Annotated in this window: 51 protein-coding genes (2 of these 51 cut by a window edge); 33 read left to right on the forward strand and 18 right to left on the reverse strand. The window is 58.4% G+C overall.

The features are described from left to right. Positions 1-1,914, forward strand: partial view of an ATP-dependent helicase gene (locus ABWV79_RS18575; protein WP_353393819.1) — the 3' portion only. It extends 480 nt beyond the left edge of the window; only the last 1,914 of its 2,394 coding nucleotides appear in the window; its start codon lies beyond the left edge, outside the window; it ends in the stop codon at positions 1,912-1,914. Positions 1,915-1,917: 3 nt separating this feature from the next. Here ABWV79_RS18575 and ABWV79_RS18580 read toward each other — a convergent pair whose 3' ends face one another. Then, positions 1,918-2,208 (reverse strand): DUF1330 domain-containing protein, encoded by a 291-nt coding sequence (locus ABWV79_RS18580; RefSeq protein WP_353393821.1) that lies wholly within the window; start codon positions 2,206-2,208, stop codon positions 1,918-1,920. A gap of 485 nt (positions 2,209-2,693) precedes the next feature. Next, the gene (locus tag ABWV79_RS18585) at positions 2,694-2,918 is read right to left on the reverse strand and encodes a DUF1127 domain-containing protein (RefSeq protein ID WP_353393823.1); all 225 of its coding nucleotides are present in this window, start codon (positions 2,916-2,918) and stop codon (positions 2,694-2,696) included. Positions 2,919-3,821: 903 nt separating this feature from the next. On the opposite strand from ABWV79_RS18585, the gene mraZ reads away from it, so the two are divergent. The 9 genes from mraZ to ABWV79_RS18630 all read left to right on the forward strand — a co-directional run bounded on the left by mraZ (position 3,822) and on the right by ABWV79_RS18630 (position 13,504). Continuing rightward, positions 3,822-4,325 (forward strand): division/cell wall cluster transcriptional repressor MraZ, encoded by a 504-nt coding sequence (gene mraZ / locus ABWV79_RS18590; RefSeq protein ID WP_170352544.1) that lies wholly within the window; start codon positions 3,822-3,824, stop codon positions 4,323-4,325. Between the two features lie 4 nt (positions 4,326-4,329). After that, entirely contained in the window at positions 4,330-5,322 is a 993-nt protein-coding gene (rsmH, locus tag ABWV79_RS18595; RefSeq protein ID WP_170352545.1) for a 16S rRNA (cytosine(1402)-N(4))-methyltransferase RsmH, read from the forward strand. Next, positions 5,319-5,687 carry a cell division protein FtsL gene (gene ftsL, locus ABWV79_RS18600; protein WP_170352546.1) on the forward strand — a complete coding sequence of 123 codons (369 nt, stop codon included), beginning with the start codon at positions 5,319-5,321 and terminating at the stop codon, positions 5,685-5,687. Before rsmH ends, ftsL begins: the two co-directional genes overlap by 4 nt. Continuing rightward, a complete protein-coding gene (locus ABWV79_RS18605) occupies positions 5,684-7,471 on the forward strand; it encodes a peptidoglycan D,D-transpeptidase FtsI family protein (protein ID WP_353393826.1) in 1,788 nt (595 codons plus the stop codon). The genes ftsL and ABWV79_RS18605 overlap by 4 nt, the downstream gene beginning before the upstream one ends. A 22-nt stretch (positions 7,472-7,493) precedes the next feature. Continuing rightward, positions 7,494-8,975 (forward strand): UDP-N-acetylmuramoyl-L-alanyl-D-glutamate--2,6-diaminopimelate ligase, encoded by a 1,482-nt coding sequence (locus ABWV79_RS18610; protein ID WP_353393828.1) that lies wholly within the window; start codon positions 7,494-7,496, stop codon positions 8,973-8,975. Continuing rightward, entirely contained in the window at positions 8,972-10,366 is a 1,395-nt protein-coding gene (locus ABWV79_RS18615; RefSeq protein ID WP_353393830.1) for a UDP-N-acetylmuramoyl-tripeptide--D-alanyl-D-alanine ligase, read from the forward strand. The genes ABWV79_RS18610 and ABWV79_RS18615 overlap by 4 nt, the downstream gene beginning before the upstream one ends. 24 nt (positions 10,367-10,390) lie before the next feature. After that, a complete protein-coding gene (gene mraY, locus ABWV79_RS18620) occupies positions 10,391-11,473 on the forward strand; it encodes a phospho-N-acetylmuramoyl-pentapeptide-transferase (RefSeq protein WP_353393832.1) in 1,083 nt (360 codons plus the stop codon). Positions 11,474-11,623: 150 nt separating this feature from the next. Continuing rightward, a complete protein-coding gene (murD, locus tag ABWV79_RS18625; RefSeq protein ID WP_353393834.1) occupies positions 11,624-13,024 on the forward strand; it encodes a UDP-N-acetylmuramoyl-L-alanine--D-glutamate ligase in 1,401 nt (466 codons plus the stop codon). Positions 13,025-13,129: 105 nt separating this feature from the next. After that, positions 13,130-13,504 carry a glycine zipper family protein gene (locus ABWV79_RS18630; protein WP_170753070.1) on the forward strand — a complete coding sequence of 125 codons (375 nt, stop codon included), beginning with the start codon at positions 13,130-13,132 and terminating at the stop codon, positions 13,502-13,504. Here the strand turns inward: ABWV79_RS18630 and ABWV79_RS18635 are convergent. Continuing rightward, positions 13,501-14,679 (reverse strand): BaiN/RdsA family NAD(P)/FAD-dependent oxidoreductase, encoded by a 1,179-nt coding sequence (locus ABWV79_RS18635; protein WP_353393913.1) that lies wholly within the window; start codon positions 14,677-14,679, stop codon positions 13,501-13,503. The two genes, ABWV79_RS18630 and ABWV79_RS18635, sit on opposite strands and share 4 nt — an antisense overlap. A gap of 150 nt (positions 14,680-14,829) precedes the next feature. On the opposite strand from ABWV79_RS18635, the gene ABWV79_RS18640 reads away from it, so the two are divergent. From ABWV79_RS18640 to ABWV79_RS18715, 16 genes are all read left to right on the forward strand, one after another. After that, a complete protein-coding gene (locus tag ABWV79_RS18640) occupies positions 14,830-15,165 on the forward strand; it encodes a cupin domain-containing protein (protein ID WP_209195094.1) in 336 nt (111 codons plus the stop codon). Between the two features lie 137 nt (positions 15,166-15,302). Beyond that, entirely contained in the window at positions 15,303-16,466 is a 1,164-nt protein-coding gene (gene ftsW, locus ABWV79_RS18645) for a putative lipid II flippase FtsW (protein ID WP_170753068.1), read from the forward strand. Next, the gene (locus ABWV79_RS18650) at positions 16,466-17,563 is read left to right on the forward strand and encodes a UDP-N-acetylglucosamine--N-acetylmuramyl-(pentapeptide) pyrophosphoryl-undecaprenol N-acetylglucosamine transferase (RefSeq protein WP_353393837.1); all 1,098 of its coding nucleotides are present in this window, start codon (positions 16,466-16,468) and stop codon (positions 17,561-17,563) included. The genes ftsW and ABWV79_RS18650 overlap by 1 nt, the downstream gene beginning before the upstream one ends. Next, positions 17,560-18,969: a UDP-N-acetylmuramate--L-alanine ligase gene (gene murC / locus ABWV79_RS18655; protein ID WP_353393839.1), complete on the forward strand. Its 1,410-nt coding sequence runs from the start codon at positions 17,560-17,562 to the stop codon at positions 18,967-18,969. Before ABWV79_RS18650 ends, murC begins: the two co-directional genes overlap by 4 nt. Positions 18,970-19,041: 72 nt before the next feature. Further along, the gene (locus tag ABWV79_RS18660) at positions 19,042-19,290 is read left to right on the forward strand and encodes a DUF2484 family protein (RefSeq protein WP_170352557.1); all 249 of its coding nucleotides are present in this window, start codon (positions 19,042-19,044) and stop codon (positions 19,288-19,290) included. Then, positions 19,287-19,541 (forward strand): DUF2484 family protein, encoded by a 255-nt coding sequence (locus tag ABWV79_RS18665; protein ID WP_353393841.1) that lies wholly within the window; start codon positions 19,287-19,289, stop codon positions 19,539-19,541. Before ABWV79_RS18660 ends, ABWV79_RS18665 begins: the two co-directional genes overlap by 4 nt. Positions 19,542-19,586: 45 nt before the next feature. Next, entirely contained in the window at positions 19,587-20,513 is a 927-nt protein-coding gene (gene murB / locus ABWV79_RS18670; protein ID WP_353393843.1) for a UDP-N-acetylmuramate dehydrogenase, read from the forward strand. Between the two features lie 102 nt (positions 20,514-20,615). Next, entirely contained in the window at positions 20,616-21,539 is a 924-nt protein-coding gene (locus ABWV79_RS18675; RefSeq protein WP_353393845.1) for a D-alanine--D-alanine ligase, read from the forward strand. Continuing rightward, on the forward strand, positions 21,527-22,528 hold the full coding sequence (locus ABWV79_RS18680) for a cell division protein FtsQ/DivIB (RefSeq protein ID WP_353393847.1): 1,002 nt from the start codon (positions 21,527-21,529) through the stop codon (positions 22,526-22,528). Before ABWV79_RS18675 ends, ABWV79_RS18680 begins: the two co-directional genes overlap by 13 nt. 8 nt (positions 22,529-22,536) lie before the next feature. Further along, the gene (gene ftsA / locus ABWV79_RS18685; protein WP_170353121.1) at positions 22,537-23,871 is read left to right on the forward strand and encodes a cell division protein FtsA; all 1,335 of its coding nucleotides are present in this window, start codon (positions 22,537-22,539) and stop codon (positions 23,869-23,871) included. Further along, positions 23,858-24,271, forward strand: coding sequence for a hypothetical protein (locus ABWV79_RS18690; protein ID WP_353393849.1), 414 nt, complete (start codon positions 23,858-23,860; stop codon positions 24,269-24,271). The genes ftsA and ABWV79_RS18690 overlap by 14 nt, the downstream gene beginning before the upstream one ends. A gap of 350 nt (positions 24,272-24,621) precedes the next feature. After that, the gene (gene ftsZ, locus ABWV79_RS18695) at positions 24,622-26,223 is read left to right on the forward strand and encodes a cell division protein FtsZ (protein ID WP_353393851.1); all 1,602 of its coding nucleotides are present in this window, start codon (positions 24,622-24,624) and stop codon (positions 26,221-26,223) included. A gap of 213 nt (positions 26,224-26,436) precedes the next feature. After that, on the forward strand, positions 26,437-27,357 hold the full coding sequence (gene lpxC / locus ABWV79_RS18700; protein ID WP_353393853.1) for a UDP-3-O-acyl-N-acetylglucosamine deacetylase: 921 nt from the start codon (positions 26,437-26,439) through the stop codon (positions 27,355-27,357). Positions 27,358-27,484: 127 nt separating this feature from the next. Continuing rightward, positions 27,485-28,327 carry an outer membrane protein assembly factor BamD gene (locus ABWV79_RS18705; RefSeq protein ID WP_170352564.1) on the forward strand — a complete coding sequence of 281 codons (843 nt, stop codon included), beginning with the start codon at positions 27,485-27,487 and terminating at the stop codon, positions 28,325-28,327. A gap of 35 nt (positions 28,328-28,362) precedes the next feature. Beyond that, positions 28,363-30,012 carry a DNA repair protein RecN gene (recN, locus tag ABWV79_RS18710; RefSeq protein WP_353393855.1) on the forward strand — a complete coding sequence of 550 codons (1,650 nt, stop codon included), beginning with the start codon at positions 28,363-28,365 and terminating at the stop codon, positions 30,010-30,012. A gap of 81 nt (positions 30,013-30,093) precedes the next feature. Then, entirely contained in the window at positions 30,094-31,779 is a 1,686-nt protein-coding gene (locus ABWV79_RS18715) for a chloride channel protein (RefSeq protein WP_353393857.1), read from the forward strand. Here ABWV79_RS18715 and ABWV79_RS18720 read toward each other — a convergent pair. After that, on the reverse strand, positions 31,776-33,143 hold the full coding sequence (locus ABWV79_RS18720) for a DUF3179 domain-containing protein (protein WP_353393859.1): 1,368 nt from the start codon (positions 33,141-33,143) through the stop codon (positions 31,776-31,778). The two genes, ABWV79_RS18715 and ABWV79_RS18720, sit on opposite strands and share 4 nt — an antisense overlap. A gap of 222 nt (positions 33,144-33,365) precedes the next feature. Between ABWV79_RS18720 and ABWV79_RS18725 the strand changes: the two genes are divergently transcribed. Both ABWV79_RS18725 and ABWV79_RS18730 read left to right on the forward strand, forming a co-directional pair. After that, positions 33,366-34,991, forward strand: a complete 1,626-nt coding sequence (locus ABWV79_RS18725) for a PQQ-dependent sugar dehydrogenase (protein WP_353393861.1) — start codon at positions 33,366-33,368, stop codon at positions 34,989-34,991. A gap of 615 nt (positions 34,992-35,606) precedes the next feature. Then, entirely contained in the window at positions 35,607-36,935 is a 1,329-nt protein-coding gene (locus ABWV79_RS18730; protein ID WP_353393863.1) for a Rossmann-fold NAD(P)-binding domain-containing protein, read from the forward strand. A gap of 7 nt (positions 36,936-36,942) precedes the next feature. Here ABWV79_RS18730 and ABWV79_RS18735 read toward each other — a convergent pair whose 3' ends face one another. The 5 genes from ABWV79_RS18735 to cobS form a co-directional block, all read right to left on the reverse strand. Next, positions 36,943-37,284 carry a DUF427 domain-containing protein gene (locus ABWV79_RS18735; protein ID WP_353393865.1) on the reverse strand — a complete coding sequence of 114 codons (342 nt, stop codon included), beginning with the start codon at positions 37,282-37,284 and terminating at the stop codon, positions 36,943-36,945. A 65-nt stretch (positions 37,285-37,349) separates the two neighbouring features. Continuing rightward, positions 37,350-39,131 carry an aminopeptidase P family protein gene (locus ABWV79_RS18740; RefSeq protein WP_353393867.1) on the reverse strand — a complete coding sequence of 594 codons (1,782 nt, stop codon included), beginning with the start codon at positions 39,129-39,131 and terminating at the stop codon, positions 37,350-37,352. A gap of 60 nt (positions 39,132-39,191) precedes the next feature. Continuing rightward, positions 39,192-41,069 carry a cobaltochelatase subunit CobT gene (gene cobT, locus ABWV79_RS18745; RefSeq protein WP_353393869.1) on the reverse strand — a complete coding sequence of 626 codons (1,878 nt, stop codon included), beginning with the start codon at positions 41,067-41,069 and terminating at the stop codon, positions 39,192-39,194. 92 nt (positions 41,070-41,161) lie between these two features. Then, complete coding sequence (locus ABWV79_RS18750; protein ID WP_170527530.1) at positions 41,162-41,566, reverse strand: hypothetical protein; 405 nt, start codon at positions 41,564-41,566, stop codon at positions 41,162-41,164. A gap of 382 nt (positions 41,567-41,948) precedes the next feature. Next, on the reverse strand, positions 41,949-42,932 hold the full coding sequence (gene cobS, locus ABWV79_RS18755) for a cobaltochelatase subunit CobS (protein WP_353393871.1): 984 nt from the start codon (positions 42,930-42,932) through the stop codon (positions 41,949-41,951). Between the two features lie 335 nt (positions 42,933-43,267). Between cobS and ABWV79_RS18760 the strand changes: the two genes are divergently transcribed. Continuing rightward, the gene (locus tag ABWV79_RS18760; RefSeq protein ID WP_353393873.1) at positions 43,268-44,173 is read left to right on the forward strand and encodes a Hint domain-containing protein; all 906 of its coding nucleotides are present in this window, start codon (positions 43,268-43,270) and stop codon (positions 44,171-44,173) included. 5 nt (positions 44,174-44,178) lie between these two features. On the opposite strand, the gene ABWV79_RS18765 is transcribed toward ABWV79_RS18760, so the two are convergent. Continuing rightward, complete coding sequence (locus tag ABWV79_RS18765; RefSeq protein ID WP_170352576.1) at positions 44,179-44,805, reverse strand: J domain-containing protein; 627 nt, start codon at positions 44,803-44,805, stop codon at positions 44,179-44,181. Between the two features lie 108 nt (positions 44,806-44,913). On the opposite strand from ABWV79_RS18765, the gene ABWV79_RS18770 reads away from it, so the two are divergent. Beyond that, a complete protein-coding gene (locus tag ABWV79_RS18770) occupies positions 44,914-45,168 on the forward strand; it encodes a BolA family protein (protein WP_170352577.1) in 255 nt (84 codons plus the stop codon). 288 nt (positions 45,169-45,456) lie between these two features. Here the strand turns inward: ABWV79_RS18770 and ABWV79_RS18775 are convergent, their stop codons facing one another. The 7 genes from ABWV79_RS18775 to pepN form a co-directional block, all read right to left on the reverse strand. Continuing rightward, complete coding sequence (locus tag ABWV79_RS18775; RefSeq protein WP_353393876.1) at positions 45,457-45,906, reverse strand: hypothetical protein; 450 nt, start codon at positions 45,904-45,906, stop codon at positions 45,457-45,459. 114 nt (positions 45,907-46,020) lie between these two features. Further along, complete coding sequence (locus ABWV79_RS18780; protein ID WP_353393878.1) at positions 46,021-46,260, reverse strand: hypothetical protein; 240 nt, start codon at positions 46,258-46,260, stop codon at positions 46,021-46,023. Continuing rightward, a complete protein-coding gene (locus tag ABWV79_RS18785) occupies positions 46,260-46,679 on the reverse strand; it encodes a DUF4177 domain-containing protein (protein ID WP_353393880.1) in 420 nt (139 codons plus the stop codon). Before ABWV79_RS18785 ends, ABWV79_RS18780 begins: the two co-directional genes overlap by 1 nt. Before the next feature lie 158 nt (positions 46,680-46,837). Beyond that, the gene (gene gatB / locus ABWV79_RS18790) at positions 46,838-48,349 is read right to left on the reverse strand and encodes an Asp-tRNA(Asn)/Glu-tRNA(Gln) amidotransferase subunit GatB (RefSeq protein ID WP_353393882.1); all 1,512 of its coding nucleotides are present in this window, start codon (positions 48,347-48,349) and stop codon (positions 46,838-46,840) included. 73 nt (positions 48,350-48,422) lie between these two features. Next, complete coding sequence (locus tag ABWV79_RS18795) at positions 48,423-49,673, reverse strand: hypothetical protein (RefSeq protein WP_353393884.1); 1,251 nt, start codon at positions 49,671-49,673, stop codon at positions 48,423-48,425. A gap of 132 nt (positions 49,674-49,805) precedes the next feature. Continuing rightward, positions 49,806-50,234 carry a hypothetical protein gene (locus ABWV79_RS18800; RefSeq protein WP_353393886.1) on the reverse strand — a complete coding sequence of 143 codons (429 nt, stop codon included), beginning with the start codon at positions 50,232-50,234 and terminating at the stop codon, positions 49,806-49,808. Continuing rightward, on the reverse strand, positions 50,231-52,783 hold the full coding sequence (pepN, locus tag ABWV79_RS18805) for an aminopeptidase N (RefSeq protein ID WP_353393888.1): 2,553 nt from the start codon (positions 52,781-52,783) through the stop codon (positions 50,231-50,233). The genes ABWV79_RS18800 and pepN overlap by 4 nt, the downstream gene beginning before the upstream one ends. A gap of 205 nt (positions 52,784-52,988) precedes the next feature. Here pepN and ABWV79_RS18810 point away from each other — a divergent pair, with 205 nt between their 5' ends. The 3 genes from ABWV79_RS18810 (at position 52,989) to ABWV79_RS18820 (ending at position 56,610) form a co-directional block, all read left to right on the forward strand. Then, positions 52,989-55,124 (forward strand): malate synthase G, encoded by a 2,136-nt coding sequence (locus ABWV79_RS18810; protein ID WP_353393890.1) that lies wholly within the window; start codon positions 52,989-52,991, stop codon positions 55,122-55,124. Between the two features lie 82 nt (positions 55,125-55,206). Further along, positions 55,207-55,632, forward strand: coding sequence for a GlcG/HbpS family heme-binding protein (locus ABWV79_RS18815; protein WP_353393892.1), 426 nt, complete (start codon positions 55,207-55,209; stop codon positions 55,630-55,632). Between the two features lie 198 nt (positions 55,633-55,830). Next, entirely contained in the window at positions 55,831-56,610 is a 780-nt protein-coding gene (locus tag ABWV79_RS18820; protein WP_353393894.1) for a gamma-glutamyl-gamma-aminobutyrate hydrolase family protein, read from the forward strand. A 48-nt stretch (positions 56,611-56,658) separates the two neighbouring features. Here the strand turns inward: ABWV79_RS18820 and ABWV79_RS18825 are convergent, their stop codons facing one another. Next, on the reverse strand, positions 56,659-57,671 hold the final stretch of the coding sequence (locus ABWV79_RS18825; protein WP_353393896.1) for a xanthine dehydrogenase family protein molybdopterin-binding subunit. 1,228 nt of this gene lie beyond the right edge of the window; 1,013 of the gene's 2,241 nt are visible here — the last part of the coding sequence; its start codon lies off the right edge, out of view — the gene reads right to left on this strand; the stop codon is at positions 56,659-56,661.

The raw sequence follows: 57,671 nt of genomic DNA on the forward strand, positions 1-57,671 counted from the left end.
CCGCGAATGTTGGCCGGGATCATCGACGACTGGAAGAACCGCGCGCTGACGCACGACAAGGTGCCCGCTGCGGATGCGGGGGCGTATAACAGCAAGGGTATTGAGCTTTATGCCCAATACCAGACCCGCCTGCGCGAGCTGAACGCCGTCGATTTCGGCGATCTGCTGTTGCACATGGTCACGATCTTTCAGCAGCACGAGGATGTGTTGCTGCAATATCAACGTTGGTTCCGCTACATTTTGGTGGACGAGTATCAGGATACCAACGTCGCCCAATACCTGTGGCTGCGGCTGCTGGCCGGGGCGCATAAGAACATTTGCTGCGTGGGCGATGATGATCAGTCGATCTATGGCTGGCGCGGGGCCGAGGTGGGCAATATCCTACGGTTCGAAAAGGATTTCCCTGGCGCGTTTGTGGTGCGGTTGGAGCAGAATTACCGCTCGACCCCTCATATTCTGGCGGCTGCGTCGAACGTCATTCGGGGCAATGAAAACCGTCTGGGCAAAGAGCTGTGGACGGATGCCGAAGACGGCCACAAGGTCAACCTGATCGGCCATTGGGATGGCGAGGAAGAGGCCCGCTGGATCGGTGAAGAAATCGACGCGTTGCAGGGTGGCACGCGTGGGATTCGTCCGATGAATCTGGATGAGATGGCCATCCTTGTGCGCGCCTCGCACCAGATGCGCGCGTTCGAGGATCGATTCCTGACCATCGGTCTACCATATAAGGTGATCGGCGGACCCAGATTCTATGAGCGGATGGAGATCCGCGATGCCATGGCCTATTTCCGGTTGGTGGTCAGTCCCGGAGACGATCTGGCGTTCGAGCGGATTGTGAATACGCCCAAGCGCGGTTTGGGCGACAAGGCGCAACAGACGATCCAAATGACCGCACGCGAAAATGGCGTGTCGCTGGTCGATGGGGCACGGATTGCGGTCGCCAATGGGCTGATCAAGGGCAAAGGCGGCAAGGCTTTGCGTGAGCTGATCGAGGGGCTGGCGCGCTGGAATGCGATGACGCGCGGGCCGCGGATCGAGGTCGAGGATGATACGGTCATCGACGACGGCGCACCCCTGCGGTTTGGTGAGCCTGAAGTGTCGCATATCGAACTGGCGCAGATCATTCTGGATGAATCCGGCTATACAGCCCATTGGCAGAATGAAAAGACGCCCGAGGCACCGGGGCGGTTGGAAAACCTCAAGGAACTGGTCAACCAGTTGGATAATTTCGAGAACCTGCAGGGGTTCTTGGAGCATGTCAGTTTGGTCATGGACAATGAGCAAGACGGCGATGGGGCCAAGGTCTCGATCATGACATTGCACGCGGCCAAAGGGTTGGAGTTTCCCGCCGTGTTCCTTCCGGGGTGGGAGGATGGTCTGTTCCCCTCGCAGCGGTCGATGGACGAATCCGGCCTCAAGGGTTTGGAGGAAGAACGGCGGCTGGCCTATGTGGGCATCACTCGCGCGGAAGAGGTGTGTACGATTTCCTTTGCCGCCAACCGGCGTGTCTTTGGGCAGTGGCAGAACTCGATGCCGTCGCGGTTTATCGACGAATTGCCTGAAGATCATGTGGAGGTGCTGACACCTCCGGGCCTTTATGGTGGCGGGCAGGTGGCGGCCAGTATCGAAACCCGCGCGGCAGAGGCGAATGTCTACAACTCGCCGGGCTGGAAGCGTATGCAGGCACGGCAGGGGCAGTATGGGATGTCGCAGCCCCGCGAAAGCCGCAACACTGTGATCGATGCAACGGCGGTGGCCAGTTTCACGCTGGGCGAGCGGGTGTTTCACCAGAAATTCGGATATGGCGCCGTGATCGACATCGAAGGTGACAAGGTCGAGGTTGATTTTGACAAGGCCGGGGTAAAGAAAGTCGTCTCGCGCTTTCTGTCGGCCAAGGATGACGTGCCGTTTTAAAGGTCACAACCCATCAACAAGCACCAGATTTGTCGACGCTGTGTTCTGCCTGATCTTTGCCAGCGCCACATAGTCCGGGTCGTTTTTCCACGCCTCGGCGGCCTCCATGCTGGGAAACTCCATCAGGACAATGCCGTCCTTTTCCCATTCTCCTTCGATCACTTCGACCGGTTTTGACGAAACGGTCAGCAATCGCCCGCCGTGGCGGTCGAATATCTCCATGAAACCCTGAAGGTAGCCTTGATAACCTTCGGGGTCGTGAATGGAAATCTGGGCGATGAAATAAGCAGGCATGGAACACTCCGAAACAGCGCGTCCCCATAAGCTTACAATTTCTGACTGATAAAGAAAAACGGCGGTTTCCAGGGAGGAGGAGAGGAAACCGCCGTTCTTTGCAACATCAAGGCAGGGAGGAGGAGAGCCCCGATGTATCCGAACCCGGGTTTGATCCCGGTATGTCAAAGTCGCGGCGACACCAGGGAGGAGGAGAGGTGTCGCCGCGCTCTTGCAACATCGAGACAGGGAGGAGGAGAGCCCCGATGTATCTGTTTCCGGGTCTGATCCCGGTATCTGTAAGACGCGGCGACGTCAGGGAGGAGGAGACGTCGCCGCGCGCTTTCAACACCGAGAAAGGGAGGAGGAGAACCCGGTGTGTCACGTTCCGGCATTCAGGGCCGGTATAATCTGCGGCGGCATCAGGGAGGAGGAGAGATGCCGCCGCTGAAATACAGGTCCTAAAGGGAGGAGGAAGGACCTGATCTCGGTATGTCGTGTTGCGCTTAACGCGCGACGTATTCTTCGGCCGCTTGCAGTGCAAGGCGGCGGATCATCGACCGGTGCAGGCCCAGATCGGCCAGCTCGCGGTTCGACAGATCAGACAGTTCGTTGACCGTCAGACGATAGATGCGATAACGGGCGTACCGGGTTTTTGCGGCTTCAATCAGAGAAGCCAGGCCGGTTGCCGGTGCGCCTTTGAGCGCGGTCTGGTGTGTTACTGCTGCCATTTGCTTAACCCGATATGTCTCGTTGCTGCCGGATCGTTCCGGCGTTTGCTTGAGACTGAAGATAGGCGAATGCTGCGATTGCACAATAGCTCACGTCGTCAATGCTGCTATGCGGCAAGTGCATAGATATCAAAGCGTTGTAAGATATCCGCCAAAAGTGCCTTAAAAATAAGGGTTTTCACGATTTACAGTTTTCGCCACAAGTGTCACCTTGATTTCTTACGCATAAAGTTTGCCCCAACTTTCATCGCTATTTCCTGAAATTTGTGCGCTTTGAGAGCGCCCTCGCTCATTGAAAAAGAGAAGAATCTTTTGGGGAATGGTTAAATGGGAAACCATGGGTCTTTCTGCGGACGATGATAATCAGCTCGTTTTCAGACGCTGATTCGCGGTTTTTAGGGTGTGTTTGAATGGCGATTACCCAAGAATCCGCGCTTTAGGGAAAAAAGTTGGGAAATCGTGGGACATGGTGGGTTCAGCTCATATTTATCTATATGTCGTGGTAAAGCGCGATCTGGATACTTTTTATGGTACACTTTTCCTGCTCGCGTCTATTGAATTCCTCCTGATATTGGGCCTTCCGTGATGGCATGCCTGAATTTTTTATTTGATTTCCATGAATTCCCATGGCATCCCTTATTCATCCGATGAGGACGAGGCACATGGGGCACCAAACGACCCCGAACCAATAAAATTCAGGTTTCATACAGGCATCTCGCTTTCATCAATCAAGAGATCCGGCGCGCGGGCGAGCAGACATCCCCCCAGGTGGCGCGCGCAGCTGGACTTCCCGCTCAGCGGGCCAATGCGGCGGGTTGATCAGTGGCAGCAGATCAACCCGCCGTTTTTCATCCGGGGGGAACGTGAAGTTCAAGTGGGGCGCAAGCGAAAGGGACAGTCGTCTTGGCGCGCAGGTTCAGAGGTGAAAGCCACCACAAGGTGGATACGAAGGGCAGGGTGTCGATCCCGGCCTCATTTCGCCGTGTGCTTGAAACTTCGGACCCGAACTGGCAACCCGGTGATAACCCTGAGCTTGTGATCGTCTACGGCGATCATCGTCGAAAATACCTTGAATGCTACACAATGGAGGCGATCGACGAGGTCGACGCCAAGATTGATGCTTTGCCGCGCGGATCTATGCAGCGCCGGATGCTGCAACGCATGTTCCACGGTCAGTCCCATCCGACCAACGTTGATGAAACGGGTCGTCTGGTACTGCCCGCCAAGCTGCGCAACAAGATCGATCTGGAAGGCGAGGCTTTCTTTATTGCCGCCGGCGATACTTTCCAGATTTGGAAGCCCGAGACCTATGAGGCTGAAGAGCTGGCAAAGGCGGAAGAGTGGTTGGACGATCTGCCCGATGACTTCGACCCGATGGTCTATCTTGATGGCGTCGAGGGGGCGTAGCGGCATGGCCGACGCTCTGACCCCTTCGGACAAACCTCATATCCCTGTTTTGCTGCGCCCATTGCTGGCGGCCGTCGCTCCGGTCTCGGGCGTATGGTTGGATGGCACGTTCGGTGCCGGTGGGTACACAAAAGGTTTGCTTGAGGCGGGGGCTGAGAAGGTTATCGGTGTGGACCGCGATCCGTTGGCCTTTGAAATGGTCGCGGATTGGGTTGGTGACTACGGCGACCGATTGGTGATGCAACCCGGTGTGTTCTCACGCATGGATGAGTATGCACAGGATTTGGACGGAGTTGTGTTGGACCTGGGCGTGTCCTCGATGCAGCTGGATCAGGCCGAGCGTGGGTTTTCCTTCATGAAGGACGGCCCGCTGGATATGCGGATGAGCCAAGAAGGCGAAAGCGCTGCAGATCTGGTCAATGCCGCGTCCGAGGCGCAGTTGGCTGATATCCTGTTTCACTTTGGAGAAGAGCGCGCCAGCCGCCGCATTGCCAAGGCCATCGTCAAGGCGCGTGGGGAGGAGGCGATCACGACGACCCTGCGTTTGGCTGAGATCATCGAATCCTGCCTGCCGCGCCCGAAGCCGGGTCAATCGCACCCGGCAACGCGAAGCTTTCAGGGTCTGCGAATTGCGGTAAATGCGGAATATGAGGAACTGTTTCAAGGTCTTATGGCCGCCGAGCGGGCTTTGAAGCCCGGCGGACAACTGGCAGTGGTGACGTTTCATTCTATTGAAGACCGTATGGTCAAACGGTTCTTTCAATCGCGCGCGGGAAAGACCGGGCGCGCCAATCGTTACGCGCCTGAAATCGCGCAGGACTTGCCGCAATTCACCTTGAAAACGCGCAAGGCGGTAGGGCCGGACGATCAAGAATTGCAGGAGAATCCGCGTGCGCGCTCGGCCAAGTTGCGTGTTGCTGTGCGGACCGAGGCTCCGGCGGGGGAAATTGAGGCCCGCGCCATTGGGATGCCGCAAATTGGGGGAAGGGCAAAATGAAGAGTGTATTGTATGTGATGACTGCGCTTTCGGTATTTGGGTTGGCTTTGTGGGCCTATCAGGAAAACTACCGCACGCAGCAGGTTGTTAAAGAGACACAGAAGCTGCAGCGTGAGATCGGCATGGCGCAAGTTCGGCTGGCGGTTCTGAATGCAGAATGGGCCTATCTGAACCGCCCGGACCGGTTGCGTGAACTCGCCGACCTGAATTTCGAGCGTCTGGGCCTGCTGCCTCTGCGCGCAGAACAGTTTGGGCGGGCTGACCAGGTCTCTTATGCCGAAGATCCCGATCTGCCGATCGTTGATCCGATCGAACTGCAGGCGATCACGAACATTCAGGCGTTTGGCGAGGTGCAAATCCCATGACCCGGACACCGCTGCGCCCCTTAGCCCGTATCCTTGACGCCCGCGCCCGCGGCGAAAACCCCAAAGCCATCGAGCGCGAAAATATCCGCCAGCGTCACGAAGACATGAAAGACCGCGCCCGCGCCCGTGCTGAAGGGCGCCTTTTGGTTTTGGGCCTGTTCTTTTTCTGTGCGTTTTCGGTAGTTGGTTTTCGCATGGGGATGCTCGCCACCTCCGAGGCGCAAGAGCCGCTGGCCAGCGCGCCCGGTGCCGCCATCGCCATGCAGCGCGCCAATATCGTCGACCGTGAAGGACGCATTCTGGCGACCAATCTGGACACATACTCGGTCTATGCGCAGCCGCCCTTGATGATCGACCCTGAAGCCGCCGCTGATCAATTGGTTGCGATCTTCCCCGATCTTGAAAAAGAACGTCTGGTCAAGGATTTCACCGGCAATCGTAAATTTCTGTGGATCAAGAAACGCATCTCGCCCGAGCAGAAGCAGGCCGTCCATGACATCGGCGACCCCGGCATCCTTTTCGGCCCGCGTGAGATGCGACTTTATCCCAACGGCAAGCTGGCCGCGCATATTCTGGGCGGCTCGGGCTTTGGTCGCGAAGGCGTCAGCGCCGCCGAGGTAATCGGTGTCGCGGGCGTTGAAAAGCAATTCGACGATTATCTGCGTGATCCGGCCAACGGCAACAAACCTCTTCAACTGTCTTTGGACCTGACTGTTCAGGCGGCGGTCGAACAGGTTCTGTATGGTGGCATGAAAATCATGAACGCCAAGGGGGCCTCGGCCGTTCTTATGAACGCCCATTCGGGTGAGGTCGTTTCGGCAGCCTCGTTGCCGTCTTTTGACCCCAATGACCGCCCCCGCCCGCCAACTTCGGGGTTTGATCCCTCGGACAGCCCATTGTTCAACCGCTACGTGCAGGGCGTGTACGAGCTGGGCTCGGTCTTCAAGATTTTCACGGCGGCGCAGGCGGTTCAGCTTGGGCTGGTGAATTCCGAGACGATCATCGACACGTCGGGCCCGATGCGGATCGGTCGCTTCCCGATTGGCGAGTTCAACGGCAAAAATTACGGCAAGATCAGCGTGGCGGATGTGATCGTCCACAGCTCGAACCGGGGAACGGGGCGGCTGGCGCTGCAGATCGGCGCAAAACGGCAGCAGAATTTTCTGCGTTCGCTGGGTATGTTCGATCCGACCCCGTTTGAAATTGTCGAGGCCAAGGGCGGCGAGCCTTTGAAGCCCAAGAAATGGGGCGAACTCAGCACGGTTACGATCTCTTATGGCCATGGTCTGTCGACAAGCCCGATGCATCTGGCGGCGGGCTATGCGGCGATTGCCAATGGCGGGCACTATGTCAGCCCGACGATCCTGCGCAAAAATGGGCCTCAATACGGGCCGCGCGTGATGTCTGACAGTTCAGCGCAACAGGCGCAGCGGATGTTGCGCAAGGTTGTCACCGACGGCACCGCCAGTTTCGGCGATGTTGCAGGCTATGACGTGGCGGGAAAGACCGGCACGGCTGATAAGCCCAAACCACGTGGCGGCTATTATGATGACAAGGTGATTTCCACCTTCGCGACAATCTTTCCGGCCTATGATCCAAAATACGTGCTGATCGTTACGCTGGATGAGCCATCGATCGTCGCCTACGGCGAAAAGCGCCGCACGGCTGGCTGGACAGCCGTGCCCGTTGCTGCCGAGCTGATCGGGCGCATTGCCCCGTTGTTGGGGTTGCGACCTCGGCTTGAGCCTGAAGCGCGCGCTGCTATAACGCTCACCTCAAATTAGACCGTCCGACAGAGGGTAGGGCATGGGCACAAGACCAAAAACACTCAGCCAACTGGCCCTGACCGCACGCGGAGGCGCGAATCCCGAAATCACCGGTCTGGCCGTAGACAGCCGCGAGGTGCAGGAGGGCTTTCTGTTCGCTGCCTTGCCCGGCACACGGGTCCATGGCGGCGCGTTCATCCAATACGCCCTGCGCATGGGCGCGGCGGCGATCATGACGGACGCCGAAGGGGCCGAGATTGCAGCCGATGAACTGGCCGCTTCAGACGCGGCCTTGGTCGTTGTCGAAGACCCGCGTCAGGCGCTGGCCGGTTGTGCCGCACTATGGTTTGGCGCGCAGCCACAGACCATTGTGGCCGTGACCGGGACCAATGGAAAAACCTCGATCGCCACATTCGTGCGACAAATCTGGATGGAGCTGGGCCACGCCGCCGTTAACCTTGGCACCACCGGGGTCGAAGGCGCATGGACTGCCCCTCTGGCCCACACCACGCCCGAGCCGATCACGCTGCATCGCTGTTTGTCCGAAGCTGCCGCAAATGGCGTGACCCATGCCGCGATGGAGGCGTCCTCGCACGGGTTGGAACAGCGCCGTCTGGACGGGGTCCATCTGGCGGCTGCGGGATTTTCGAATTTCACGCAGGACCATCTGGACTATCACGAAACGTTCGAGGCGTATTTCGCCGCCAAGGCCGGTCTGTTCGACCGGGTGCTGCCGCAGGACGGCACAGTCGTGATCAACATGAGCGATCCCAAGGGCGCTGAGGTCCGCAAGATCGCCAAGGCGCGCGGGCAGGAGGTTCTGACCGTTGGGCTGGGCGATGCCGATCTGTGCCTGATGAACCAGCGTTTTGATGCGACCGGGCAGGACTTGCGGTTCTCGTGGAAGGGCAAAGTTTTCCAAACCCGCCTGAACTTGATCGGAGGGTTTCAGGCCGAAAACATCCTTCTGGCCTGTGGTTTGGTGATCGCGGGCGGGGAAGAGCCTGAACGCGTGTTTGAAACTCTGCCGCATCTGACAACCGTGCGCGGTCGAATGCAGCTGGCCGCCACGCGCCAAAACGGTGCGGCGGTTTTCGTCGACTATGCCCATACGCCGGATGCTGTGGCCACTGCCCTCAAGGCGTTGCGCCCGCATGTGATGGGCCGCCTGATTGCCATTGTTGGCGCAGGCGGCGACCGCGATGCGACCAAGCGGCCTTTGATGGGGCAAGCGGCTGCAAACCATGCCGACGTGGTTTTTGTCACCGACGACAACCCGCGTAGCGAAGACCCCGCCACCATCCGCGCCGCTGTTCTGCTTGGCGCGCCCGAGGCGACTGAAGTTGGCGACCGGGCCGAAGCGATCCTGCGCGGCGTCGATGCGCTGCAACCGGGCGATGCTCTGTTGATCGCGGGCAAGGGGCATGAGACCGGCCAGATCGTTGGCGATCAGGTTCTGCCCTTTGATGATGTGGAACAGGCCAGCATCAGCGTGGCCGCGCTGGACGGGAGGGTGGCATGACGCTCTGGACTGCGGCTGAGGCGGCCGAGGCTACCGACGGGCGTGTGACCGCCGACTGGGTGGTGAATGGCGTGTCGATTGACACGCGCACTTTGCAACCTGGCGATCTGTTCGTGGCGCTGAAAGCGGCGCGAGACGGGCATGATTTCGTGGCGCAGGCGTTGGAGAAGGGGGCAGGGGCCGCTTTGGTCTCGCGCATCCCCGAAGGCGTGGCCGAGGATGCGCCGTTGCTGATCGTCGACGATGTGCAAGCGGGGCTGGAGGCGTTGGGCCGAGCCGGTCGGGCCCGCACGGGTGCGCGTGTGGTTGGTGTGACAGGAAGTGTCGGCAAGACTTCGACCAAGGAAATGCTGGCCAATATTTTGGAAACGCAAGGAAAAACCCACGCCAGCGTTGCCAGCTACAACAACCATTGGGGCGTGCCGCTGACCTTGGCGCGGATGCCACGCGACACCGAATTCGCCGTGATCGAGATTGGCATGAACCACCCCGGAGAGATCGCTCCGCTGGCGCAACAGGCCCGCCCGCATGTGGCGCTGGTGACGACCGTGGCGGCCGTGCATCTTGAGGCGTTCGAGTCGGTCACGGGCATCGCCCATGAAAAGGCTGCGATTTTCGAGGGACTGGAGCCCGGAGGCACAGCCATCGTGAACGCCGACATTGACGACGCGGATGTGTTGCGCAGTTGTGCGCAGGCTCAAGGGGCGGGAATCGTCGAATTTGGGCGGAACGCTGCGGATTATGTGCTGACGGATGTGACGCAGACCGCCGACTCGGTCCATGCTTCTGCGGCGCTGGACGGGGTGCCATTAAGTTTTGACGTAAGGTCGGCGGGTACGCATTTCGCCATGAACGGGCTGGGTGCTTTGGCGACATGCGTTGAGCTGGGCGTTGAGCTGGATCAGGCTATTGCCGGGCTGCGCCGGTGGTCTCCGGTCGCGGGGCGCGGTGTGCGCGAGACGCTGCTGCTGGCGAGCGGTGGGCAGATTGAACTGCTGGATGACAGCTATAACGCCAACCCGACTTCGATGGAGGCGGCCTTGGACGTTCTGGCCGCGGCGCACGGCCCGCGTAGGATCGCGTTCTTGGGCGATATGAAGGAGTTGGGCGCGCAGGAAACCGCCATGCACGCGGCCATGGCCGATGTTGCGGCGATGGCGCATGTGGATCAGGTGCATTGCATCGGTCCGTTGATGCAGGCGCTGCACGATGCGTTGCCCGAGGGGAAACGCGGGCTTTGGACGGAAACCAGCGCCGAAATGACCTCGCATCTGCCGGATCTGATCCGCGCGGGCGATATCGTGCTGGCCAAAGGATCTTTGAGCATGGCGCTGGCACGGATTGTTGACGGTTTGCGGAAAATGGGGCAAGGGGGCGCGCTTGAGCCATGATCGCCGCACGAGAAAGGTGTTAGAATGCTTTATTGGTTGACCAATCTGTCCGATGGCGGGGATTTCTTTAACCTATTTCGCTATATCACCTTCCGTGCGGGCGGTGCCTTTATGACGGCGCTGATTTTCGGGTTCCTGTTTGGCAAACCGCTGATCAACGTGCTGCGCCGCAAGCAAGGCAAGGGTCAGCCGATCCGTGATGACGGCCCCGAGGGACATTTTTCAAAGGCGGGAACGCCGACGATGGGGGGGCTGCTGATCGTGGGCGCTCTGGTCACGTCGACGCTGGTTTGGGCGCGGTGGGACAACCCCTATGTCTGGATGGTCTTGTTCGTGACGCTGGGCTATGCGGCGATTGGCTTTGCGGATGACTACGCAAAAGTGTCCAAACAGAACACTAAGGGCGTGTCGGGCAAGATGCGTTTGGCTTTGGGCGTGTTGATCGCAGTGCTCGCTTCGGTTTGGGCAACGCTGCACCACCCCGAGGCGTTGCAGAACCAACTGGCGGTGCCTGTGTTCAAGGATACGCTGGTCAATTTGGGTATTTTCTATATCCCGTTCGCGATTGTTGTAATTGTTGGCGCTGCGAACGCTGTGAATCTGACCGATGGGCTGGACGGTTTGGCGATCATGCCTGCGATGATCGCGGCCTCGACTTTAGGTGTGATTGCCTATGCGGTTGGGCGGGTCGACTTTACCGAGTATCTGGATGTGCATTACGTGCCGGGTACAGGCGAGATTTTCATCTTTACCTCGGCCTTGTTCGGCGCAGGGCTTGGGTTCCTGTGGTACAATGCACCCCCGGCTGCGGTGTTCATGGGCGATACTGGATCATTGGCTTTGGGCGGTGCCTTGGGAGCCATCGCGGTAGCGACCAAGCACGAACTGGTGCTGGCCGTGGTTGGCGGCCTGTTCGTCGTTGAAGCCCTGAGTGTTATCATTCAAGTTCTGTATTTCAAACGCACTGGACGGCGGGTGTTCCTGATGGCGCCAATCCACCATCACTATGAGAAAAAGGGCTGGGCTGAGTCCACCATTGTGATCCGGTTCTGGATCATCTCTCTGATCCTGGCGATGATCGGGTTGGCGACGCTTAAGGTCCGGTAACGCTCCCGCCAGGTTCGGGGGGCCTGCGGCCCGCCTGCCACCTGTTGGGCCCGGCTCGCACTGACGCGCGAGCCTTTTGCGTCTCTTGCCAAGGCTTGTGTCTTCTGCGCAGGGTGGCCGCGACATGTACGACAGAACAAGGTGGGCAGGATGATCCCGGTCAAAGGGTTTTCGGGGCAGAAAGTAGCGGTGCTTGGGCTTGGTCGCTCGGGTCTGGCCACGGCGCGTGCGCTTAGGGCAGGCAAGGCAGAAGCTGTCTGTTGGGATGACAATCCAGCCGCCCGCGAAAAAGCCGAGGCCGAGGGGTTTGCCTGTGCCGATCTGCGCCGCCATGGGGCGTTCGATCAGATCGCTGCGCTGATCGTCTCGCCCGGTATCCCTCATCTCTACCCTGTACCAAATCCCGTCGTCGCGGCCGCACTTGATGCCGGCGTGCCGATCGACAATGATATCGGGTTGTTTTTTCGATCGTTTGCGGGCCCGGAATGGGATAATTTCGACACACCCCCACGTGTTATTGCGGTCACGGGCTCTAACGGCAAATCAACCACGGCGGCATTGATCCATCACATTCTGACCGAGGCAGGCCGAGAGGCCCAGTTGGCCGGAAACATTGGGCGTGGGGTTCTAGATATTGAACCCGGTCGGGATGCTTCAGTCGTCGTGCTGGAGCTGTCGAGCTATCAAACCGAACTGGCGCGAGCGTTAACGCCGGATATCGCGGTGTTTACCAATCTGTCTCCGGATCATCTGGATCGGCACGGGGGTATGGGTGGCTACTTTGCCGCCAAACGTCGCCTGTTTGCCGAAGGTGGCCCGGACCGGGCAGTGATTGGCGTCGACGAAAATGAAGGCGCGTTTTTGGCCGGGCAATTGGCGGAAGGCCCAACGGATGACCGGGTGATCCGGATCTCGGTTGCCCGAAAACTGACGGGGCCCGGGTGGCAGGTTTTTGCCCGCAAAGGGTTCTTGTCCGAATACCGCAAAGGTCGACAAGCAGGCGCGATTGACTTGCGTAACATTAAAGGACTGCCGGGCGCGCATAACCATCAAAACGCCTGCGCTGCTTACGCGGCATGTCGCGCGCTTGGGCTGGCCCCGCGCGTGATTGAGGATGCGTTGCACAGCTATCCCGGTCTGCCACACCGCAGTCAGATCATCGCCGAAGCGAATGGCGTGACCTTTGTGAATGATTCGAAGGCCACCAATGTAGACAGCGCGCTCAAGGCGCTAAGTGCTTTTAAGAACGTTCGGTGGATCTGCGGCGGGCTTGAGAAAGAGGGCGGTTTGTCTGCCTTGAACACAGCCTGCGAACAAGTCGTCAAAGCCTACGTCATTGGGCGGGAGGCCGCCGGTTTCGCCATGCAGCTCGAGGTGGAGGCGCAGGTCTGTACCACAATGGCCGAGGCCGTCGCGCAGGCTGTGGCGGATGCGGCGCCGGGGGACACAGTATTGCTAGCCCCAGCTGCGGCCAGTTTCGATCAATATGACAATTTCGAGCAACGCGGAGAGGATTTCGCAGCACAGGTTCGTTTGAACCTTTCACTTTAGAAATTTGCAATAGATTGCCGGTTGGGCCAAGCTGCGGTGCTATGTGCTTGACGCCCATTACTAATTGGTCTTGCTTGCCTGTAAATTCAACACGAGGTTATCATTATGACTTACCGTAAGTTTTCTCTGGTCCTGCCTGCGCTTTTGGTGGCCGGAGCCTGCACAAACACTGGTGCGAATTATCAGCCCGTCATCGATGGGCCGGTCGGCCCGAATTACAACGTCGACCTACAGCAATGCCAACAGCTGGCAGCTTCGCAGGCTTCGGTTGATGGGACTACGGCCGGTAACGCGGCAATCGGGGCTGCGGGTGCCGCGGCAGTTACCGGGATCGTTCAGGACAGCAGCGACAATCTGGGGCGCGCCGCAGTCGCAGGTGCGCTGGTAGGTGCCGGTGCCGACGTGATAAACAAAAATCAGAACAAGGAAGTTCTCGTGCGCAACTGTATGCGCGGACGTGGCTATAACGTCGTAGGCTAGCCTGCAGCTATGGCGGTTCCGGCGGCGTGAGCCGAAGACCACGCCCACTGGAAATTGTAACCGCCCAGCCAGCCGGTAACATCCACCGCTTCGCCAATCGCATAGAGGCCGGGGACATCCCTGGCCTCCATCGTTTTGGACGACAATTCATCCGTGTTGATCCCGCCCAAAGTAACCTCGGCGGTGCGATACCCTTCGGTGCCAGAGGGGGTGAGGGACCAGTTGGACAGCGCCGTCACCAAATCGTTCAGGGCGGCGTCGGACTGGTCGGCCAGATTACCGCGCATTGGTATTTGGTGTTTCAGGTAGTCGACCAGCCGCGCAGGCAGGTGCCGTGCCAGTTCGGTGGTCAGGGCCTTGCGCCCTCCGGTCTGGCGCTGATCGCGCAGCAGGTCGAACAGGGGCAGGTCGGGGATCAGGTTCGCACGGATCGCCTCACCTTCATGCCAGTACGACGACAGTTGCAGCACCGATGGCCCGCTAAGTCCGCGATGGGTGAACAATAGCGCTTCGTCGAAGCTGGTGCGATCGTTTGACAGGCGGGCGGGCAAGGACACACCCGAAAGCTCCTTGAACCGGCCATCCGAAAAGGTGAACGGCACCAGCGCCGCCCGCGTGTCTGTAACGCGCAGCTCGAATTGATGGGCGATGTCATAGGCTAACCCCGTTGCGCCCATCTTGGGGATCGACTTGCCGCCTGTCGCCAGCACCAGATTTCGGCAAATCAGGTTTTGGCGCTGGCCTTCGCGCTCGACCTCGATCGCAAAGCCGTATTCGGTTTTGCGCAGATCACGTACCGAGGTTTGCAGCCAGAGTTCAGCCCCGGCGCGGGTCATCTCGTCCAACAGCATCTGGACAATCTGCTTCGAAGACCCGTCGCAGAACAATTGCCCCAGAGTTTTCTCATGCCACGCGATTCCGTGACGCCCGACCAGATCGACAAAATCCCATTGCGTGTATCGCGCCAGTGCGGATTTGCAGAAATGTGGGTTTTGCGACAGGAAATTTCCGGGGCCCGCATACATATTGGTGAAATTGCAGCGCCCTCCTCCTGAGATGCGGATTTTCTCTCCGGCCGCTTTGGCATGGTCGATCACCAGAACACGCCCGCCGCAGTGGGAGGCACACATCATACCGGCTGCACCGGCACCAAGGATGATCGTGTCAAAGGTCATGGACGAGGGGATGGCGCGGATCGCGTCAGAACGCAAGAGCATGCCGTCGTCTCGCTCAAGGTGTGCTGGTAAGTGGGCAATCCCGATTGCCAGCCGCTGAAAGCACTGCCATCTTGCGGCGATAGTTCACCCGAGGAGAAGGAACAATTCATGCATTACCCGGATTTCATAACGGCCTTTCCGAAACTGGACGTTCCTTTCCCTGAAGATGTGGTGCAGACGGCTGTCATTCGCTCGGACGCAGGTCTGGTGGCGTTCTTCACTTTTCTGAAGGATATGGAGCTTCCGCTTCATTCGCATGGTGCGCAATGGGGCACGGTCGTTGAAGGTGAGATTGCACTGACGATCGGAGACCAGACGAAAACTTACCGTCCGGGCGACAGCTACTCGATCCCGGCGGGGGTCGAACACGGAGGCCAGATCAAGGCCGGTACGCGCGTGATTGATGTCTTTGAGGAACCGGACCGGTACCCAATTAAAGCGTGACGCGTTATTTCAACTCTAGGTCTGATCGAATTCCGCTTATGCCCCTCATTTCCCTAGCCCCAAAGCCAAAATCGCTGTAGAGTCTCAATCAGACCCCGAAAACGGGGCGTGAACGAGGCAGATAGTGGCGGTATCTCATGACTGAGATGGTGTATGGCGCGGTCCGGGACACGCGCGGTGAACCGATTCTACCAAAGTGGTGGCGCACGATTGATCGCTGGACCATGTCCTGCGTGCTGATCCTGTTTGTCATCGGATTGTTGCTGGGGTTGGCTTCATCGCCGCCGCTGGCCGGGCGCAACGGGTTTGATCCCTTTCATTATGTCGAGCGGCAGGCGCTGTTTGGCGGGCTGGCGCTGGTGGCAATGCTGCTGACCTCAATGATGTCGCCCACATTGGTGCGGCGTTTGGCGGTGCTGGGCTTTCTGGGCGCGTTTGTGGCGCTGGCCTTTCTGCCGGTCTTCGGCACCGATTTCGGCAAGGGTGCGGTGCGGTGGTATTCCTTGGGATTTGCCTCGCTGCAACCCTCAGAGTTTCTAAAACCCGGCTTTATCGTTGTGGCCGCGTGGCTGCTGGCGGCCTCGCAAGAGATCAACGGCCCTCCGGGGCGATTGTGGTCTTTTGCGCTGTGCATGGCGATTGTGGCGATGCTGGTGCTACAACCGGATTTCGGGCAAGCCTGCCTGATCCTGTTTGGCTGGGGCGTGATGTATTTCGTCGCCGGTGCGCCGATGCTGTTGCTGGTCGGTATGGCGGGGGCCGTCGTGCTGGGCGGGATGTTCGCCTATTCCAATTCCGAACACTTTGCTCGTCGCATTGACGGTTTCCTTAACCAAGAGGTCGATCCGACCACGCAGCTGGGCTATGCCACTAACGCCATCCGCGAAGGCGGGCTGTTCGGCGTCGGAGTAGGTGAGGGGCAGGTGAAGTGGTCCTTGCCCGATGCTCATACCGATTTCATCATCGCCGTCGCGGCCGAGGAATACGGGCTGATTCTGGTGCTGATCATCATCGCGCTCTACTCGCTGATCGTGGTGCGTTCGCTGCTGCGGCTGATGAAGGAACGGGACATGTTCATCCGTCTGGCCGGAACCGGTCTTGCTTGTATGTTCGGCGTTCAGGCGATGATCAACATGGGCGTCGCGGTGCGCCTGCTGCCCGCCAAGGGCATGACATTGCCGTTTGTCAGCTATGGAGGTTCGTCCCTGATAGCGGGCGGTATCGCAGTTGGCATGTTGCTGGCGTTCACCCGAACCCGTCCTCAAGGTGAGCTGGGCGATATTCTGCGCGGACGGGGTTGATGAGCAAACCGTACCTATTGATCGCGGCGGGCGGCACCGGGGGCCACATGTTCCCAGCGCAGGCGCTGGCCGAGGCGATGCTGCAGAAAGGCTGGCGCGTGCGCCTGTCCACTGATGCGCGCGGTGCGCGCTATACCGGCGGCTTTCCGCATTCGACCGAGATTGTTGAGGCGACATCGGCCACTTTCGCACGCGGCGGACTGGCGGCCAAGGCGATGGTCGGCCCCAAGATCGCGGGGGGCGTGACAAGTATGGCAATGCAGATGATGCGCGACCGGCCCAATGTGGTGGTTGGGTTCGGAGGCTACCCTTCGATCCCGGCGCTGGGTGCGGCGACGCTGTTGAAGATTCCACGCATGATCCATGAACAGAACGGTGTGCTGGGCCGCGTGAACCAACTGTTTGCCAAGCGCGTAGCGCAGGTGGCCTGTGGCGTCTGGCCCACGGATTTGCCCGACGGCGCAAAGGGTGTCCATACTGGCAACCCGGTGCGCGGTGCGGTGTTGGAACGTGCCGCGGCAGGCTATATCCCGCCCGGAGACTACCCAATGTCGGTTCTGGTGATGGGTGGCAGTCAGGGTGCACGCATCCTCAGTGATGTGGTGCCCGGTGCGCTTGCGGCCTTGCCCGATGGTCTACGCGACCATATCCGCGTGGCCCATCAGGCCCGCGATGAAGATGGTGAACGTGTCACCGCCTTTTACGCCGACCATGGCATCCGGGCCGAGGTTCTGCCCTTTTTCGATGATGTCCCCCGGCGCATGTCCGATGCGCAGCTGGTGATCAGCCGCTCGGGCGCGTCTAGCGTGGCCGATATCTCGGTGATCGGGCGGCCGTCGATCCTGATCCCCTTTGCCGCCGCTGCGGGCGACCATCAAACCGCCAATGCGCGCGGGCTGGTGCAGGCCGGGGGCGCGATCATGATCCCCGAAAACCTGCTTGACGTTGCCGCGCTGACCGAGCAAATCACCGCCGTTCTGACAAACCCCGAGGCCGCGCAAAAGATGGCCCATGCGGCGCTGTCGACCGGAGCCCCCGACGCGACCGAGCGTCTGGTGCATCTTGTCGAAGAGCTGGCGCAGAAGGAGACCCCATGAATCCAGCCACCAAACTGCCGCAAGACGTAGGGCCGATCCACTTCGTTGGCATCGGCGGAATTGGGATGTCGGGCATTGCCGAGGTGCTGCTGAATCTGGGCTACCGGGTGCAGGGCTCGGACCTGAAAGCTTCCAAGATCACCGACCGTCTAGCTGGTCTGGGGGCCGAGATTTTCGTGGGCCAGCGCGCCGAAAACCTTGAAAACGCAGCCGTTGTTGTGGTCTCCACAGCGATTAAACCGGGCAACCCGGAACTGGATGGCGCCCGCGCGCAGGGCCTGCCGGTGGTACGGCGCGCCGATATGCTGGCCGAGCTGATGCGCCTGAAATCAAACATCGCCATTGCCGGAACTCATGGCAAGACCACCACGACCACCATGATGGCCGAGCTTATGGTGGCGGGCGATTTCGACCCCACCGTGATCAATGGCGGCATCATCCATGCCTACGGGTCCAACGCGCGGATGGGACAGGGTGAATGGATGGTGGTCGAGGCCGACGAATCCGACGGTTCGTTCAACCGCCTGCCTGCGACTATTGCCATCGTCACCAATATCGACCCCGAGCATATGGAGCATTGGGGTGATTTCGACCGGCTGCGGGATGGGTTTTACGAGTTCGTCTCGAACCTGCCCTTCTACGGTCTGGCCGTGTGCTGTACCGACCATGCCGAGGTGCAGACGCTGGTGGGCCGCATCAGCGATCGGCGCGTGCGCACCTATGGGTTCAACGCGCAGGCCGATGTGCGGGCCGTGAACTTGACTTATAAGGGCGGCGTCGCGCATTTCGATATCCACCTGCAATACGAAGACACGGTGATCGAGGGCTGCACCCTGCCTATGCCCGGCGACCACAACGTCTCGAACGCTTTGTCCGCCGTGGCTGTGGCCCGCCATCTGGGCATGAAAACCGCTGAAATCCGCGAGGCGCTGGCCAATTTCGGTGGCGTCAATCGCCGCTTTACCAAGGTCGGAGAGGTCGATGGCGTTACCATCATTGACGACTACGGCCACCACCCGGTTGAGATTGCCGCCGTGCTGAAAGCCGCACGCCAAGCCAGTGATGGGCGTGTGATCGCCGTTCACCAGCCGCACCGCTATTCGCGCCTGTCGAATCTGTTTGACGATTTTTGCACCTGTTTCAACGATGCCGACGTGGTCGCAATCGCTGATATTTTTGCTGCGGGTGAAGACCCGATCGAAGGTGCATCGCGTGATGATCTGGTGCAGGGCCTGATCCGCCACGGTCACCGTCACGCCCGCGCGCTGCTGGACGAAAACGATCTGGAGCGTCTGGTCCGCGAACAAGCCCGTCCTGGTGACATGGTTGTTTGCCTCGGGGCCGGGACAATCAGCGCCTGGGCCAACGGTTTGCCCGACCGTTTGCAACGTAAACAAGCTGTGTGACGCAGGGAACCAACTTGACGCTCGACTGAATTGAGCGTTTGCAGCCGCGAAACAACGTCCTCGGAGGGGCGCATGGTAAATTCAGTGGTGTTTGCGGGGCTGTGGGTCATTGCCTCGACCATCGTGGCGATGTTGCCGATGCGTCTGCAGTTTCCGCCAGGCGTGGTGCTGTTTGTCAGTGCACCCGCGCTGATCGTCTGGTTGGGTCATGACTTCGGCTGGTTCATTTCAGTGCTGGCCTTTGCCGCTTTTGCATCGATGTTCCGCAACCCGATCCGCCACTACTGGCGCCGTTGGACCGGGCAGGAGGTTCAGGAATGAATTGGTCAATCGCTCTGGCCGCGTTGTGGGGGATCGCCGCAAATTTGCTGGCGATGATCCCCAGCAAGGACAACCACTGGACCCGCGCCTATGTCCTGATCGCGGTGGGGATTCCGATATTGGGCTATGTCACCTTGCAGAACGGCCCCTGGATCGGACTGCTGGTGCTGGCGATGGGTATGTCAGTGCTGCGCTGGCCGGTGATTTATCTGGGGCGCTGGATACGTCGGATGCTTGGTTCGGCTCAGTGACAGTTACGGCTTGCGCGGAGGAAATAAATCCGCGAAGGAACCGGAATGACATCTCTTCCTGAACCCCGTGGCAAACTGACCCAGAACCGAGCGTTGAACGACCTGACATGGCTTCGTGTCGGCGGTCCGGCGGATTATTTGTTCCAACCTGCGGATATTGACGATCTGAAAGCGTTTCTGCACGACCTGCCCGAAGATTTCGACGTGTTCCCCATGGGTGTCGGATCAAACCTGATTGTTCGTGATGGTGGCTTGCGCGCCGTGGTGATCCGGCTGGGGCGCGGGTTCAACGGGATCGAGGTCGCAGGCAACACCGTCACGGCGGGTGCGGCGGCGCTGGATGCGCATGTGGCGCGCAAAGCGGCAGATGCAGGTGTGGATCTTACGTTTTTGCGGACCATTCCGGGCTCGGTCGGTGGGGCGGTGCGGATGAACGCTGGCTGCTATGGCAACTACACGGCGGATGTGTTGCGCAAGGCCACGATAGTGACGCGCCAGGGGGAGGTCGTGGACCTGACACCGCAGGACCTGAACTTCCGCTATCGGCAGTCGGATTTGCCCGATGGGGCGGTGCTGATTTCGGCCACGTTCGAGGGGCCCGCGGGTGATCCACAAACGCTGCATGACCGGATGGCGGCGCAATTGCAAAAACGCGATGAGACCCAACCCACAAAAGACCGCAGCGCAGGTTCGACCTTCCGCAACCCGGCAGGGTTTTCCTCGACGGGCAGGGCGGATGACGTGCACGATCTGAAGGCGTGGAAAGTGATCGACGATGCCGGGATGCGGGGGGCCACCAAGGGTGGCGCGAAGATGAGCGAGAAGCACTCGAATTTCCTGATCAACACTGGCGGTGCCACTGCCGCTGACCTCGAAGGTCTGGGCGAAGAGGTGCGAAAAAAGGTTTACGAAACAAGCGGCATCACGCTAGAGTGGGAAATCATGCGGGTCGGTGACCCGTTGAAGGAATAAAGCCCCAACCGTCAGACCAAAACAGGCAAATTCAGGCGACGGATCAAAGGCATAAACGCAGTACGGACCACCGCATAAGGTCCGGGGACATTGAGGCGCTAAGTGGGTAAGTCGAGCAGGACACACCCCAAAGTGGCGGTATTGATGGGCGGCCCCTCGGCGGAACGCGAGGTGTCACTCAGCTCTGGGCGCGAATGCGCAGCCGCCCTTAGGGGAGAAGGCTTTGAAGTGGTCGAACTGGACGCAGGTCCCGACCTCTATGCGCGTCTTTTGGACATCAAACCGGATGTGGTTTTCAACGCTCTGCATGGACGCTGGGGGGAAGATGGCTGTGTGCAGGGCCTGCTGGAGTGGATGCGCATTCCGTACACGCATTCCGGCGTGCTGGCCTCGGCGCTCGCGATGGACAAACAGCGCAGCAAAGAGGTGTTTTCCGCAGAAGGTTTACCTGTTGTTCCCAGCGTGATCGTGCCCAAGCCCGATGTGTCCGCTGAACATGTGATGGATCCGCCCTATGTGGCCAAGCCCAACAACGAAGGGTCCAGCGTCGGGATCTATATCGTCCACGAAGGCTCGAACGGGCCACCGCAACTGTCCGACGACATGCCAGATGACGTGATGGTCGAAAAATACGTGGCCGGGCGCGAGTTGACCGTGACCGTGATGGGCGATCGCGCTCTGACCGTGACCGAGATCATGACTGATGGCGGATGGTATGACTATGATGCCAAATACAAGCCCGGCGGCTCGTGGCATGTGCTGCCTGCCGACATCCCGCAGGATATTTTTGACCGTTGCATGAATCATGCGCTGAAAGCCCATAACGCACTGGGCTGTCGCGGTGTGACCCGTACTGATTATCGTTGGGATGACAGCATGGGCGCAGATGGTCTGTTTTTGTTGGAGACCAATACCCAGCCCGGAATGACACCGACCTCATTGGTGCCCGAGCAAGCGGAACATTGCAGTATGACCTTTGGCCAGCTGTGTGCCTGGATGGTGGAGGACGCCTCATGCGACCGTTAAAAGCCACGCGCGCACCTGTCATTCATCGGTCCAAGCCATTGGCGGGTCCGGATGCCGATTTCGCTTCAGGCGAACGCCACGAAACAGAACCTAAACTGCGGTTAGGCGGCGTGAAACTGTTCGGCCGCAAATCGCAACGGTTCGACCCGGCTCCGTCTCGCCTCAGCTACCGACTACAGCGTTGGATGCTTACGCCGGGCATACGCCGCGGTCTGAAGTATGGGTTGCCCATCCTGGCCATTTGCGCGGCTACGGGGCTTTATTTTAGTGCAGAAGACCGGCGAGAGGCGGTTGTGGCTTATGTCAATGACATCAAGACCTCGATCCAGCAAAGACCGGAATTCATGGTTAACTTGATGGCCATTGATGGCGCTGGACCGAACCTCTCCGAAGACATTCGTGAAGTTGTGCCACTGGATTTCCCGATCAGTTCCTGGGATCTGGACGCCGAACAAATCCGCGACACGATTACCGGTCTTGATCCTGTCAAATCTGCGACGGTTCGCATTCGCCCCGGCGGAATTCTTCAGGTTGATGTTGTTGAACGCCAACCCGTGGTGGTTTGGCGCACGCGGAGCGGAACCGAGTTGCTGGACGAAACCGGCGCGCATGTTGAGCGTGTCGCCTCCCGCAAGGACCACGCGACTCTGCCGCTTATTGCAGGAAAGGGCGCGGACGAACATGTCGCTGAGGCACTGCAACTGCTGACAACAGCGCGCAGCCTCGGGGCGCGTGTGCGGGGTCTTGTTCGAATTGGCGAACGCCGCTGGGATCTGGTTCTCGACCGAGGTCAGCGCATCATGCTGCCAACCGATCGGCCCGTGCGCGCACTGGAACGCGTCTTGGCGGTTAATGAGGTGCAGGACCTGTTGGAACGTGACGTGGCCGTTGTGGATATGCGCCTCGGACAACGTCCAACCATACGAATGACCAAAGCTGCCAGCGAAGACTGGTGGAGTACAAAAACAGACGTGAGTAGCAGGCAGTAACGACCATGATGACCGATCTCTATCAGTCCCAACGGGCCATGCGGCAGATGCGCAGACAGGCGATGCAACGCGGTGTTGTTGCGATTCTGGATGTGGGAAGTTCCAAGATTTCCTGCTTGGTGCTGCGTTTCGACGGAACAGGGCGGTTAAGTGAGGACAACAGCATCGGGTCCCTGGCTGGTCAGACCGGGTTCCGGGTTATCGGCGCTGCGACCACACGTTCGCGCGGGGTGCAGTTTGGCGAAGTCACTGCGATGCAGGAAACCGAACGCGCCATCCGGACCGCTCTTCAAGCTGCGCAGAAGATGGCCGATATTCGGGTCGATCACGTGATCGCCTGCTTCTCGGGCGCGAACCCCCGGTCTTATGGGTTGGATGCGCAGGTCGATCTGGAAGGACAGGTGGTCAGCGAAGCCGAGGTCGGACGTGTGTTGAACGCCTGCGACGTGCCGGACTATGGCGCGGGTCGCGAGGTACTGCACGCACAGCCGGTGAACTTTGCGTTGGACAATCGCTCGGGCCTTATCGACCCTCGGGGGCAGATGGGTCAGACCCTTGCGGTCGATATGCACATGCTGACAGTTGATGCGGTCGCCATTCAGAATATCGTGCGCTGCATCAAGCGCTGTGATCTGGAATTGGCCGGGATCGCGAATTCGGCCTATGTCTCGGGCATTTCCGCACTTGTCGAGGATGAGCAGGAACTGGGCGCGGCCTGTATCGACATGGGTGGCGGCACGACAAGTGTGTCTATCTTTATGAAAAAACACATGATTTATGCCGATTGCGTACGCATGGGCGGCGATCATGTGACGTCAGACATCTCGATGGGGCTTGGCGTTCCTGCGAATGTGGCCGAACGTATCAAGACCTTCAACGGCGGCGTGCATGCTACCGGAGCGGATGATCGCGACCTGATCGACATCGGCGGCGATACCGGAGATTGGGAACATGACCGGCGCACCGTCAGCCGCGCCGAGTTGATCGGCATCATGCGTCCTCGTGTAGAAGAGATTTTGGAAGAGGTCCGCATTCGACTGGATGCTGCCGGGTTCGATCATCTGCCCAGCCAGCAGATCGTTCTGACCGGTGGAGGCAGCCAGATTATGGGTTTGGACGGTTTGGCGACTCGTATTCTGGGGCAGCGCGTTCGTCTTGGCCGGCCCCTGCGTGTTCACGGGTTGCCGCAATCGGCGACTGGTCCGGGATTTTCTTCGGTGGTGGGGCTCAGCTTGTTTGCGGCGCATCCGCAGGATGAATGGTGGGACTTCGAGATCCCTGTCGACACCTATGCTGCACGCCCGTTCAAGCGGGCTGTCCGTTGGTTCCGTGACAATTGGTAAGACACTGGTCGCGGCACTGCTTGTCGTGATTCCCGCCTCGGTTCAGGGTCAGACCCTGATCACGCCCGAGGCTTTTCTGGGGGCCGTTGTAGGCAAGACCGTCAAATTCTACGATTTCCATAACGGTGGCTTGGTTGGCACCGAAGAGTTCCTGAGCCCGAGTCTCTCGGTCTGGCGCATGGAGGGTAGGGGTTGCGTTTACGGAAAAATTACAACCCCCGATGGCCAGCTTTGTTTCCTGTACGACGACGATGCCGATGGATTTCCCGTGTGCTGGTGGCCTTTCGTGCACAATGGTAGTTTCATGGTTCGCCTGGCGACATTGGCGAATACCGAAATCCAGATTGTGAGAGAGATTTCTGATGAGGGACTGAACTGTCCAAGTACTCCTATTGGTTGAAGAATTCCCTTGCGGATGAACGTCGAATCCAGCAAGATATCCACAAGGCCCGACAGAGGCAAAGCGTGAGGACCCGAGCAGTTTTCCGCGCCTTGTAAAGACGATAAATCCGTATGTGACATGCTCGTAATCTACGGCGCGGCGGTCGCATCTGTTGTGCTGGATTGAGTTCGTTCCGCAACATCTGGCAAACAATACGAAATACTGGCGTGGAACGCCTTATTTCCTCCATATTTTGTGGATTCTGGCGATTTTTGGCGTGACGTTTGCGGTTTCGGTCGGTAGAATTGTGGCAGGATAGGTAAGAAAAACACCGCGTTGGCGGAGCATATAAACAGGCGGACAGAAGCATGACATTGAATCTTTCGATGCCCGGGCACGATGAATTGAAGCCTCGGATTACGGTATTTGGCGTAGGCGGGGCAGGCGGCAATGCCGTCAATAACATGATTGAAAAACAGTTGGATGGCGTGGATTTCGTGGTCGCCAACACCGACGCTCAGGCGTTGCAGCAGAGCCAGTCGTCGGCTCGTGTGCAACTGGGCGTGAAAGTCACCGAAGGTCTGGGCGCCGGGGCGCGTCCGACCGTGGGTGCCGCAGCCGCCGAGGAAAGCATCGAGCAGATCGTGGATCATCTGGCTGGCGCGCACATGTGCTTCATCACCGCCGGAATGGGCGGTGGCACCGGAACGGGTGCGGCTCCGATTATCGCGCAAGCCGCGCGCGAATTGGGCGTGCTGACCGTGGGCGTTGTGACCAAGCCTTTCCAGTTCGAAGGCGCCAAGCGGATGCGTCAAGCCGAAGACGGCGTTGAATCGCTGCAAAAGGTCGTCGATACACTGATCATTATCCCGAACCAGAACCTGTTCCGCTTGGCCAACGAAAAGACCACGTTTACCGAAGCGTTCTCGATGGCGGATGATGTTCTGTATCAGGGCGTCAAGGGCGTGACTGATCTGATGGTGCGTCCGGGCCTGATCAACCTCGACTTTGCGGATGTGCGCGCCGTAATGGACGAGATGGGCAAAGCCATGATGGGAACGGGCGAGGCCACCGGCGAGGATCGTGCGGTTCAGGCTGCCGAGAAGGCGATTGCTAACCCGCTGCTGGACGAAATCAGCCTGAAAGGTGCCAAGGGTGTCCTGATCAACATCACCGGTTCGCATGATCTGACCCTGTTCGAGTTGGACGAGGCGGCCAACCGTATCCGCGAAGAAGTTGACCCCGAGGCGAACATTATCGTTGGCTCGACACTGGACACGGCTATGGAAGGCGGAATGCGGGTTTCGGTCGTTGCCACTGGCATTGACGCGACCGAAAAGTCCGAGGATGTGCCGGTTGCGCGTCGCTCGATGTCAGCCCCGCTGACGCGTACTGTGTCGGCAGAAGAGCCTGTGCAGGAAGACGCATATGTTTCCGCGCCCGAACCTGCAGAGGCCGAACCGGCTCGTGAGCCTTCGCTGTTCGAAGCGGCCGAAGAGCCTCAGTTCCAGCCGCGCGCCGAACAGGATGACGATGACCTGCCTCCTCCGGCTTATCAGCCGCGTGTAGCCGAATTCGAGCCGACGCCTGATCCGGTTGAAACTGCGACAGACAGCTATGTCGCGCCTCAACCGCAGCCAGCTGCTGGGACACCATCACCGGAAGCGCTGCAGCGTTTGCAGGCAGCGGTTCAGAATGTTCCACCGTCTGATCGTGGGTACGGGGCACCGCGGCCTCAGCCAACGGCTACGCCGGCACCAGCACCACAATCGGACGCGGATCGTCCCCGGTTTGGGTTTAACCGACTGATAGACAGAATGACCGGCCACGCGGCCGATACGCCGGCACAGCCCCAGCGCCAACAGCCCGTGATGCGCCAATCTGACGCTACGGCGCCGGCGCATGATGAGGCAGACCCCGAGCAAGATCGGATTGAAATTCCGGCCTTCTTGCGGCGTCAAGCCAACTGATCGCGGTAACAAATTGATTAAGAAGGGTCGCTGTTTGGCGGCCCTTTTCCGTTTTAAAACAATTACGTAACCGGGTGTAAGCAGGCTTTTGCCGATCTGTTACATTCATGTTTCATTCGGTTACAAAGAGTGAGTTGAGCCTTTTGCCCGCGTTCCTTAACTGAGATGTCAACACGGCCAAATTAGGTCGGACACCACTCACCGAGGCCCAAATTGCAACATACGCTCAAATCTCCGATCACGTTTACCGGTGTCGGGCTGCATAGCGGCAAGCCTGCGAATATGGTGCTGAAACCGGCGGCAGCTGGCCATGGCATCTGGTTTAAACGTACGGATATTGAACTGGGCAATGCACTGGTCCCTGCGATCTATGATGTGGTCGAGCGGACTCCGCTCTGCACCCGGCTGATCAACGATGCGGGCGCTTCGGTGTCGACGGTTGAACATATAATGGCTGCGCTGGCCGGATGTGGTGTCCACAACGCACTGATCGAGATTGATGGCCCCGAAGTTCCGATCATGGATGGATCGTCAATCGAATTTGTGCGTGGGATCATGGCCAAGGGCGTGCGCCGTCAGGCCAGCCCGGTTCTGGCCTACGAAGTATTAAAGCCTGTGACTGCCTCGCGGGAAGGAGCGAGCGCTTCGATTGCGCCTGCCGACGGTCTGATTATCGACTTCCACATTGATTTTGAGGACAGCGCCATCGGACGCCAGACTAAAACTCTGGACATGCGTAACGGCTCATTTGCGCGGGAACTCAGCGATTGCCGCACTTTCTGCCGCCGCACAGATGTTGAAGCGATGCGCGAAAACGGTTTGGCCCTTGGTGGAACACTGGAAAACGCGGTCGTCGTGCAAGGGAACGAAGTTCTGACACCCGGCGGGTTCCGTCATGCCGACGAAGCCGTGCGCCACAAAATGCTGGACGCACTAGGCGATCTGTATCTGGCCGGTGGTCCGATTCTCGGCCACTTTACCGGGGATAAGTCGGGACATGCGATGACGAACACTCTGCTGCGCAAGTTGTTTGAGACACCCGGAGCAGTTCGTCCGATCCTGTGCACGCCCGAACAGGCTGCCCGTCTGCCAGGGCAAGGACTGGTTTGGAACGAAATTCCCGAAGTCGCTTGATTGGATCAACTCTGTCGACAATTCCGACAGTAGGTAGACTAAGGCGTTTTGCCCCGGAATTATATGTGCTAAACCAAGCCTCAAACCGGGGCGTGCCTCGACAAGCAAGACGACAAGGATAGGCGGAATGGGTGGCACCAAGGCGGCAGTCAGATTCGCGGGCGCGTTTCTTCTGACAGCAGTTTTGACAGCATGCGGAGGCCAGGGGGCTGACCGCAACCAGAATCTTGAGGGGTTCACTCCTGAACAGATATTCACGCGTGGCGAGTTCGAGCTGTCGCAGAATCGGCAGGACGACGCGGCTTGGTACTTCTCTGAAGTCGAGCGCTTGTACCCTTATTCCGATTGGGCCAAGCGAGCGCTGATCATGCAGGCCTTCTCGTATCATTCCGACAAGAATTATGAAGAAAGCCGTGCTGCGGCACAGCGGTTCATAGATTTTTATCCGGCGGATGAGGATGCAGCTTATGCCCAGTATCTTCTGGCGCTTAGCTATTATGACCAAATCGACGAGGTTGGACGCGATCAGGGGCTGACGTTCCAGGCGTTGCAATCGTTGCGGACCGTGATCGAAGTCTATCCTGACAGCGAATATGCAACTTCTGCCGTTCTGAAGTTCGATCTGGCCTTCGACCATCTGGCCGGCAAGGAGATGGAGATTGGGCGCTATTACTTGCGTCAGGATCACTACACTGCGGCGATCAACCGCTTCCGCGTCGTGGTTGAGGATTTTCAAACCACCTCGCACACCGCCGAAGCGCTCTATCGTCTGATCGAAGCGTATCTGTCGCTGGGTCTGGTGGATGAAGCACAGTCGGCAGGGGCAATTTTGGGATTCAATTACCAATCTTCCGAGTGGTATGACGCGGGCTACAAGTTACTGACGTCGCGCGGGCTTGACCTTAAGAGCCGTGGCAACAACTGGCTTAGCACAATTTACCGCCAGACCGTCAAAGGTGAGTGGTTGTAATCGTCATGGCCAAAGCTCCGGGACGCTAGGATCCGATGCTTCGCGCCCTTGATATCCGCGACATGCTGATCATCGACCGGCTGGAACTGACGTTCCAACCGGGTTTGAACGCGTTGACAGGCGAAACCGGCGCAGGCAAGTCGATCTTGTTGGATTCCCTGGGCTTTGTGCTGGGCTGGCGTGGACGGGCCGAACTGGTCCGTCAGGGGGCCGCGCAGGGCGAGGTGGTGGCCGAGTTCGAGCTGTCCGAAGATCACCCCGCCCATGCGATTCTGGCTGAGGCCGGGCTGCCGGGGAGCGAGGAACTGATCCTGCGTCGTGTCAATACCGCCGAGGGGCGCAAAACCGCGTGGGTCAATGACCGGCGCTGCTCGGGCGAGGTGTTGCGGGCGTTGTCCGAGACCCTGGTGGAGCTGCATGGCCAGCATGATGACCGGGGTTTGCTTAACCCGCGCGGGCATCGGGCGATGCTGGATGATTATGCCGGCGTTTCGGTTGATCTGGCTGCGGTACGCACCGCTTGGACTGATATGTCGCGGCTGCGCAAGGCGCTGGCTGAGACCGAAGCGGCGCTGGCCGCTATGCGCGCGGAAGAGGAATTCTTACGCCACGCTGTGGCTGAGCTGGACAAGCTGGACCCGCAACCGGGCGAGGATGCTGATCTGGACGCGCGCCGCCGCATGATGCAAGGGGCCGAGCGCATCCGTGATGACGTGGCCCGCGCGCTTGATCTGTTGGGCGGGAACGGGGCCGAAACGGCCATGTCCGATGCCGTGCGCTGGCTGGAGGGCGTGTCTGACAGCGCCGACGGTCAGTTGGAGGAGCCGATCGCCGCCTTGGGCCGGGCTCTGATTGAGTTGGGCGAGGCGCAGGACGGTGTGAATGCTTGCCTGCAGGCGTTGGAGTTCAATCCGGCGGAGCTGGAACAGGCCGAAGAGCGCTTGTTTGCAATCCGCGCTCTGGCCCGCAAACATGACGTGGCCCCGGACGATCTAGGCGACTTCGCTGATACGCTGCGCGACCGTCTGAACAAGCTGGACGCAGGCGATGCCGATCTGGCCGACCAGCGCGCGGCGGTTGCGGCTGCGCAGGATGCCTATGATCAGGCGGCAGCCAAACTTAGCACCGCACGCCAGCAGGCGGCAGGGCAGTTGGATGCGGCTGTGATGGCTGAATTGGCACCGCTCAAGATGGAACGCGCGGTGTTTCAGACCGAACTCACCGCCGCCGATCCCGGCCCCGAAGGCATTGACGCGGTGGCCTTCACCGTCGCCACCAACCCCGGCGCGCCGTCCGGGCCGCTGAACAAGATCGCCTCGGGTGGGGAACTCAGCCGGTTCCTGCTGGCACTCAAGGTCTGTCTGACCGGCGATGACAGCGCCCGCACGATGATCTTTGATGAGATTGACCGCGGCGTCGGTGGCGCGACTGCAGATGCGGTGGGGCGGCGTCTGGCGTCTTTGGCACAGGGTGGGCAGGTGCTGGTCGTCACACACTCGCCGCAGGTCGCGGCCCGCGCGGCGCATCACTGGCGGGTGCAGAAACAAGTGACCGACGGGCTGACCCTGTCCACCGTCATCCCGCTGGCCGAACTGGACCGCGTGGATGAGATCGCGCGCATGGTCGCGGGCGACACGATCACGGATCAGGCCCGCGCCGCCGCCCGTGCCCTGTTGGACGCATAGCGACTCACAGACGCGCGATCCGGCTTTTATCTGTGCCCTCCGTGGCTTAGTAAGGGATATCTTCTGATCCCCCGAGGGCACATGACCCAGTCAACCCGCACCGTTCTGCGCAACCAACTGCATCAGGCTTTGGCCGCGATGAAGGATGGCTGGCGGGTAATGCGACGGCGGGGGCCAAGCCAGATCCAGTTCTGGTTCATCGCTCTGGCCATCGGCATCGCCGCCGGGTTCATGGCGCTGGGGTTCCGCAAAGGGATCCGGGCGCTGCAGGCGTGGGTCTATGACACCGAAGATATCCTGCTGCTGCATTCCCATGTCGAGAAACTGCCGTGGTTCATCGTGCTGATAACGCCGATCATCGGAGGTCTGATCGTGGGTATCATCCTACACAGGTTCACCGATGACGGGCGCGTGCGTTCGGTCGCGGATGTGATCGAAGGCGCGGCGCTGACTGATGGCCGGGTCGAAGGCAAGGCTGGGATCGCATCCTTGTTTGCGTCGCTGATCACGCTTAGCACCGGTGGGTCCACGGGGCGCGAGGGGCCGGTGGTGCATATGGCCGGGGTGATTTCGACCTGGGTGTCGAACCGTATCCACGCGGATGGGATAACAGGCCGCGACTTGTTGGGTTGCGCAGTGGCGGCGGCGGTTTCGGCCAGCTTTAACTCGCCCATAGCAGGCGCGCTGTTCGCGCTCGAGGTGGTGCTGCGCCATTTCGCGGTTCATGCATTTGCGCCGATCGTGATCGCCTCGGTTGCGGGAACGGTGATCAACCGGCTGGAATATGGCGACGTGACCGAGTTTTCCCTGGATACCCCCGGATCGCTGCAGTTCTATGTCGAGTTGCCGGCCTTTCTGATCCTTGGCCTGATCTGCGGCCTGGTGGCGCTATTGCTAATGCGTTCGATCTTCTTTGCCGAAGACATCGGCAATCACATCCAGACTCGCCTGTCCTTGCCGGGTTGGCTGCGCCCGGCCGTGTCTGGGGCGATGCTTGGTCTGATCGCCATCTGGTTTCCCCATATCATCGGTGTGGGCTACGAAACTACGATCCGTGCCCTGACCGGAGATTTGGTTCTATCGGCAGCCATCATGTTTGCCGTGATTAAGACCGTGGCTGTAGCGATCACCATGGGCGGGCGTATGGGGGGCGGGGTGTTTTCGCCGTCGCTGATGGTGGGGGCGCTGACTGGGTTGGCCTTTGGCCTGATCGCCACTGGGTTGCTGCCGGATGTGTCGGGGACACATACGTTGTATGCTTTCGCCGGAATGGGGGCGGTGGCCGCTGCCGTTCTGGGCGCACCGATCTCGACTACAATGATCGTTTTTGAGCTGACCGGAGACTGGCAGATCGGGTTGGCCGTGATGGTCTCGGTCTCGATGTCGACCGCGCTTGCCTCGCGATTGGTGGACCGGTCGTTCTTTTTAACCCAGCTAGAGCGCCGTGACGTGCATCTCGCCGCCGGGCCGCAAGCGTATCTGCTGGCGATGCTGCGTGCTGGGACGGTGATGCGGCCCTTGGGGGATGCCCGATCGATCAGCCGCGATGAGGCACAGGCGCTGATCGAGCAGGGCTTGTGTGTGCAGGCCAGCGCGACGCTCGAGGCCGCGATGCCTTATTTCGACCGCGAGGATATCCCTTGTATCCCGGTCGTGGTGATCGACGATGACGGGTGCGAAAACCCGGTCGGCGCACTTTATCACATAGATGCGCTTAAGGCTTATAACCGCGCGCTGGCGGCCACAGCCGCCGAAGAGCATTCCTAGCCGCGATAAACTGTTGCCGTGTCGCCCAGATAGTTGTCCCATGCGAACCAGTACGAGATATGCCCGGCCACGCGCGGCAATTCCGTACCGTCCGGTCCGATCAGTTTTTCCTCGGTCAGGCGCCATTTGCGGCCCTGCTGATCAACCAGTCCGCCCTCTGACGCGGTAAAACGGTTTGACCCGCGCTCATAAGCGCGCACGGCGCGTTTGTCGGTATTACCAATCAGAACCAGCGGGCGGTTGGCAATCGCGTCGTTGATCACGCGCGTGCTGTTGAACGCATCCAGCGGCCAGGCCCGTGCCGCGCCGAACTGTCGGATTGCAAAGATATAATCCTTTTGCCGGTGCTGCGATTGATCCACCAGTGCCGGGAACATCAGCTCGGGCGACGCAAAATACTCGCGATAAACCACGCCCGAGCCATAATTCCGACGATGCCCGGTGTTCAGCGACAGGATTTTGGTATCGGGGTGCGACCCTTTCCAGCTTTCCCAAGTGGTGATCACCACGGGGCGCTGTTTAAGCTCGATCCCGCTATCGACCAGCGGGCCGACGACGGGTTTGCCGGTGTATTGGTTCCACAGCGAATGGGTCTCGCGATCGAACATCAGTTTGTTGGACCGATAGAGGAACCCCGACGAGCCAAAGACCAGCGGCTTGCTGCGCCCCGACACTTGCGTTTCAAACAAAATGCCCGATCCGCAGAGCGTGCAATAAGCCAGCGCCAGAGGCACCCCACCGATTACATCGTTGAACATCTCGTGCCAGCCCATGATCCGCAACGGATAGGCGCGCGAATCCCCGTTGATTGAGACGCCAAAGACCAGGTCATCGTCTTTCATGTAGTCCGCGCGCGCGGCCGGGATCAGCGTCGGATTGTCCAGCGAGGGGATGCCGTCCTTTTGAACACCGCCCCATGTGATCTCTTCCAGCCGGATCTTCATTTTGCCGGGTTGCAGGTATTCAGGGCGCAGGAAATCGTCATAATTCGAGTCTATCCCTAACAGCACCTCGCGCTTGAACGGGATCAGCGATGGGTGCGGTACGATCTGTGGATTGCGTTCTTGCCAGATCATCCAGTCGAACCAATCCACACCGATATTCTCACCAGCCAGGGTTTGCATGACTTCCGTGATCTCATCACTGCGCCGACGTCCATAACGCATCGCCGTCAGCAGCGCCGGAATTACATCTGGCTTTCCGCGTTTGACAAGAAACGCCATGCCTTCTTCGAATTCAGAACTGCTTCCGTAAAGTGTCGTGCGGATGGCATCCAGGACAGGATCGCTCTGAGCCCAAAGCGGGGCGGGCAGCATTACAGCGGTCCCCAGAATTCCATTGAAACTACGGCGAGTGATCGGCATTGCGTCCTCCGGCTATGGTCGCACGTATTTTGCACGGGATCGTACCAGAAATCATTCAACAGCCGCGTGAACTCATCGTGAGGGCTGCAAGGGTGCAACGCGAGCGATCTTGTTGTGCGCGGCACGGTCTGGTCGGGTTGCTACCGGTTGTGTTTCAGGGTTCTATGTGGCCGAGCAGCGCCAGAATGCACGGCGAAAACAAAAAAATTTTGAGGTCAGGGAATGAAACTGTTTAAGCGGATTTTGACCAGCCCGGTCATCATGGTGACACTTGCTGCATCTGTCGTGCTATTGGTGCTCGAGGTCGAAGAACTGCGTGAAAGCCACTCGGGTATTACGCATACTGCGCCAATTTGGTCATCTGACCGTGTTGCGCAGGTCGAGACAATTTTTGCCGCCTTGAACATGGAAACTTTGGACGTTCCGGTTGAGCGTATTGGAAGCGGAGGCGCACTAACCAGCCTCGGGAACGATCTCGTTCTTATGACACACGAGGGTGGCTTCTTTGAGGTCGGTGGCGAAGAATCGAAACGACTTGACATAGAGGCTCCACCAAACGGGTGGTCTGCCATGCTGGATTTTGAATCTTCTAATCCAGACTACAATTTTGCCCACTATTTCTTTCGATACAATGATGTGGATGTTGTAGACGATCAACTGATCGTTTCTTTCACAGAATGGGTCGAGGGCGAGAACTGTTATCGCACGGCAATCTCGACCGCGCCATTGCAAGGCGCGTCTGCTGAAACTGCCTCAATCAAAGCCGAAGACTGGACGTTGCTGTTCGGGACAGAACCCTGCCTTGCGCCCAACTCCGAAGGTCGCGCGATTCAGGGCCATATGGCGGGCGGACGGTTTCGTGTAGACGCGAATGGCACATTGTACTTGGCTGCAGGTGACTATGCGCAAGACGGAATTTATGCTCCGGTGCCATTGTCGCAAATCCCGGACCAGATGTACGGCAAGGTGATCGCAGTGGATTTGGCCACTGGCGATAGCCGTATTGTCAGTCAGGGTCATTCGAACATGCAGGGAATAGCGCTGGACCAGGACGGCAAACTTTGGACGGTCGAACATGGCCGGCGCGGCGGGGATGAGCTGAACCTGATCCGCGAAGGCGAGGACTATGGATGGCCACAGGTCTCGCTTGGAACGAGATACAACAAATTGCCGTTACCTGATACGCTGGACTATGGTCGCCATCCCGACTTCCAGCTGCCGGCGTATTCCTGGCTGCCCTCGGTGGCTGTTAGTTCATTGATGTACGTTGATGACTTTCATCCTGCCTGGGATGGGGATTTGATTGCCGGATCGCTGGCCGGGAACAGCCTGTTTCGAATTCGTACCAACGGAGAGAGCATTCTGTTCGCAGAACGTATCCCACTAGGGCTGCGGATTCGATATGTCCATCAACACGGGGACGAGCTTGCATTGTGGACTGATCAGCAAAAAGTGGTCCGTCTAACGGTTGGCGAATTTGATCCCAGTTTCCAATTTGCAGTTTCGAAAATCGGCGATTTGGGGCTGTCAGGACGAAAAGCCAGCGCAGTAGAAACGGCCTTGGATGGCTGTGCGGAGTGTCACGGATTCGGCGTGCTACCCAGCACCAGTGCGCCGTCTTTGGGCGAAGTTTTCGGTCGTCAGATCGCGGGCCTGACCGATTTCGACTACTCGCAGTCATTGTCTGAAGTGGGTGGTAAGTGGACCCGGGACCAGCTTGTTGCGTTCCTTGATAACCCGCAATCCATCGCTGCCGAAACGTCGATGCCTGATCCGTCTCTGGACGACCCCGAAGTGGTAAACGCTATCGTGGATATCCTTATCTCGCTGAGGGAGCAGGCCGAGTGACTTGATACTCTCGCATTTTGGTTTCAACCACTGAGTGTCGCACTCTGGCCGTGGTTACAGAACGCCATGGCCCAGTGTTTTCATTGATTGCCCGGATAAAATCGGCGTTTCACGGGCTGAAACACACTTTGGCTCAACTTTTCTTGATCTAGTTGTTAACTTTCGGTTAATATTAACCAATAGAATTCTGCCCGAGTTCCGCGCTGACCACCTATTTCAACCCTTATTTTGTGCATGGCGTAAGGCTACTCGGCTTTCATATTTTTGAACGACCAAACGAATAACGAACTGTTTTAGCACCAGAACTCATGTGAATGGGAGTGGTTGGTAATGTATTTAAAGAGTTTCGTTCAGCGTCTCTGGCTAGGTTCGAGGGGTGCGGGTTGCGCGCTGCCAGTGCTGGGGGCTGACGCAGATTTGCATGTTGCCAGAAAAGAGTTGGCACCATGACCTTCGCTGAGACTACAACCTCGATGGGCGAGTATCCGCCCGTGGTCCGAATTGCGCTACGCCTGCCTGTCATGGTGAGCCGGTCTATAGAAACGTTTTCAAGTTCTGACCATCTCTTAAATGGCGATGTGCAACGTGCGGCTGTGCTGGAGACGGGGCTGAGTCATGCAAAGCTTTGATATTGCATTGGTCGGAGCAGGGCCCGCTGCATACGCAGCACTTACAGCTATGCGGGGCTTCTCTGGTTCTGTGGCTGTGGTGACGGGGGCCACCTCCAAACCTTCTCAGGGTGGGCCGGTCAAGATTGTCTCGGTTGCGTATGAAAGACAACAGCCCGCGTGTCTGGCCGACCGCACCGAAGTATCAGGAGGAGACGCACCGCCGATGTTTGCTGCCGCCGAAGTCGGTGGGCTGGCCAACTACTGGGGTAAACAGCTTCAGGTTTACGACTGCGATGACCCTTGGGGAAGGGGACAGTTTCTGGAAACATGGTGGGACTATTGTGCCGCGTGCGAAGCTGTGCAGCGCGATCTGAAAGTGGTCGGCGGTGCCCGGCACGAGCTTTTAGAGAACGGACTGGAAAAAAGTGTCCCACGTTTGCTGACCGGAACTTCAGAAACTCCCAATGCCGGGCTTCGGACCATGGCCCGCGCGGTTGAGGCGCGCCTCAAAGAGATGTCGAATGTCTCGGTCCGAGCGGGGCGTGTTAGCCGGATCTTGTCGGGACAGGGGATGGTACGCTTGGACCTGGATGATGGAACTCAACTGCGAGCGCGGCACGTGTTTCTGGCTTCGGGAGTTTTAGGTACAGCGAACTTGCTCGCGCGCAGCCTCCCACAAGCATCGCAGATCGGCTTTCGCGACCATGCCCCGTACATCATGAATTGCCTTTGGTTAAGCCGTGCTTTGGGATCGCCGCGCGCTTATGCTGAGGCAGGACATTTTAATGCCCTGACGCTGAAACATAAGGTAGGTGGGCGGTGCGATCTTTTCGCCTCTGTCTATGCCGTCTCACAGGCTCCGATCAGCTTGATAACTGCCACATTTGGTTTGGGCCCCCACTTGCGCGGGCGTCGTATCGGGCGACTTGTAGACTTTGTGCAGCCCATTCGAATCTGGACGCCGACAACTATGGTGCAGCTCAGGCATTTGCCGCGCGAGGGCCGTATCAAAGCAAATAAAGTGCCGGACGCGGGTCAGGACGTTGGCCTGCGCAATTTGTTGGACTGGTTAGCATCGCATGGAGTGCGGCACACACTGGGCGTCACCGCCCCAGGTCAGGGCTTTCATTATCACAAACTTACAGTCGGGGATCGAGATGAGCCTGTAGATCAGGTCGTCGAGTCGGCTTTCGATGGTCGAGTCCGCGTGATTGATGCCTCTTGCCTTCAAGAAATTGGCTGCCCGCCGCACACATTGACAGCGATGGCGCAGGCTTACGGTCGGGTCAGTCAAGATCTGGCGATGGTCGACTTGATGAAAGAGGCGATGTGAGTCCCGCTCAGATTTGTTCAACTTTGACTGAATCGTGCCGATAAAACGCGATATAGCCTTTGATATCGGCCACTTCGGGGATCGGGCTTTCATAGCTCCACGCCGCGTTTTCAGTCACAGAAGATTTATTGACGATCGAGAAGTGCGCGGCGTTACCCTTATGGGGGCAATGCGTGACTTTGTCGGTCTGGTCCAGAAACGCCATCGCAATATCATTGCGGGGGAAATAGATCACCGGGTCCAGATCACCTTCAAGCAGTTCAAGCGCATTTGTGCTTTCGCCCAAAATGGCGCCACCGGAACGGACGCTCCATTTACCCGGTGCTTTGCGAATAGTGATCTTGGTCATCTTACCTCCTTAACCCTTACTGATGTCGGGCTTTTCCTCTGCCTCCGGAATGTAACAGCTGGGTGTCAGATCGGAGCGGTTGCGGCATCCAACCACACTTGCGCGTCCGCGCCCAGCCTTGGTCGTATTTTTTCCGCAACGTCGCGGTGATACGCATTCAGCCAATCACGTTGAGCGTGGGTCAGCATATCGGGAACAATCAATCGACGGTCAATTGGAACGTAGGTCAAAGTGCGCCAGTTCAGCATTGCGCGTTCGGCATCGCCCCCGGGCAAGGTAGGGGCCTGCTGCACCACGACCAGGTTTTCGATGCGAATTCCAAAAGCACCTTCACGGTAATAGCCAGGCTCGTTCGAAAGGATCATACCGGGTTGAAGGGGGACATGGCTGACCTTCGACAGACGCTGAGGGCCTTCGTGCACGCTCAGATACGCGCCGACGCCGTGACCGACGCCATGGTTGAAATCTTGCCCTGCCGCCCACAGCGGGGCCCGAGCCACGCCTTCGATATCGCGCCCAGCCAAGCCCACGGGCCAACGCAGCATCGACATGTCGATCATACCCTTTAGGACACGGGTGAAACAGGCTTTTTCTTCGTCACCTACCTCACCAATAGCGATTGTACGGGTAATATCTGTGGTGCCGTCAAGGTATTGACCACCGCTGTCGAGAACCAGAATGTGCCCGTCTTCCAGAAGGCTGTCGGTCTCTTCGGTGACGCGGTAATGCATGATAGCGCCGTTAGGACCGGTGCCTGCAATTGTGTCGAATGAGATGTCCTGCAGCGCGCTGTCCTTGCGCCGGTTCTCTTCCAACCTTGTGACAACCTGCGTTTCAGTGACACTGCCGGGGTTTTGGTCATCCAGCCAGCAAAGCGTCTCGATCACCGCCACTGCGTCGCGCAGGTGTGCCACGGCGCTGCCTTCGATTTCGGCAGGGTTTTTGCAGGCTTTCGGCAGGGCGCAAGGGTCGCCGGCATCGACGATCTTGTCCTGCAAAACGTCAGCTACGATTTGAGGCAGGGTTCCAAGATCAACCTGAATTGCCCCCTGTAACGCGGTAACAGCATCAAGGAACGTTTCAGGCTCGTGAACGCGAACTTGATCACCCAACGACACGCCCAGCTTTTCTTGTGCCATGAACAAGTCAACCTTGGCATCCGAATGCAAAATGGCAAAACCGTGCGCCACAGGGTTGTACCCGATATCCGAGCCCCGAATGTTCAACAGCCACATGATCGAGTCCGGCAAGGTGATCACGGCAGCCGAGTTGCCAGCAGCAGTCAAAGCCTCGGCCAGACGGTCGATTTTGCTGGCGGCGCTTTCACCGGCGAATTCCAGAGGGTGCGCTTTAACCGGGTTCATTGGTGGGGCAGGTTGATCGGGCCATACGCGGTCAACCAGATTGGGGCTGCGAACAAGGTCTATACCCCTGCCTGCGAGGTCTTTGCGTGCGTTGGTGATCTGGCCAGCAGCGTGCAACCAGGGATCAAAACCGACCTTGCCACCATCGGGCAGATTGTCCTTCAACCACGCGCCCAAACTGACCTCGGGCCACGGCACCGGGGTAAAGACCTGGGCGACCTGAGCCTTGACCTGCGTTCGATATCGCCCGTCAACAAACACACCGGCCACGTCGGGCAACACGGCACAAAAACCTGCCGACCCGGTAAAGCCCGTTAACCAAGACAAACGTTCATCCCGCGGGGCCACATATTCGCCCTGATGCGCGTCTGAGCGCGGAATAAGAAACCCGTCCAGCCCGTCTTGGGCCAGCTCTTTTCTGAGAGCGGCCAGCCGCGGAGGTCCTTGTTCCGGTCGTGCGGTCACGGCAAAGGACTGAAACATCTCATACCTCATCGGTTCAGGGTCTTGCCCATTATGTGTTGAGTTTCACCCGGAGCGGCATTAGCCCGCCTTCTTCATCCCCATGATGCGGGCGCGGGCGCGTGGGTCGCTGTCAAACAACGCGGCCAATTGCTCGGTCATGGCGCCGGCCAGTTGCTCGACGTCTGTAATCGTAACCGCCCGGTCATAATAGCGTGTTACATCGTGGCCAATACCGATGGCCAACAGCTCGACCATCTTGCGCTTTTCGACCATCGCGATCACATCCCGTAGGTGTTTTTCAAGATAGTTGGCCGGGTTTACGCTGAGCGTTGAGTCGTCGACCGGCGCGCCGTCCGAAATCACCATCAAAATCTTGCGTTGTTCGCGCCGCATCAGCATCCTGCGATGCGCCCATTCCAGCGCCTCGCCATCGATGTTCTCCTTCAGCAGGCCTTCTTTCATCATCAGGCCCAGATTTGGGCGCGCACGACGCCAGGGCGCATCGGCTCCTTTATAGATGATGTGGCGCAGATCGTTCAAACGCCCCGGTTGCTGCGGGCGGCCGTCATTCAGCCAGGCTTCACGTGCTTGCCCACCTTTCCAGGCGCGGGTGGTAAAGCCCAAAATCTCGACCTTTACGTTGCAGCGTTCCAGCGTTCGCGCCAGAACATCGGCACAGATTGCCGCGATCGAAATCGGTCGTCCGCGCATAGACCCCGAATTGTCCAGCAGCAAAGTGACCACTGTGTCGCGGAATTCGGTGTCTTTTTCCATCTTGAAGCTGAGCGGCGTGGTCGGGTTTGCCACCACGCGTGCCAGACGGCCCGCATCCAGGATGCCTTCTTCCAGATCGAATTCCCAACTGCGGTTTTGCTGTGCCTGAAGACGGCGCTGCAGTTTATTGGCCAAGCGGCTCACAGCGCCTTTTAGCGGCTCCAACTGCTGGTCCAGATAGGCCCGCAGGCGTTCCAGTTCGGCCGGTTCCGCCAGATCTTCGGCTGCGATTTCTTCATCATGCGTGTTCAGATACACTTTGTAATCGGGATCCGCATCCGAGGCAGGTGGCGGGGCCGGAGGTTCAAGCGGAGCCTCACCTTCAGGCATTTCGGCTTCGTCGCCCATATCATCATCGGCCATCTCGTCCATTGAGACCTGAGCCTGAGACTGGTCCTGCTGTTCTTCCTGCGACTGTTCGGGCGTGGCGTCGGCGTCCTGCTCTTGCTGGTCGTCGTCGCCTGTGCTGTCCGGATCGGGTTGCTCTTCGGCGTCTTCTTCAGCCTGATCTTCCTGCTCGTCGTCCAGCTCGTCGGGGTCGTCGCCCAGCTGGTCGCCATATCCCAGATCCTTGATCACCTGCCGCGAGAATTTGGCAAATTCAGCCTGATCCGAAAGGATATCGTTAAGGTTTTCCAGCGATCCCCCTGCCTGTTCCTCGATAAAACCACGCCACAGGTTCATGATGTTGGCAGCGGCGGGGGGCAGGTCACGACCGGTCGCCAAGTGGCGGATTAGATATCCGGCGGCAACGGACAGAGGCGCATCCGCGGGTTGTTTACACTGGTCATAACCGCGCCGTATCGCTTCGTGGCTGATCTTGACGTCGATGTTGGTGGCAGTGCCCGGCATGTCCCGCGCACCCATCGCCTCGCAGCGGGCGGTCTCCATCGCTTCGTACAGGTCCCGCGCCATATCCCCCGGAGGCGCATAGCGCGCATGCGTCGCGTCATCGTGGTATCGGCGTTGAAGGGCCAGAGCATCTGCTGTTCCGCGCGCCAGCAAAACCTCTTCTCGTGTCATTCGGCGGCTGACCTGGGGCAAACGCATCGACTCGCCCGACATGCCTGACGGATCAACGGTGTACGAGACGTTCAGCTCGGGGTCGTCGGCCATAACCCGCGTGGCCTCGGCCAAGGCTTTTTTGAACGGATCAGCGGGGTTGTCGTTTGGTTTGCTCATCGGCGGCGGGTCCGGTCTTGTTCTGCCCCGGCAACCTAGAGCCATTCCGGGGGCTTGACCATAGGGGCGATCCGCTTTTCAACATCGCGATCCTAAAGCAATACGGCCCGGCACTCCGAGATTCTGCGCGCCAACTGCTGTTCGGCCCCTTCGGCGATGCGCGCGTCGAAGCTATAGTCCATATCGGCCAGCAGGTAGGCGACTTCAACCCAGCCGCGCACACGCCACCGTTTGGGCTGGTGTTCTTCGATACCCTCGGACAGCGCCCACGGCAGAACCGCTTCCAGCATTTGGTCGAACTGTTGCTGCAGATTTGCGGCAGGCGCATCTTCGTCCCCGATGCGGGCCCGTTGGCGGGCCGCTAGCGCTTCTAACCGGCCAGAGCAGACAGCAAACAGTTCAGCCCTGTCAGACGTTGTTGTCGGCAATGCGGTAACTGGAGAGGCGAATGCCCAGACAGTTGTTGTTACAATAAGAGGTGTTTTCCAATGTACCATGCATTGGATATGATATAGATGTAATTTGTATAATCAAGGTATATACAAATTACGGTTTCGCCAGTGACCCATCCGCCACAACCGATGGTCATTGATCTCTTTTGGTACAGCATTTATTGGGCAGGTTACTTGCCTTTTAGTCTTTGGTGTCCTCGGCGCGTTTTGCGGCCGGTTGATTACTGCAAGTCTCAGCTGAGTTTGGCAAGTTCGGCCCTGAACGGGGCCGGGTGGTGCCTGTGAAAAGCCAGTAAGGACAGGTTCTGGTATTTCCAGACAACACTTGCGGCATCATATCGACCATTTTGGTGGGCGGCAGAAACACGACGGCCAGCCTGAGAATTCAGGCTGGCCGAATCTGACTCGTTTGTTCTTTTGTGGGGCGTTAGCCCAAGCTCGCGCTTGCCGCGCTCTCCGGAAGTTCCTCATCAAAGCAGCGCTGATAGAACTCGGCCACAGTCTGGCGTTCCAATTCATCGCATTTGTTCAGGAAGGACAGGCGGAACGCGTAACCAACATCACGGAAAATCTCGGCGTTCTGGGCCCAGTTGATCACTGTTCGGGGGCTCATCACCGTGGACAGGTCGCCGTTCATGAAGGCGGTTCGGGTCAGATCGGCCACGCTGACCATCTGGCTGACGATCTTGCGACCTTCAGCTGTGTTGTAATGCGGGGCTTTAGACAGAACGATCATCGTCTCGGCGTCATGGCTGAGGTAGTTCAGCGTCGCGACTAGAGACCAGCGGTCCATCTGAGCTTGGTTGATCTGTTGCGTACCGTGGTAAAGGCCGGTCGTATCCCCAAGGCCAACGGTGTTGGCAGTGGCGAACATGCGGAAATACCGGTGAGGTGTCAGAATCTCGTTCTGGTCCAACAGGGTAAGGCTACCGTTGGCCTCCAGTACGCGCTGCAGCACGAACATCACATCCGCGCGGCCGGCGTCGTATTCGTCGAACACGATCGCGACCGGGTTGCGCAGGGCCCAAGGCAAAATGCCTTCACTGAATTCGGTGATCTGCACGCCATCACGCAGTTTGATCGCATCCTTACCGATCAGATCGATCCGGCTGATATGGCTGTCGAGGTTGACCCGCACCGCAGGCCAGTTCAGACGCGCGGCGACCTGTTCGATATGGGTCGACTTACCCGTGCCGTGATACCCTTGGATCATCACGCGACGGTTGTGGGTAAAGCCCGCCAGAATTGCGAGGGTCGTCTCAGGGTCAAACTTGTAGGTCTGATCAATCTCGGGGACCCGTTCGGTCACTTCATAAAAGCGTTTGACCTGCATGCCGGTGTCGATGCCGAACACGTCGCGAACCGAAATCTCTTCTGAGGGATGTGCATTTGCGTCAATCGGCCAATCCATGCCTGTCGTCCTTATTCCTGGTACCGCAGCCTCGTGCGGGTTTTCGAACCTGTGTTTGGTGCAACATATTGCGGGCAAGGGCAAGGGAAAGAGGTATGAGTTTGAGCTGAGGCGGATGTTTCTTTGAAACTGGCCTTATTGATATGAAACGAAGTCACACTCAGTCTTTTTCTGCCCAGAACTCAATCCTCGAGTTGCTAAAATATGACTGCAAATCTTGGGCCAATGATTTCCTTTCAATGCTTACATTGCAATAGAATTATGTGATGGTTTAATATCACTAAAAGCCTGCACACAATGAGTTCCCAGTTTAACGTTTCCCGTTTGAGGTTCAAATGGCACTGACAATTTTAGGCCCGACTTCGCTTTCGATTCCCAGTGGGTCGACCTCTGTCGCTCAGCAATACATAGCAACTAAAGCCGGAGCTTCATGGACTGCAGTCGTTTCGGGGACCGGCGGATTGGACGAGTCCGATTACACGGTTTCGATTTCATCAAGCGGACTTTTGACCGTCGAGTTAACTCCGGGAACCTATATTCCGCCAAACACTCAACTTATTCTCGAAATATTTGCCTCCACGGGGCCCGGTAACGGCAATAACGATTCCCTTATCGTGACAGTCTCGCTTCCAGAGGGGACAGTGCCTTGTTTCGTTAAGGGTACTTTGATCGAAACCGAAACGGGCCGCTGCCTCGTGGAAGACCTGTCCGTTGGGGATAAGGTGCGCGTTTCTAGCGGCGATTTGCTACCCATTGAATGGATCGGTGAAAAGACAATAAGCGTCGAAGAATTGAATAGGGCCCCTCGCTTGCGTCCTGTTTGCATTAAAAAAGGGGCGATTGGGAAAGGCTTGCCTGATCAAGATTTGTATGTGTCGCCGCAACACAGAATTGTTCTGGAAGGATGGCGTGCAGAATTTTTGTTTGGTGAGCCCAAGGTTTTCGTCGCAGCTATTCATTTGGTGAACGACAAAACCATTCGCCAGGTGAACGCATCTGAATCCGTAACCTATTTCCACATTGCATGTCATCGGCACGCGATACTGATGTCGAATGGTTTGCCGACCGAAAGTTTATTTCTGGGAGATATGGCGCTGCAGTCTTTTGGCCGTGAAGACGTGGAAGAGCTCTGTATGATTTTCCCCGAAATACGTAATTCCGCAACCGCGAAGGAACAAACGCGGCTGCGTTGCCTCAAGCGACCAGAAGCAGTGGCTCTACGCAATATGTTCGTGCATTAATTCAGCTACTTAAAGTTCCGGCTGTCCTTGATCTGATCCCAGGCCCAGACAACCTCTTGCAGTTGTTCTTCCTGGCTGCGGTCACCGCCGTTCATATCGGGGTGCAGCACCTTGATCAGCTTCTTATATGCTTTGCGCACTTCAGCTTTGGTCCAGCTGTCATTGGCTTCCAAGATTTCAATCGCACGGCGCTCGGTGGGGGGCAGGCGGCGGCCGCCGCTGCCTGCGGTGCGGCCTTTGTTTTGTGTGCTGTTTGCACCCAGAACCTGATGGGGGTCTTCAATACCAAGACGGGCCCAGGCGCGGGCCTCGGGGTCACCCATGGGTTTTGTTTCGCGTTCCCAAACCTTGTCTTTGGATCGCTGCGCGTTCAGCTCGGCCTCGGTCGTGCCGTCGAAGAAATTCCACTTCTGGTTATATTCGCGCACGTGCTGCTGACAGAACCAAAAGAAATCATCCAGCACATCCGGCGCTTTGGGGGCGCGGAACTTGCCCGGCTCGTCACAGCCTTCATGGTCACAGATTCGGACCGAGGTCTCGGATGCGCCCGACATCCCCCGACGCCCGCGCGGGTTCTTTTTCTTGGCGCTAGAGACGGACATATCGAATCCAAAGGGGTCTGATTTCGTCATTCTGTGATCCTTAAGAACGCATCTTCTCGACTCGGAGGCAGCAGTTTAGTCTAAGCTGCCGAAAGTAGAAGAGGGGAGGCGGTAAAATTTTTGCCGCTGAGCGTAAAAATGACCGTGACCGACGAAATCCGCACTGCCTTGCAATCCGCCTTTGACCCGCATGAGCTGGAAGTAGTGGATGACAGCGAAAGCCACCGTGGCCATGCGGGCTTTCAGGAAGGTGGCGAGAGCCACTTTAACGTGCGTATCCGTGCGGCTGCGTTCGAAGGCCAATCCCGCGTCGCCCGCCACCGCGCTGTTCACAAGGCGCTGGTGGACATCGTCCCGCGAATCCACGCGCTTGCGCTGGATATAGGTGTATAGTGGTGCGGTCTCGACCGCGTGGGGCGCTTGGAATTCGAGATTGGGTATCCGGCTGAATTCGACTTCGTCAATTCACAGTTACCATGCAAACATCGTGTTTCAACTTCCGCTCTTCAGAGAGATAAACTCTTCGGACCAAAGACATCTTTCCCGGTCTTGAAGCGATTACTTCGAACTCTTCGACGTCAGTTTAGCCAATTTTTAATGGCGTGGTTATTTCAATCGGCGGCAAGTTCTGCGTAAATCTGCCTGAAGAAAAGTTGATGTTATTTCTGTATTTTGACAGCTCTAATAGTGCTTTGCTACCTTGGCCCAAGGTAAGATTTTACCCTCAATATCTTTGCAAACTTCAATGAGCTCTGTCTGGTAATCTTGTGTGGTCGAGGTAGTTTTAAACACCTCCACATTGCATATTCCCCCTTTTCCTCCAAACTTTGATTGATCTTCTGGGTGCCAAACATAGTTCGCCCAGCCCGGGGATTGTCCGCGCAGTTGAATCAGTTCAGTGGCAACTCGAGCGACGGCCAATACAGTCTTGGGAACGCCACTGATTTCGACAAGGTCGTAGGGGGGCTCAAATATCTGAACGTGCCCCGGCGTCAGCGTCTCGACACCTGCAATCTGTTTGAGATCGCATTCGCCAACTTGCGAAGCTATAGGGTTATAAATAGTTGGGTCGAATTGGTTGGCTTTGACCATGCAAATGTGCACAATCGAGCCATCATCCTGTTTGAACACGAGTTTGGTCTCTGTGCCCGACTTGTTAACAGTTTGGCTGGGGCCCCCTGCCGAATAAACCCCCCGATAAATGCCCGCATAGACGAGCGCACCGTTCCCATGCCGGATGGTTGGTTAAACCGTTAGGTCACCTCCTCCAGTTTCGATTGAGGAATAAGGGACCGGAGGAGTCACCAAGCCAAAGAAGCCTGCAATAACTGTCCCCTCAGCATCAATATTTGTCACGCAGTTAGGAGGGGTGTTCGCGCCCGCATCAGCGTGCAGCTGACCGGTGAACATCAAAGTGAAACAAACGCAAAGTGTTGAAATAAAAGAATGTGAAATCAAAAATGTCCGATTGGCAGTGCTGTTCATTATTTCTCCGGCGGTGCGTCGTCCGAACTGGGAACTGTTTCCAAACCCTTCAATGACAGCGGCGGCTCTTGCACCTCTTCCGCAATCGGGGCTGGGGCCACGACCATTTCGGGGCCCGGAACAGGCTGGGCCAAGGGTACGCCTTCGGGCGTTTCTGTCGGGCTGCGAGTGGTGACAAAAGTCACTTCTATTTCGCGCCGGAACACCAGCACGTTGCGCCAGTTCACGGTCGAACTGGTAAAGCCTGCGCGTTCTTCACTGGGTAGAAGTTCCGCGCGCTGATATTCCCAGCCATCCTGTCCCATTTGGTTCAGCACTTGTTCGATCGAGGCCGCAAACCGGCCTTCGGCGGTTTTTGCGCCCTTTGATTTGCCGCTTTTTTGCGGGGCGGGGACAACTTTGTATTCGTAGCGCGGCATCGGATCTTCCTACCTGTTCGTTCCTGGCAATCTAGCATGTTGAGGCCATTGGGAAAGTCTCCTTCGCGCCGTCCCCGGCGTTTGTTGCTCGGACACAGCGCAAAAGAAGGGCGGCAGAGGGGATGCCCTTTGCCGCCCTTGCATCAAATTCAGTTGGTTCAGTCGCCCAGTTTCTTGGCAACCAGCTCGTTCACGGCCTTGGGGTTGGCTTTGCCGCTGGTGGCTTTCATCACCTGACCAACGAACCAGCCCGCCAGTTTCGGGTTCACCTTGGCTTTTTCCACCTGCGCGGGGTTGGCGGCGATGATCTCGTCCAAAGCGGCTTCGATCGCGCCGGTATCGGTGACCTGTTTCATACCGCGCTCTTCGACGATCTGCGCCGGGTCACCGCCTTCGGTGTAAACGATCTCGAACAGGTCTTTGGCGATCTTGCCCGAGATGGCATCCGAGGAAATCAGATCGATGATCCCACCCAACTGCGCAGGCGAGACCGGGCTGTCGGTGATGTCATGGTCTTCTTTCTTCAGACGACCGAACAGCTCGTTGATCACCCAGTTCGCGGCAAGCTTGCCGTTGCGGCCTTTTGCGACCTCTTCGAAATAGGCGGCGCTTTCCACTTCGGCAGTCAGGACCGAAGCGTCATAGTCGGTCAGGCCAAACGCCTCAATGAACCGCGCCTTTTTGGCATCGGGCAGTTCGGGCAGTTTGGCGGCGATGTCATCGACCCAGGCTTGTTCAATCTCAAGCGGCAGCAGGTCGGGGTCTGGGAAATAGCGGTAATCATGCGCCTCTTCCTTAGACCGCATCGAGCGTGTCTCGCCCTTGTCGAGATCGTACAGGCGGGTTTCCTGCTCGACCTCGCCACCAGCTTCAACAATAGCGATCTGACGACGGGCTTCGACCTCGATCGCTTGCTGGATAAAGCGCATCGAGTTCATGTTCTTGATCTCACACCGCGTGCCCAGATGCGAGAAGTCCTGCGTCTCCTGGTATTTCTCATACGCGCCCGGCAAACAGATCGACACGTTCACGTCCGCCCGCAGGTTGCCGTTCTGCATGTTGCCGTCGCAGGTGCCCAGATAACGCATGATCTGGCGCAGCTTGGCGATATAGGCGGCGGCCTCTTCGGGGCCGCGAATGTCGGGCCGGGACACGATCTCCATCAGGCAGACGCCCGTGCGGTTCAAGTCGACAAAGGACATATGCGGGTCCATGTCGTGGATCGATTTGCCTGCGTCTTGCTCCATGTGGATACGCTCGATCCGAACCATGCGCGCAGTGCCATCGCCCATCTCGACCAGCACTTCGCCTTCGCCCACAATGGGGTGGTACAGCTGGGAAATCTGGTAGCCCTGCGGCAGGTCAGGATAGAAATAGTTTTTGCGGTCAAAAGCCGATTTCAGGTTGATATCCGCCTTCAAACCTAGCCCGGTGCGCACGGCCTGTTCCACGCAATATTCGTTGATCACCGGCAGCATTCCCGGCATAGCCGCGTCCACAAAGGCCACGTTCGAATTCGGCTCGGCCCCGAACTGGGTCGATGCGCCAGAAAACAGCTTGGCGTTCGATGAGACCTGAGCGTGCACCTCCATCCCGATCACCAGTTCCCAATCGTGCTTGGCACCGGCAATGGTTTTGATTTTGGGCATTTCGTATGTCAGGTCGAGCATGGCGCGCCTCTAATTTCCGCAGAAGTCTAGGCTTGCGTATTAGGCCCGGCGCGCCAAAGGGGCAAGGGGGAATTCAGTGGCTGGAGAGGTGTAGGCCCGTTGAGGTGAAGGTCACATCCATACCGTTGCGCAGTTCTTCACTAAACAGGTTGCCAATCGCCCGCAGTGCGTCGCGGTGACCGCGTGCCGCAAACCGTTCAGTCGAGTTGACGCGCGCCGCGTTGTTGAAGCCGTTGGCCGCATGTGCCCAGATCAGCGGGTGCAACTCGGTCAGGTGATCGCGGATCAACCAGTTTGCGGCCTCGTGGATTTGAGCGCGAACAGCGTCCGCCTTTTCATTCCGGCCAATGCCACGCTTGATCGTGATCGCGCAGTATGCCGCCAGCATATTTACCATTTCTTGATCGGGGCGGTTGCTCAGAATGTCATGAAGGCCCTGCAGGAAGTATTCGACATCGAGCCGCGCACAGGCTTCGTCATCCAGCACGATCGCGTCGAACTGCGCCCAAGTGTAACCACCTGCGCCCCAGATATCATGAGTTCTGGCGGCGTTGCGCAGGGCTTGGACCTCAAGCTCTTCGTAGCTGCCGAACCAGCGCGGCAGCAGATGCGTGCCCATAGCGCGCATATGGCGTTGGTTATAGGGATCCAGCGTAATCAGGCGTTCGTATTTGTCGGCCACACGGACACGCGTCTTGCGCTGTCCGGCCAGCAGAGCACAATCTGCTGCTGCAACCAAAGGGCTGTCCGGCGCGGCCTCACGGCATTTCGGAAGGATCGCGGCGGCGCGGTCGAAATGAGCTGCGCAACGCGACTGATGCAAAGAGGGCAACTTGTCTTCCGTGGCCGTCCCGCGCCATGCCCACGCGATGTCGATATGGGCCAAAGCAACGACGAGAGCGATCATCGCATCGTCCGCGTTGTCGCGCATTTCGTCTTCTAACTCAGAAATACCACCCAGCAGGTCGTAGTCGCGCACTTCTTTAAGGTCCGACAGGGCGTGCTCGACGGCCAAAACCACGTCCGCACGAGCACCAAACGCCAGTAGATCGGCGACCGGCATTCCATCTGATGCCGACTCGCGCGCGTCGTCGGCCGCCTTCATCTGCCGAGACAACTCGGACCACATTCCCTGTCGGGCCAAATGGCGTCCGCGTTCAATCGCATCACGGCCTGCGATGTCCTCGGAACGCGCATCAACGACAGGAATATTAACTTGGCCACGCTGCGGAAACACCGCAGACACATCTGGCGCCAGACACAACTCCGGGTGGATTTGGGGGACAGATGCGCTGGGCGCGTTGGACTTGAAGAACCGCAACATGGTAAAACTCGGTAACTGTAAAAACTGGTAACGTTGGATTTAATCTTTCTTCTGATTTTGCTCAAATTCAAGTTTCAGGGGCCTTTTAGCGCTAAATTCGTGAACAATCCAGGTTGGGTATCCGGATTGCCCCTAGAATACAGTAAAATGATGCCGTTCAACCCGCAGCCCGGTGGCCTGCAGAACCTGCTCAAACACGCGGTGTGAAGGGGTAGATTCATCAGGCAGGCGAATCTTTTTCTCGGAATTCAGGACCAGCGAAACACGCACTGAGAAATCCCAGCGCGTGTCCATTCGAACGTGGTCAATATCGGCAAGATTGACCTCGGCCTTGCGCGATCCAGTGAACCAGCTCAACGTATCCTGCCCCACTGACAATCCGGCTTTGGTACCCTGCACAAAATCCCAAACAGCGGGCAGAGTGGTCAGGGCCAGCGGAGCGATCAGCCACCATACCGCGTCAAACCACACGACCAGCGCGATCAACGCGCCGTAGATGCAGAGCAGGATCGCCAAAACGCGGGGCGTCCTGTTCTGACGTGTGAACGTGTAATGCGTCATGCGTCCAGGATGCGTGACACCATTTCGGTCGTGTCCCGCGACAGGTCGGGCGTTTCCGCGATGCGGGTTAACTGCGCGCGGATCAGGGCCTGGCGGTCGGTGTCATAGCGTTTCCATGTCTGAAAGGCCGAACACATCCGTGCCGTGGTTTGCGGGTTCACCGGGTCCAGTTTGATCAACCAGTCCGCCAGCAGGGCATAGCCCGCGCCATCGGCCCGGTGGAACCCGGCATGGTTCATCGCAAGCGCACCCATGACGGCGCGGAAGCGGTTGGGGTTTTTCCAGTTGAAATCCGGATGCTCGGTCAGGTTGCGCGCCACATCCGCCGTCGCATCCGGTGCGGCCATCGAGACTTGCAGTCCGAACCACTTGTCCATCACCAACCGATCGTGTTGCCATTGATCATAGAATGCGGCCAGTTCGGCCTGTCCCTTGCTTGCGCGCAGAAGGCAGGACAGGGCGGTCAGTTGCAGGGTCATGTTGTCGGCCGTCTTGTATTCCTCGGTAGCCTTGGCGCCTCCGTCCAGTCGCGAGGTCAGTGCAAGGGCGGCCCCACCCAGCGCGCGTTTACCTGATTGATCGGCATCCGGGTTGTACGGAGCATCAATCACGGTCTCGCTGTGCAAGCGCGGCAGCAGGTCTTGTACGTGCTGTGCAGTGACCTGCCGCAGCGTCTCGACGGCGGTCCAGATCGCCATCGGATAAGGCGTTTCGCCATTCTCGTGCAAGGCAGCCGCCAATTCCGATTGCGTCGGCAGGCCCAGCATCAGTGCGCGGTAGGCCGGGTCCAAGTCACCATCGCGCAGCACAGCCAGAAGACCATCCAGATAGTCCGCGTCGGGGGCTGCATCGGATTGGATCATGTTCAACAGCGTGTCTTCGGCCAGCGAGCGCCCGGCTTGCCATCGGTTGAACGCGTCCGTGTCATGGGCCAGCAAAAAGGCGCGCTCTGCGTTGCTTTGATCCTGTTCCAGGATAACCGGGGCCGAGAAATCCCGCAGGACCGAGGCCGTTGGTTTGGCCGCCAGCCCGGTGAAGGTGAAACTTTGGCTGGCTTCGGTCAGTTCCAGCACCTCAGTCGCGCGGACTTCATCACCGTTGGGGCCCAGAAGGCCAACGGCCACCGGGATCACCTGCGGCAGCTTTTCGTCCTGACCCGGCGTGGGTTCGGTGCGCTGCGACAGGGTCAGAGTGTAGGTGCCGTCTGCCCATTCTTCGGCCACCGTCACGCGCGGAGTGCCGGATTGGCTGTACCAGCGTTTGAACTGGTCCAGATCGCGACCGGTCGTATCCTCGAATACCTTGATCCAGTCTTCGATCGTGCAGGCTTGCCCGTCATGGCGGTCGAAATACAGATCCAGCGCGTTGGTATAGGCTTCATCGCCTACCAGCCGTTTCAGCATACCGATAATTTCTGCACCTTTCTCATAAACGGTGGCGGTGTAGAAATTGTTGATCTCTTGAAAGCTTTCGGGTCGCACCGGGTGAGACAACGGCCCGTTATCCTCGGGGAATTGCCGTGCGCGCAGGTCGATGGCGTCGTGGATGCGTTTCACCGGGGCCGAGCGCATGTCTGACGTGAACTGCGCATCGCGGAACACGGTCAGACCCTCTTTCAGGCACAGTTGAAACCAGTCGCGGCAGGTTATGCGGTTGCCGGTCCAGTTGTGGAAATACTCATGAGCAATGATCGCCTCGATCCGCTCAAAGTTCATATCGGTCGAGGTCTCGGGGCTGGCCAACACGGCGGAGGAGTTGAAGATGTTCAGCCCCTTATTTTCCATCGCGCCCATGTTGAAGTCATCGACAGCCACGATGTTGAACACGTCCAGATCGTATTCACGGCCATAGACGTCCTCGTCCCATTTCATCGACTTTTTCAGCGCCTCCATGCCAAAGGCGCATTTGCCCTCGTCACCGGGGCGGACCCAGAGGTTCAACTCGACGTCGCGCCCGGACATGGTGGTGAACTGGCCGGGATGGGCAATTAATTCGCCCGCGACAAGCGCGAATAGGTAGGCAGGCTTGGGCCACGGGTCGGTCCATTCGGCCCAGCCTTCGCCTTTGCCGCTTGGGTTGCCGTTGGACAGCAGTACTGGCAGATCGCCATTGATGCGCACGGTGAAGGTGGACATCACATCAGGGCGGTCGGGGTAGTAGGTGATCTTGCGGAACCCTTCCGCCTCGCACTGGGTGCAATACATGCCGTTCGACATATAAAGCCCCTCAAGCGCGGTGTTGTTGCCGGGGTCAATCTCAACCTCGGCCTCCCATATGAAGGGCGCGTCGGGGGCGGGGGCGGTCAGGCCTTTGTCGGTCACCTCGGGCGTGATCTGCACCCCGTCAATGGAGGCGCGGATCAGGGTCAGCTCTTCGCCGTGCAAGAAGAATGTGCGGTCCGCGGCATCGGGGTTGGGGCGGAAAGCAATGCGCGATGTTACGCGGGTGGCGTGCGCTGCCAGATCGAAGGTTAGATGCACGCTGTCCACAAGATAGCCAAAGGGCGTGTAGTCTTTGAGATAGATCGTCGTAGGGGCAGCGTCGCGCATCTGGGCCTCGCATCGGTTGGAGTTTGAGGCGACGTTATGGTCTGTGGCAATGGGCTGCAAGCGGTGTCGGGGCCCAACCAAAAGCTGGTCACGAAATTTTGGTAAGTTTTTTTTACCGAAATTGTTGCGGCACGTTGCCTATCGGAAACTTTCACTCTAAATGCTGGCTGCACACAGTGGTGCACAAAAAGGCGGGAGGAACACTATGACCAGCAGACAGACACGCAGCGGGCTTCAAGTTGATACGGTTCTGGCCGAGTTCATCGAAGACAAGGCGCTGCCTGGCACCGGTGTTACGGCCGATGCGTTCTGGGATGGTCTGTCGCGGATGGTGTCCGAGCTGGGCCCAAAAAACCGCGACTTTCTTGCCAAGCGTGAAAAGATGCAAAGCCAGCTGGACGCATGGCATCTGGACCGCAAAGGTCAGGACCACGACGCCAGCGCCTATCAGGCATTCCTGCGCGAGATCGGCTATCTGGTCGAAGAGGGTGACGATTTCCAGATCGAAACCGCCAATGTCGATCCCGAGATCGCCTCGACACCCGGCCCGCAGCTGGTTGTGCCGATCACCAATGCCCGTTTTGCACTGAACGCCGCCAACGCACGTTGGGGCAGCTTGTACGATGCGCTGTATGGCACGGACGCGATGGGCGATCTGCCAGCCGCCGGAGGGTACGACGAGGCGCGTGGTGCCCGTGTGATTGCATGGGCCAAAGGTTTTCTGGACGATGCTGTGCCGCTGGCTGCAGGCTCGTGGGCCGATGTGTCCCATCTGCGGGTCGAAGGCGGTGCGCTGGTACCTGCGCTTGCCGAAGCTGCGGCATTTGTTGGCTTTGGCGGTGAGGCTGAGAAGCCCGATTTCGTTCTGCTGAAGAATAACGGGCTGCATGTGAAAATCGTTGTCGATGCCTCTAGCAACATCGGCGCGACCGACCCGGCTGGGATTGCCGATGTTCATTTGGAATCGGCGCTGTCCACGATCATGGACTGCGAGGACTCGGTGGCCTGTGTGGATGGCGAAGATAAGGTTGTGGCCTATAGCAACTGGCTGGGTCTGATGAAAGGCGATCTGGCCGAAGAAGTGACCAAGGGCGGCACCACCTTCATCCGGAAACTGGCAGACGATCTGACCTATACCACCGCAGGCGGCGAACAGGATGTGCTGAAAGGCCGCTCGCTGATGCTGATCCGCAATGTGGGCCACCTGATGACCAACCCCGCCGTTCTGGATGGTGCGGGCAATGAGATCGGTGAGGGCCTGATGGATGCGCTCTGCACCACGCTGATTGCGATGCATGACTTGCAGCGTGAAGGTGGGAATTCGGTCAAAGGCTCGGTTTATGTGGTCAAGCCCAAGATGCACGGGCCAGCCGAAGTTGCTTTCGCGGTCGAGATTTTCGATATGGTCGAGGACATCCTTGGCCTGCCGCGCAACACCGTCAAGCTGGGCATCATGGATGAAGAGCGCCGCACCTCATCCAACCTGAAAGAATGCATCCGCGCCGCGAAATCGCGCGTGGCCTTTATCAACACCGGTTTCCTTGATCGGACCGGGGATGAGATCCATACCTCGATCGAAGCAGGTCCGATGCTGCCCAAGGGGGACATGAAAGTTACGCCTTGGATTACATCGTATGAGGATCGCAATGTCGATATCGGTCTGGCTTGTGGGCTGAAAGGCAAGGCGCAGATTGGCAAAGGCATGTGGGCGATGCCCGACCGGATGGGCGATATGCTGGATCAGAAGATCGGCCACCCAAAATCTGGCGCGACTTGCGCGTGGGTGCCGTCGCCGACCGCTGCAACTCTGCACGCCACGCATTACCACAAGGTCGACGTTTTGGCCCGTCAGGACGAACTGGCCGCAAGTGGCGCGCGCGGAACGCTGAACGATCTGCTGATCGTGCCGCTGCTGGGTGGCCGCAACCTGAGCGAGGACGAGATCACCCGCGAGATCGAGAACAACGCGCAGGGCATTCTGGGCTACGTGGTGCGCTGGATTGATCAGGGTGTGGGCTGTTCGAAAGTGCCGGACTTGAACGATATCGGCCTGATGGAAGACCGCGCAACCTGCCGGATTTCGTCGCAGGCGCTGGCCAACTGGCTGCTCCATGACGTGGTGAGCGAAGAACAGGTGATGGCGGCGATGCAGAAGATGGCCGCCGTGGTGGATCGCCAGAACGAAGGCGACCCGAGCTATCGCCCGATGGCGCCCGGTTTTGACGGTGTGGCATTCCAGGCAGCCTGCGATCTGGTTTTCAAAGGCCGGGTTCAGCCTTCGGGTTACACCGAGCCGGTTCTGCACGCCCGCCGTTTGGAGCTGAAGGCTAGCCTGGGTTGAACGGATAGGGTCGGAGCGAGGAGGCTGTCTGCCCGCTCCCGCTCCCCCGAGGATATTTTTGGCCAGATGAAAGGGATCAGGCATGGCTGTTACATTGCGCAAGGCGCGCACGATTGTGCGCAAGGCTTTGGAAAAGGGCCGCGAATTGGAGCTTAAACCTCTGTCAGTTGTTGTTCTGGACGCCGGTGGTCATGTGATCGCATTTGAGCGCGAAGACGGTGCCGCACCTGGTCGCTTTGCGATTGCGCAGGGCAAAGCCTATGGGTCGGTCATGCTGGGCATGGCAGGCACCGCGCAGATGGCCCGGGCCGAGGCGCAGGCGTACTTCATGGCCGCTGTGAACGGTGTATACGGCGGGCAGGTTGTGCCCGTGCCGGGCGGCGTATTGTTGCGCGACAAGAAAGCGGCCGTGATCGGCGCTGTTGGCGTGACCGGCGACACCTCGGACAATGACGCGATCGCGGCGATGGCGGGGATCGAAGCTGCCAGCCTGATCGGCGAGATTTGATGAACCTGTCGAAGGGCCTCTGGACCCTTCGACTTTCGGTGTTCGTGGAATGCCTCCCAAATGGTCATTTGACTGTTTCTTGTTCCCCTTGTGCATAAGTGAACAAGTGCCTGCGCTGCCACACAGGGGCTGTGCTATTGCGCGCTGCTGTGACGGCGGCTAGCTTTCCCGAAACGCAAAAACAACCGGGAAAGAAGAATGCCTCGACCTATTGTGGGTATTATCGGCAACTCATACTTGTTGGATGATCAATACCCGACCCATGCCGGTGGGACCATGAATTCGGACGCGGTTGCGAACGTGTCAGGCTGTTTGCCGATGCTAATTCCGGCTGATCCCCGCTACGTTTCAGTGGAAGAATTGCTGGACGTCTGTGACGGCTTTTTGCTGACCGGCGCGCGCCCGAATGTGCACCCCGAGGAATATGGTGAGTGCGCAACCGATGCGCATGGCGATTTTGATCGGGCGCGGGATGCGATCGCACTGCCGTTGGTGCGGGCCTGTGTCGAAAGGGGCCAGCCGTTCTTTGGCATTTGCCGCGGGTTTCAAGAAGTCAACGTAGCGATGGGTGGAACACTTTATCCCGAAATTCGCGATCTTCCGGGGCGGATGAACCATCGCATGCCACCGGATGGGACGTTGGAAGAAAAGTTTGCGCTGCGCCATATCGTGACACTGTCCGAAGGTGGCGTATTTCACCGTTTGATGGATGCGACCGAAGTCATGACGAATACTCTGCACGGGCAGGGGATCAAGACGGTCGGGCATCGGGTTGTGGTAGATGGCCACGCGCCGGATGGAACGCCAGAAGCGATCTATATAGAGGACGCCCCGGGTTTTACGCTTTCGGTGCAATGGCACCCGGAATGGGATGCCGAGAACGATCCGGTCTCGCGACCGCTATTCAAAGCGTTCGGGCAAGCTGTCCATGCATGGTCCGCTGGTTCTAAGGCCGCGACGCTGCAGCAATCGGCATAGAAGGCGTGCGCCGGTCCAGGAGAGAAGAACCAGACCGGCGCATCGCGATCAAACCAGCAAATCGAACTGATTGATCAATGGCAGGGTGCGTGCACGCTCGCCCGTGAGATCGAACAACGCGTTTCCAAGTGCAGGCATTGACGGAGGTGTCCCGGGCTCACCCACGCCTCCCAGGCGCGGGTTGGTTTCGAGGATACGCACCTCGGTCACCGGAGCGTTGTGCATGCGCAGCGCGTCGTAGTCCGGGAAGTTGAATTGCTCTACTTCTCCGTCCGCAAACGTGATTTCACCCATAACGGCGGCCGACAAGCCGTACATCATGCCACCAAACATCTGCGCCTCGACCGTGCCCGGATCCAAAGCGATGCCCACGTCGCAGGCGATCCACGCTTTAGCGATGCGAATGGTGCCGTCCTCGTCAACCACTTCGATGACCTGAGCAACCGGAGTGCCAAAGCTGTAGGTCATGGCGACGCCCCGTCCGACACCGTCTTGGGATTCTCCAGTCCAGCCGGACATCTCTTTCACGGCTTGCAGAACACCTGCAGCTGGGGCGAATTCGGCCTTGGCCAGCTCCAGCCGGAACTCCAGCGGGTCACGACCTGCGGCATGAGCCATTTCGTCCATGAAAGTTTCGTGGAAGAACCCGTTATGGCTGTTACCGACCGAGCGCCAAAAGCCTACTGGCACGGCCAGATCGGCGATGTGGCCGCTGATGCGGTAGTTCGGTACTGCGTAAGGCTGGTTGAACAACCCCTCGACAAGAACCTTGTCGGGTCCGCCGCCCGGCAGGCCAGTATAGCGTTCAACTGCTTGCTGCGTGCTGGATTGCGACGCCACCTTACCGTCGATCAGAACGGCAGTGCCATCCTTGACCGCTCCGCGCATCCGGGCAATTGCACCGGGGCGGTAGTAATCGTGACGCATATCCTCTTCCCGGCTCCAGGTCGTCTGAACCGGAACACTGGGTACCGCCATCGCAACTTTGGTGGCAATTTCTGCAAAGTCCAGTTCACCACGGCGACCGAAACCGCCCCCTAGATAGGTGGTATGAATATCGA

It is taken from the genome of Ruegeria sp. HU-ET01832, assembly GCF_040371315.1.
Lineage (GTDB): Bacteria > Pseudomonadota > Alphaproteobacteria > Rhodobacterales > Rhodobacteraceae > Ruegeria > Ruegeria lacuscaerulensis_A.

Bases quoted from the DNA above. Each gene is read 5' to 3' on its own strand.
- ABWV79_RS18580 (WP_353393821.1), bottom strand. From the start codon at position 2,208: ATGCCTGCTTATTTCATCGCCCAGATTTCCATTCACGACCCCGAAGGT.
- ABWV79_RS18585 (WP_353393823.1), bottom strand. From the start codon at position 2,918: ATGGCAGCAGTAACACACCAGACCGCGCTCAAAGGCGCACCGGCAACC.
- rsmH (WP_170352545.1), top strand. From the start codon at position 4,330: ATGGCCGACGCTCTGACCCCTTCGGACAAACCTCATATCCCTGTTTTG.
- ftsL (WP_170352546.1), top strand. From the start codon at position 5,319: ATGAAGAGTGTATTGTATGTGATGACTGCGCTTTCGGTATTTGGGTTG.
- ABWV79_RS18605 (WP_353393826.1), top strand. From the start codon at position 5,684: ATGACCCGGACACCGCTGCGCCCCTTAGCCCGTATCCTTGACGCCCGC.
- ABWV79_RS18610 (WP_353393828.1), top strand. From the start codon at position 7,494: ATGGGCACAAGACCAAAAACACTCAGCCAACTGGCCCTGACCGCACGC.
- ABWV79_RS18615 (WP_353393830.1), top strand. From the start codon at position 8,972: ATGACGCTCTGGACTGCGGCTGAGGCGGCCGAGGCTACCGACGGGCGT.
- mraY (WP_353393832.1), top strand. From the start codon at position 10,391: ATGCTTTATTGGTTGACCAATCTGTCCGATGGCGGGGATTTCTTTAAC.
- murD (WP_353393834.1), top strand. From the start codon at position 11,624: ATGATCCCGGTCAAAGGGTTTTCGGGGCAGAAAGTAGCGGTGCTTGGG.
- ABWV79_RS18630 (WP_170753070.1), top strand. From the start codon at position 13,130: ATGACTTACCGTAAGTTTTCTCTGGTCCTGCCTGCGCTTTTGGTGGCC.
- ABWV79_RS18635 (WP_353393913.1), bottom strand. From the start codon at position 14,679: ATGACCTTTGACACGATCATCCTTGGTGCCGGTGCAGCCGGTATGATG.
- ABWV79_RS18640 (WP_209195094.1), top strand. From the start codon at position 14,830: ATGCATTACCCGGATTTCATAACGGCCTTTCCGAAACTGGACGTTCCT.
- ftsW (WP_170753068.1), top strand. From the start codon at position 15,303: ATGACTGAGATGGTGTATGGCGCGGTCCGGGACACGCGCGGTGAACCG.
- ABWV79_RS18650 (WP_353393837.1), top strand. From the start codon at position 16,466: ATGAGCAAACCGTACCTATTGATCGCGGCGGGCGGCACCGGGGGCCAC.
- murC (WP_353393839.1), top strand. From the start codon at position 17,560: ATGAATCCAGCCACCAAACTGCCGCAAGACGTAGGGCCGATCCACTTC.
- ABWV79_RS18660 (WP_170352557.1), top strand. From the start codon at position 19,042: ATGGTAAATTCAGTGGTGTTTGCGGGGCTGTGGGTCATTGCCTCGACC.
- ABWV79_RS18665 (WP_353393841.1), top strand. From the start codon at position 19,287: ATGAATTGGTCAATCGCTCTGGCCGCGTTGTGGGGGATCGCCGCAAAT.
- murB (WP_353393843.1), top strand. From the start codon at position 19,587: ATGACATCTCTTCCTGAACCCCGTGGCAAACTGACCCAGAACCGAGCG.
- ABWV79_RS18680 (WP_353393847.1), top strand. From the start codon at position 21,527: ATGCGACCGTTAAAAGCCACGCGCGCACCTGTCATTCATCGGTCCAAG.
- ftsA (WP_170353121.1), top strand. From the start codon at position 22,537: ATGACCGATCTCTATCAGTCCCAACGGGCCATGCGGCAGATGCGCAGA.
- ftsZ (WP_353393851.1), top strand. From the start codon at position 24,622: ATGACATTGAATCTTTCGATGCCCGGGCACGATGAATTGAAGCCTCGG.
- ABWV79_RS18705 (WP_170352564.1), top strand. From the start codon at position 27,485: ATGGGTGGCACCAAGGCGGCAGTCAGATTCGCGGGCGCGTTTCTTCTG.
- recN (WP_353393855.1), top strand. From the start codon at position 28,363: ATGCTTCGCGCCCTTGATATCCGCGACATGCTGATCATCGACCGGCTG.
- ABWV79_RS18715 (WP_353393857.1), top strand. From the start codon at position 30,094: ATGACCCAGTCAACCCGCACCGTTCTGCGCAACCAACTGCATCAGGCT.
- ABWV79_RS18720 (WP_353393859.1), bottom strand. From the start codon at position 33,143: ATGCCGATCACTCGCCGTAGTTTCAATGGAATTCTGGGGACCGCTGTA.
- ABWV79_RS18725 (WP_353393861.1), top strand. From the start codon at position 33,366: ATGAAACTGTTTAAGCGGATTTTGACCAGCCCGGTCATCATGGTGACA.
- ABWV79_RS18730 (WP_353393863.1), top strand. From the start codon at position 35,607: ATGCAAAGCTTTGATATTGCATTGGTCGGAGCAGGGCCCGCTGCATAC.
- ABWV79_RS18735 (WP_353393865.1), bottom strand. From the start codon at position 37,284: ATGACCAAGATCACTATTCGCAAAGCACCGGGTAAATGGAGCGTCCGT.
- ABWV79_RS18740 (WP_353393867.1), bottom strand. From the start codon at position 39,131: ATGTTTCAGTCCTTTGCCGTGACCGCACGACCGGAACAAGGACCTCCG.
- cobT (WP_353393869.1), bottom strand. From the start codon at position 41,069: ATGAGCAAACCAAACGACAACCCCGCTGATCCGTTCAAAAAAGCCTTG.
- ABWV79_RS18750 (WP_170527530.1), bottom strand. From the start codon at position 41,566: ATGGTACATTGGAAAACACCTCTTATTGTAACAACAACTGTCTGGGCA.
- cobS (WP_353393871.1), bottom strand. From the start codon at position 42,932: ATGGATTGGCCGATTGACGCAAATGCACATCCCTCAGAAGAGATTTCG.
- ABWV79_RS18760 (WP_353393873.1), top strand. From the start codon at position 43,268: ATGGCACTGACAATTTTAGGCCCGACTTCGCTTTCGATTCCCAGTGGG.
- ABWV79_RS18765 (WP_170352576.1), bottom strand. From the start codon at position 44,805: ATGACGAAATCAGACCCCTTTGGATTCGATATGTCCGTCTCTAGCGCC.
- ABWV79_RS18770 (WP_170352577.1), top strand. From the start codon at position 44,914: ATGACCGTGACCGACGAAATCCGCACTGCCTTGCAATCCGCCTTTGAC.
- ABWV79_RS18780 (WP_353393878.1), bottom strand. From the start codon at position 46,260: ATGAACAGCACTGCCAATCGGACATTTTTGATTTCACATTCTTTTATT.
- ABWV79_RS18785 (WP_353393880.1), bottom strand. From the start codon at position 46,679: ATGCCGCGCTACGAATACAAAGTTGTCCCCGCCCCGCAAAAAAGCGGC.
- gatB (WP_353393882.1), bottom strand. From the start codon at position 48,349: ATGCTCGACCTGACATACGAAATGCCCAAAATCAAAACCATTGCCGGT.
- ABWV79_RS18795 (WP_353393884.1), bottom strand. From the start codon at position 49,673: ATGTTGCGGTTCTTCAAGTCCAACGCGCCCAGCGCATCTGTCCCCCAA.
- ABWV79_RS18800 (WP_353393886.1), bottom strand. From the start codon at position 50,234: ATGACGCATTACACGTTCACACGTCAGAACAGGACGCCCCGCGTTTTG.
- pepN (WP_353393888.1), bottom strand. From the start codon at position 52,783: ATGCGCGACGCTGCCCCTACGACGATCTATCTCAAAGACTACACGCCC.
- ABWV79_RS18810 (WP_353393890.1), top strand. From the start codon at position 52,989: ATGACCAGCAGACAGACACGCAGCGGGCTTCAAGTTGATACGGTTCTG.
- ABWV79_RS18815 (WP_353393892.1), top strand. From the start codon at position 55,207: ATGGCTGTTACATTGCGCAAGGCGCGCACGATTGTGCGCAAGGCTTTG.
- ABWV79_RS18820 (WP_353393894.1), top strand. From the start codon at position 55,831: ATGCCTCGACCTATTGTGGGTATTATCGGCAACTCATACTTGTTGGAT.